Origin of the sequence: Vreelandella malpeensis (assembly GCF_020622355.1) — a bacterium.
Taxonomy (GTDB): Bacteria; Pseudomonadota; Gammaproteobacteria; order Pseudomonadales; family Halomonadaceae; genus Vreelandella; species Vreelandella malpeensis.
Genome location: NZ_WHVL01000001.1, coordinates 910,924 through 965,842, shown reverse-complemented (window position 1 = coordinate 965,842; position 54,919 = coordinate 910,924). Strand labels below are relative to the sequence as shown.

At 65.7% G+C, this 54,919-nt stretch carries 57 protein-coding genes and 1 tRNA gene (2 of these 58 running past the window's edge); 32 read left to right on the top strand and 26 right to left on the bottom strand.

All coding sequences use genetic code 11. From position 1 onward, the window contains the following. A protein-coding gene (locus GEV37_RS04430) for an MFS transporter (protein WP_227389002.1) crosses the window boundary here: on the bottom strand, positions 1-1,054 show its 5' portion. Its footprint begins 128 nt before the window's first position; 1,054 of the gene's 1,182 nt are visible here — the first part of the coding sequence; it begins with the start codon at positions 1,052-1,054; its stop codon lies off the left edge, out of view. A gap of 65 nt (positions 1,055-1,119) precedes the next feature. After that, on the bottom strand, positions 1,120-1,722 hold the full coding sequence (locus GEV37_RS04425; RefSeq protein WP_227389001.1) for a LysE/ArgO family amino acid transporter: 603 nt from the start codon (positions 1,720-1,722) through the stop codon (positions 1,120-1,122). A gap of 118 nt (positions 1,723-1,840) precedes the next feature. Between GEV37_RS04425 and GEV37_RS04420 the strand changes: the two genes are divergently transcribed. After that, positions 1,841-2,722, top strand: a complete 882-nt coding sequence (locus GEV37_RS04420; RefSeq protein ID WP_227389000.1) for a LysR family transcriptional regulator ArgP — start codon at positions 1,841-1,843, stop codon at positions 2,720-2,722. 85 nt (positions 2,723-2,807) lie between these two features. Continuing rightward, positions 2,808-4,007, top strand: a complete 1,200-nt coding sequence (locus tag GEV37_RS04415; protein WP_227388998.1) for a Bcr/CflA family efflux MFS transporter — start codon at positions 2,808-2,810, stop codon at positions 4,005-4,007. A gap of 69 nt (positions 4,008-4,076) precedes the next feature. On the opposite strand, the gene madM is transcribed toward GEV37_RS04415, so the two are convergent. The 4 genes from madM to GEV37_RS04395 form a co-directional block, all read right to left on the bottom strand. Further along, positions 4,077-4,838 (bottom strand): malonate transporter subunit MadM, encoded by a 762-nt coding sequence (madM, locus tag GEV37_RS04410; RefSeq protein ID WP_227388996.1) that lies wholly within the window; start codon positions 4,836-4,838, stop codon positions 4,077-4,079. An 11-nt stretch (positions 4,839-4,849) separates the two neighbouring features. Then, positions 4,850-5,347, bottom strand: coding sequence for a malonate transporter subunit MadL (gene madL, locus GEV37_RS04405; RefSeq protein ID WP_227388995.1), 498 nt, complete (start codon positions 5,345-5,347; stop codon positions 4,850-4,852). A 69-nt stretch (positions 5,348-5,416) separates the two neighbouring features. Beyond that, complete coding sequence (locus GEV37_RS04400) at positions 5,417-6,964, bottom strand: malonate--CoA ligase (protein WP_227388993.1); 1,548 nt, start codon at positions 6,962-6,964, stop codon at positions 5,417-5,419. 42 nt (positions 6,965-7,006) lie between these two features. Further along, complete coding sequence (locus GEV37_RS04395) at positions 7,007-8,350, bottom strand: malonyl-CoA decarboxylase (protein WP_227388992.1); 1,344 nt, start codon at positions 8,348-8,350, stop codon at positions 7,007-7,009. 166 nt (positions 8,351-8,516) lie between these two features. On the opposite strand from GEV37_RS04395, the gene GEV37_RS04390 reads away from it, so the two are divergent. After that, on the top strand, positions 8,517-9,179 hold the full coding sequence (locus GEV37_RS04390; RefSeq protein ID WP_227388990.1) for a GntR family transcriptional regulator: 663 nt from the start codon (positions 8,517-8,519) through the stop codon (positions 9,177-9,179). Between the two features lie 71 nt (positions 9,180-9,250). Here GEV37_RS04390 and GEV37_RS04385 read toward each other — a convergent pair. After that, positions 9,251-9,327, bottom strand: a tRNA-Pro gene (locus tag GEV37_RS04385). A gap of 85 nt (positions 9,328-9,412) precedes the next feature. Continuing rightward, positions 9,413-10,417: an octaprenyl diphosphate synthase gene (gene ispB / locus GEV37_RS04380; RefSeq protein WP_227388989.1), complete on the bottom strand. Its 1,005-nt coding sequence runs from the start codon at positions 10,415-10,417 to the stop codon at positions 9,413-9,415. Between the two features lie 321 nt (positions 10,418-10,738). Here ispB and rplU point away from each other — a divergent pair, with 321 nt between their 5' ends. From rplU to proB, 4 genes are all read left to right on the top strand, one after another. Further along, positions 10,739-11,050 carry a 50S ribosomal protein L21 gene (gene rplU, locus GEV37_RS04375; protein WP_227388987.1) on the top strand — a complete coding sequence of 104 codons (312 nt, stop codon included), beginning with the start codon at positions 10,739-10,741 and terminating at the stop codon, positions 11,048-11,050. A 33-nt stretch (positions 11,051-11,083) separates the two neighbouring features. Then, on the top strand, positions 11,084-11,341 hold the full coding sequence (rpmA, locus tag GEV37_RS04370; protein WP_227388985.1) for a 50S ribosomal protein L27: 258 nt from the start codon (positions 11,084-11,086) through the stop codon (positions 11,339-11,341). A 124-nt stretch (positions 11,342-11,465) separates the two neighbouring features. Continuing rightward, positions 11,466-12,656, top strand: a complete 1,191-nt coding sequence (cgtA, locus tag GEV37_RS04365; RefSeq protein WP_227388984.1) for an Obg family GTPase CgtA — start codon at positions 11,466-11,468, stop codon at positions 12,654-12,656. A gap of 66 nt (positions 12,657-12,722) precedes the next feature. Then, positions 12,723-13,862, top strand: coding sequence for a glutamate 5-kinase (gene proB / locus GEV37_RS04360; RefSeq protein ID WP_227388982.1), 1,140 nt, complete (start codon positions 12,723-12,725; stop codon positions 13,860-13,862). Here proB and GEV37_RS04355 read toward each other — a convergent pair. Continuing rightward, positions 13,852-14,826 (bottom strand): DUF1853 family protein, encoded by a 975-nt coding sequence (locus tag GEV37_RS04355; RefSeq protein WP_227388981.1) that lies wholly within the window; start codon positions 14,824-14,826, stop codon positions 13,852-13,854. The two genes, proB and GEV37_RS04355, sit on opposite strands and share 11 nt — an antisense overlap. Positions 14,827-14,936: 110 nt before the next feature. Here GEV37_RS04355 and GEV37_RS04350 point away from each other — a divergent pair, with 110 nt between their 5' ends. Continuing rightward, positions 14,937-16,280: a Glu/Leu/Phe/Val family dehydrogenase gene (locus GEV37_RS04350; protein WP_227388979.1), complete on the top strand. Its 1,344-nt coding sequence runs from the start codon at positions 14,937-14,939 to the stop codon at positions 16,278-16,280. A gap of 40 nt (positions 16,281-16,320) precedes the next feature. Here the strand turns inward: GEV37_RS04350 and GEV37_RS04345 are convergent, their stop codons facing one another. Then, positions 16,321-16,797, bottom strand: a complete 477-nt coding sequence (locus GEV37_RS04345; protein WP_227388977.1) for a PepSY domain-containing protein — start codon at positions 16,795-16,797, stop codon at positions 16,321-16,323. 136 nt (positions 16,798-16,933) lie between these two features. Here GEV37_RS04345 and GEV37_RS04340 point away from each other — a divergent pair, with 136 nt between their 5' ends. The 15 genes from GEV37_RS04340 (at position 16,934) to GEV37_RS04270 (ending at position 31,416) form a co-directional block, all read left to right on the top strand. Then, positions 16,934-17,293 (top strand): PepSY domain-containing protein, encoded by a 360-nt coding sequence (locus GEV37_RS04340; protein WP_227388976.1) that lies wholly within the window; start codon positions 16,934-16,936, stop codon positions 17,291-17,293. 20 nt (positions 17,294-17,313) lie between these two features. Further along, entirely contained in the window at positions 17,314-17,988 is a 675-nt protein-coding gene (locus GEV37_RS04335; RefSeq protein WP_227388974.1) for a winged helix-turn-helix domain-containing protein, read from the top strand. Then, positions 17,978-19,348 carry a sensor histidine kinase gene (locus GEV37_RS04330; protein ID WP_227388972.1) on the top strand — a complete coding sequence of 457 codons (1,371 nt, stop codon included), beginning with the start codon at positions 17,978-17,980 and terminating at the stop codon, positions 19,346-19,348. The genes GEV37_RS04335 and GEV37_RS04330 overlap by 11 nt, the downstream gene beginning before the upstream one ends. After that, on the top strand, positions 19,338-21,266 hold the full coding sequence (locus GEV37_RS04325) for a metallophosphoesterase family protein (protein WP_227388971.1): 1,929 nt from the start codon (positions 19,338-19,340) through the stop codon (positions 21,264-21,266). Before GEV37_RS04330 ends, GEV37_RS04325 begins: the two co-directional genes overlap by 11 nt. Positions 21,267-21,366: 100 nt before the next feature. After that, on the top strand, positions 21,367-23,199 hold the full coding sequence (locus GEV37_RS04320) for a bifunctional diguanylate cyclase/phosphodiesterase (RefSeq protein ID WP_227388969.1): 1,833 nt from the start codon (positions 21,367-21,369) through the stop codon (positions 23,197-23,199). Beyond that, positions 23,196-24,161 (top strand): phosphate/phosphite/phosphonate ABC transporter substrate-binding protein, encoded by a 966-nt coding sequence (phnD, locus tag GEV37_RS04315; protein ID WP_227388968.1) that lies wholly within the window; start codon positions 23,196-23,198, stop codon positions 24,159-24,161. The genes GEV37_RS04320 and phnD overlap by 4 nt, the downstream gene beginning before the upstream one ends. Positions 24,162-24,230: 69 nt before the next feature. Then, on the top strand, positions 24,231-25,061 hold the full coding sequence (phnC, locus tag GEV37_RS04310; protein ID WP_227388967.1) for a phosphonate ABC transporter ATP-binding protein: 831 nt from the start codon (positions 24,231-24,233) through the stop codon (positions 25,059-25,061). Continuing rightward, positions 25,058-25,885, top strand: a complete 828-nt coding sequence (gene phnE, locus GEV37_RS04305) for a phosphonate ABC transporter, permease protein PhnE (RefSeq protein WP_227388965.1) — start codon at positions 25,058-25,060, stop codon at positions 25,883-25,885. Before phnC ends, phnE (GEV37_RS04305) begins: the two co-directional genes overlap by 4 nt. A gap of 23 nt (positions 25,886-25,908) precedes the next feature. After that, on the top strand, positions 25,909-26,724 hold the full coding sequence (phnE, locus tag GEV37_RS04300) for a phosphonate ABC transporter, permease protein PhnE (RefSeq protein ID WP_227388964.1): 816 nt from the start codon (positions 25,909-25,911) through the stop codon (positions 26,722-26,724). Positions 26,725-26,854: 130 nt separating this feature from the next. After that, positions 26,855-27,325, top strand: coding sequence for a C40 family peptidase (locus tag GEV37_RS04295; protein ID WP_227389210.1), 471 nt, complete (start codon positions 26,855-26,857; stop codon positions 27,323-27,325). Positions 27,326-27,621: 296 nt separating this feature from the next. After that, positions 27,622-29,388, top strand: coding sequence for a putative bifunctional diguanylate cyclase/phosphodiesterase (locus GEV37_RS04290; RefSeq protein WP_227388962.1), 1,767 nt, complete (start codon positions 27,622-27,624; stop codon positions 29,386-29,388). Positions 29,389-29,390: 2 nt separating this feature from the next. Beyond that, complete coding sequence (locus GEV37_RS04285) at positions 29,391-29,621, top strand: DUF2835 family protein (protein ID WP_227388961.1); 231 nt, start codon at positions 29,391-29,393, stop codon at positions 29,619-29,621. Next, positions 29,618-30,016 (top strand): hypothetical protein, encoded by a 399-nt coding sequence (locus GEV37_RS04280; RefSeq protein ID WP_227388959.1) that lies wholly within the window; start codon positions 29,618-29,620, stop codon positions 30,014-30,016. The genes GEV37_RS04285 and GEV37_RS04280 overlap by 4 nt, the downstream gene beginning before the upstream one ends. A gap of 111 nt (positions 30,017-30,127) precedes the next feature. Beyond that, positions 30,128-30,706: an antibiotic biosynthesis monooxygenase gene (locus GEV37_RS04275; RefSeq protein ID WP_227388958.1), complete on the top strand. Its 579-nt coding sequence runs from the start codon at positions 30,128-30,130 to the stop codon at positions 30,704-30,706. 41 nt (positions 30,707-30,747) lie between these two features. Then, positions 30,748-31,416: a glutathione S-transferase family protein gene (locus tag GEV37_RS04270; protein WP_227388957.1), complete on the top strand. Its 669-nt coding sequence runs from the start codon at positions 30,748-30,750 to the stop codon at positions 31,414-31,416. A 10-nt stretch (positions 31,417-31,426) separates the two neighbouring features. Here the strand turns inward: GEV37_RS04270 and nhaD are convergent, their stop codons facing one another. Then, positions 31,427-32,905: a sodium:proton antiporter NhaD gene (gene nhaD, locus GEV37_RS04265; RefSeq protein WP_227388955.1), complete on the bottom strand. Its 1,479-nt coding sequence runs from the start codon at positions 32,903-32,905 to the stop codon at positions 31,427-31,429. 339 nt (positions 32,906-33,244) lie between these two features. On the opposite strand from nhaD, the gene GEV37_RS04260 reads away from it, so the two are divergent. Then, a complete protein-coding gene (locus tag GEV37_RS04260; protein WP_227388953.1) occupies positions 33,245-34,222 on the top strand; it encodes a TAXI family TRAP transporter solute-binding subunit in 978 nt (325 codons plus the stop codon). 65 nt (positions 34,223-34,287) lie between these two features. Then, on the top strand, positions 34,288-36,078 hold the full coding sequence (locus GEV37_RS04255; protein ID WP_227388952.1) for a TRAP transporter permease: 1,791 nt from the start codon (positions 34,288-34,290) through the stop codon (positions 36,076-36,078). On the opposite strand, the gene GEV37_RS04250 is transcribed toward GEV37_RS04255, so the two are convergent. Both GEV37_RS04250 and GEV37_RS04245 read right to left on the bottom strand, forming a co-directional pair. Next, positions 36,046-36,618 (bottom strand): hypothetical protein, encoded by a 573-nt coding sequence (locus GEV37_RS04250; RefSeq protein ID WP_227388950.1) that lies wholly within the window; start codon positions 36,616-36,618, stop codon positions 36,046-36,048. The two genes, GEV37_RS04255 and GEV37_RS04250, sit on opposite strands and share 33 nt — an antisense overlap. A 30-nt stretch (positions 36,619-36,648) precedes the next feature. Continuing rightward, complete coding sequence (locus GEV37_RS04245; RefSeq protein WP_227388949.1) at positions 36,649-37,602, bottom strand: calcium/sodium antiporter; 954 nt, start codon at positions 37,600-37,602, stop codon at positions 36,649-36,651. Positions 37,603-37,789: 187 nt separating this feature from the next. Here GEV37_RS04245 and GEV37_RS04240 point away from each other — a divergent pair, with 187 nt between their 5' ends. The 3 genes from GEV37_RS04240 to GEV37_RS04230 all read left to right on the top strand — a co-directional run bounded on the left by GEV37_RS04240 (position 37,790) and on the right by GEV37_RS04230 (position 40,236). After that, positions 37,790-38,506: a ZinT family metal-binding protein gene (locus tag GEV37_RS04240; RefSeq protein ID WP_227388948.1), complete on the top strand. Its 717-nt coding sequence runs from the start codon at positions 37,790-37,792 to the stop codon at positions 38,504-38,506. A gap of 128 nt (positions 38,507-38,634) precedes the next feature. Then, a complete protein-coding gene (locus tag GEV37_RS04235; RefSeq protein WP_227388947.1) occupies positions 38,635-39,048 on the top strand; it encodes a lysozyme inhibitor LprI family protein in 414 nt (137 codons plus the stop codon). Between the two features lie 282 nt (positions 39,049-39,330). Further along, a complete protein-coding gene (locus GEV37_RS04230) occupies positions 39,331-40,236 on the top strand; it encodes a GGDEF domain-containing protein (protein WP_227388946.1) in 906 nt (301 codons plus the stop codon). Positions 40,237-40,245: 9 nt separating this feature from the next. On the opposite strand, the gene GEV37_RS04225 is transcribed toward GEV37_RS04230, so the two are convergent. The 6 genes from GEV37_RS04225 to GEV37_RS04200 form a co-directional block, all read right to left on the bottom strand. Continuing rightward, positions 40,246-41,007 carry an SDR family NAD(P)-dependent oxidoreductase gene (locus GEV37_RS04225; RefSeq protein ID WP_227388945.1) on the bottom strand — a complete coding sequence of 254 codons (762 nt, stop codon included), beginning with the start codon at positions 41,005-41,007 and terminating at the stop codon, positions 40,246-40,248. A gap of 78 nt (positions 41,008-41,085) precedes the next feature. After that, entirely contained in the window at positions 41,086-41,838 is a 753-nt protein-coding gene (locus tag GEV37_RS04220) for a M15 family metallopeptidase (protein ID WP_227388944.1), read from the bottom strand. A 4-nt stretch (positions 41,839-41,842) separates the two neighbouring features. Beyond that, positions 41,843-43,120, bottom strand: coding sequence for a TRAP transporter large permease (locus GEV37_RS04215; RefSeq protein WP_227388943.1), 1,278 nt, complete (start codon positions 43,118-43,120; stop codon positions 41,843-41,845). Further along, positions 43,117-43,614 carry a TRAP transporter small permease gene (locus GEV37_RS04210; protein WP_227388942.1) on the bottom strand — a complete coding sequence of 166 codons (498 nt, stop codon included), beginning with the start codon at positions 43,612-43,614 and terminating at the stop codon, positions 43,117-43,119. The genes GEV37_RS04215 and GEV37_RS04210 overlap by 4 nt, the downstream gene beginning before the upstream one ends. A 67-nt stretch (positions 43,615-43,681) precedes the next feature. Beyond that, the gene (gene dctP, locus GEV37_RS04205) at positions 43,682-44,710 is read right to left on the bottom strand and encodes a TRAP transporter substrate-binding protein DctP (protein ID WP_227388941.1); all 1,029 of its coding nucleotides are present in this window, start codon (positions 44,708-44,710) and stop codon (positions 43,682-43,684) included. Between the two features lie 122 nt (positions 44,711-44,832). Continuing rightward, positions 44,833-45,759: a LysR family transcriptional regulator gene (locus GEV37_RS04200; protein ID WP_227388940.1), complete on the bottom strand. Its 927-nt coding sequence runs from the start codon at positions 45,757-45,759 to the stop codon at positions 44,833-44,835. Between the two features lie 154 nt (positions 45,760-45,913). On the opposite strand from GEV37_RS04200, the gene GEV37_RS04195 reads away from it, so the two are divergent. Beyond that, a complete protein-coding gene (locus GEV37_RS04195; RefSeq protein ID WP_227388938.1) occupies positions 45,914-46,207 on the top strand; it encodes a hypothetical protein in 294 nt (97 codons plus the stop codon). 130 nt (positions 46,208-46,337) lie between these two features. Continuing rightward, entirely contained in the window at positions 46,338-46,865 is a 528-nt protein-coding gene (locus GEV37_RS04190) for an HPP family protein (protein WP_227388937.1), read from the top strand. 2 nt (positions 46,866-46,867) lie between these two features. Here GEV37_RS04190 and GEV37_RS04185 read toward each other — a convergent pair whose 3' ends face one another. Further along, positions 46,868-47,425, bottom strand: a complete 558-nt coding sequence (locus GEV37_RS04185; protein WP_227389209.1) for a gamma-glutamylcyclotransferase — start codon at positions 47,423-47,425, stop codon at positions 46,868-46,870. Positions 47,426-47,493: 68 nt separating this feature from the next. On the opposite strand from GEV37_RS04185, the gene GEV37_RS04180 reads away from it, so the two are divergent. Both GEV37_RS04180 and GEV37_RS04175 read left to right on the top strand, forming a co-directional pair. Next, the gene (locus GEV37_RS04180; protein ID WP_227388936.1) at positions 47,494-48,354 is read left to right on the top strand and encodes a sirohydrochlorin chelatase; all 861 of its coding nucleotides are present in this window, start codon (positions 47,494-47,496) and stop codon (positions 48,352-48,354) included. Positions 48,355-48,455: 101 nt separating this feature from the next. Further along, entirely contained in the window at positions 48,456-50,051 is a 1,596-nt protein-coding gene (locus tag GEV37_RS04175; RefSeq protein ID WP_227388935.1) for an ABC-F family ATPase, read from the top strand. Here GEV37_RS04175 and GEV37_RS04170 read toward each other — a convergent pair. The 6 genes from GEV37_RS04170 to GEV37_RS04145 all read right to left on the bottom strand — a co-directional run. After that, a complete protein-coding gene (locus tag GEV37_RS04170; protein ID WP_227388933.1) occupies positions 50,044-50,625 on the bottom strand; it encodes a cell division protein ZipA C-terminal FtsZ-binding domain-containing protein in 582 nt (193 codons plus the stop codon). The two genes, GEV37_RS04175 and GEV37_RS04170, sit on opposite strands and share 8 nt — an antisense overlap. Positions 50,626-50,831: 206 nt before the next feature. Continuing rightward, complete coding sequence (locus GEV37_RS04165) at positions 50,832-51,950, bottom strand: alkene reductase (RefSeq protein WP_227388932.1); 1,119 nt, start codon at positions 51,948-51,950, stop codon at positions 50,832-50,834. A gap of 151 nt (positions 51,951-52,101) precedes the next feature. Further along, positions 52,102-53,487 carry a YfcC family protein gene (locus GEV37_RS04160; RefSeq protein ID WP_227388931.1) on the bottom strand — a complete coding sequence of 462 codons (1,386 nt, stop codon included), beginning with the start codon at positions 53,485-53,487 and terminating at the stop codon, positions 52,102-52,104. A gap of 77 nt (positions 53,488-53,564) precedes the next feature. Next, positions 53,565-53,951 (bottom strand): hypothetical protein, encoded by a 387-nt coding sequence (locus tag GEV37_RS04155; RefSeq protein ID WP_227388929.1) that lies wholly within the window; start codon positions 53,949-53,951, stop codon positions 53,565-53,567. 104 nt (positions 53,952-54,055) lie between these two features. After that, positions 54,056-54,796 carry a sulfite exporter TauE/SafE family protein gene (locus tag GEV37_RS04150; RefSeq protein ID WP_227388928.1) on the bottom strand — a complete coding sequence of 247 codons (741 nt, stop codon included), beginning with the start codon at positions 54,794-54,796 and terminating at the stop codon, positions 54,056-54,058. Between the two features lie 9 nt (positions 54,797-54,805). Further along, positions 54,806-54,919: the 3' end of a transglycosylase SLT domain-containing protein gene (locus GEV37_RS04145; RefSeq protein ID WP_227388927.1), read on the bottom strand. 549 nt of this gene lie beyond the right edge of the window; 114 of the gene's 663 nt are visible here — the last part of the coding sequence; the start codon falls outside the window, past its right edge; its stop codon occupies positions 54,806-54,808.

Genomic DNA, 54,919 nt, shown 5'->3' with positions numbered 1-54,919 from the left:
AGACGACGATCGGCGAGATGAACTGACCGAAGAAGAAGGTCGAAGTGAAGCCGCCGAACACCCGCCCGCGCACCCGCTCCGGAGTGATGCGCATCAGCCAGGTGGTGGTGTTGGGCATGAACAGCCCAAGACCCAGCCCCGCCACCGCCGCGCCGATGACCGCCATGGCGTAGCCGTGGGCGGCGCCTGTGATGAAAAGACCGGCCGCGGCGACGCTAAAGCCCAGCACGTAGACCGACATCACTGAGAGGTGCGCCTTGATCCGGCCATAGCAGAAGCTCACCAGGCTTGCGGTGAGCGCGGCCATGGAGAGCGCCGCGCCGATGGCAAGGCCGCTTTCCACCCCCTGCTCGGCGAGCAGAAACGGCAGCTGGGCCGGGAAAAGGTAGAACATCATCATGCTGATCATGGCGATCAGGTAGGCAAGCGCGGTACGCCCGAGATCGAGTCGCGCGAAGGGCGCCTGGTGCGCCGCGCTTTCCCCTGTTACCCGGCTCGGTTCGCGCAGCACTAACAGCGCGTAGGGCAGCAGCAGCACCCCGGTGAGGTAAAGAAGAAACGGCCCGCGCCAGCTCCAGTCGGACAAAAGCCCGCCCAGGTTGATGAAGATCACCCCGCCGAGCGCCATGGCGCTGCTTTGAAGGCCCAGAAAGCGTACCCGCTCGGCGCCGCTGAAGTAGTCGCCCACCAATGTGGTGCTGATGCTCAGAATTCCTGCCACCGCCACGCCCATCAGCGCTCTTGATGCCAGCAGCAGGTTGACGTCATCGATCAGAAAGCCCGAGGCGCCGGCCAACCCGTAGACCGAGAGCATCATCATCAGAAGCGGCTTGCGCCCGAAACGATCGGCCAGATAGCCCATCAGCGGGCTGAACAGCGTGATCATCAGCGCCGGCAGCGTCAGGATCAGCTGGATCAACACCTGCGGGGCGTCCGCGTAGAAGCGGCCGATGCCGGGCAGTGCCGGCGAGATGATCGCCCCGGACATCACGGTCATGGTGCTGGCGAAGAGCAGTACGGCCTTGGTGTGCGTGCTGTGGGAAATGGCGGTCATCCGGAACCTCTCGAAAGCGGGCCGCCAAGCTTAGCACATCTCTTAGCAGGCTACTTTTCGCGCCTTCAATGGCCGCCGAGAAGCAGCTGCAGGGCGATGGCGAGCATCATGGCCGCCACCAGCAGATCGATCAGCCGCCAGGTCAGAGGCCTTGCCAGCAGCGGCGCCAGGCGCGTGCCGGCCAGGGCCAGCGCGCTGAACCACAGCGTCGAGGCGCACACCGCGCCGAGCGCGAAGGCACCGGGCGAGGGTTGCTGGGCGCCGAGGGAGCCGATCAGCAGCACCGTATCGAGATAGACGTGCGGGTTCAAAAGCGTCACCGCAAGCGTGGCCGCCAGCACCGCCACAAGCGGTCGGGGCGCGCTCTGACGCACCGTCAGGGCATCGCTTTTAAGCGCCCGGGTCAGCGCCTGCAGGGCGTAGACGATCAGAAACGCCGCGCCGCCGTAGCGGGCCAGCGCCAGCAGCACCGGGCTCTGGTGAAGCAGGTTGGCAAGCCCGAACACGCCGGCGACGATCAGCAGCGCGTCGCAGACGATGCATACCAGCGCCACCGCCAGCGGGTGTTCGCGGCGCAGGCTCTGGGAGAGCACGAAGGCGTTCTGCGCGCCGATCGCCACGATCAGCCCAAGTCCCATTACCAGGCCGTTGATATAGCTCAGTCCCACGGGTCCCTCCTCGTCGAATCGATTGAAAGTCGCGATATAGCTCGCGATGCGCTGGGAGTGTGGGGCGTGAGCAGGTATAAACGAAACGAATAATCGCCATGAGGTATTAGGAAAACTGATGCTCGACTACAAGTTGTTGGATGCCCTGGCCGCCGTGGTCGAGCAGGGCGGCTTCGAACGCGGCGCCCAGGCGCTGGGCCTGACCCAGTCGGCGGTCTCCCAGCGCGTCAAGCTGCTGGAGGCGCGCCTGGGCCAGCCGGTGCTCGTACGGGGAAATCCGCCGGCGCCCACGGCGGTCGGTCGGCAGCTTCTCAACCACGTACAACAAGTGCGTCTGCTCGAGCGCGACCTGGGCGGCCAGGTGCCGGCGCTCAACGAGGCCGGCACGCACCGGCTGCGCGTGGCGCTCAACGCCGACAGCCTCGCCACCTGGTGGGCCGAGGCGGTGGCGGCGTTCTGCGACGAGCGTCGGGTGCTGCTCGAACTGGTGGTCGAGGATCAGGACGTGGGCCTCAAGCGCATGCGCGCCGGCGACGTGGCGGGCTGCGTATGCGCCGAGTCGCGACCGGTGGCTGGCGCCGAGAGCGTGGCGCTGGGCGCGATGCGCTACTTGGGCGTGGCGAGCCCCGCCTTCGTCGAGCGTCACTTCAAGGGCGGCGTGAGTGCCGAGCGGCTGTTCCACGCCCCGGCGGTGATCTTCGGTATTGATGACCGCCTCCAGCACCGCTTCGCGGCGCGCCTGGGCGTGGCGGACGGCTTCGTCCATCACATCGTACCCTCCTCGGAAGGCTTCGTGCGCATGCTCGAAAGCGGCCTGGGCTGGGGGCTGGTGCCGGCGCTTCAGATTCGCCAAGCACTCGAGCGTGGCGCGCTGGTCGAGATCTGCCCCGGCGAAGGGGTCGACGTGCCGCTCTACTGGCACTCCTGGCGTCAGGGCGGGAAGCTCTTGCGCGAGCTGACGGCGAGGCTTGTGCGCGAGGCGGAGCAACGGCTGGTGTGACGCGCGGGCGCAACTGGCCGGATGGGCCCGCGCGCCGTATCATGACGAAGCACCTTCGATTCCGATCCTGCTGCCGCGAGTTCCCATGACCCACACCAAGACGCCCTTCATCGTGGTGCTGAGCCTGGCGCTGACCATGATGCTCGGTCCCTTCTCCATGGACACCTACCTGCCCGCCTTCCCGGTCATCGGCGAGACGCTGGGCGTCTCCCAGCAGTCGGTTTCGCTGAGCGTGTCGGTCTACGTCATCGCCCTGGCGCTTGGTCAACTGGTCGGTGGGGCGCTATCGGACCGCTTCGGGCGCCAGCGCGTGCTGATGGGCGGGCTTGCGATCTTCGCCGCGGCGAGCGTGGTCATCGGCCTTGCGGACTCGCTCGGCGAACTGCTCGGCGGACGCGCGGTGCAGGCCTTCGGCGCCGGCTGGACGCTGGTCTCGGTGCCGGCGCTGGTGCGCGACCGGGTGGCCGGGCGCGACGCCGCCAAGCTCTTCTCGATGATGGGCTTCATCATGGTGCTTGCCCCGGGGATCGCGCCGAGCGTGGGCAGCGCCATACTGGCGATCGGCTCCTGGCACTACATCTTCTTCGCCCTGGCCGCCTACGCGCTGGCGCTGGTGCCGCTGCTGATCCGCGCGGTGTTCACCGGGCCCGGCAAGGTGTCGCGGGCCAAAAGCCCGCAGATGAGCCTCTGGGCGCGCTACAAGCAGGTGCTCTCGACCCGGCCGGCCATGGCCTTCATCGCCTGGCAGGCGGGGTCGTTCTCGTGTCTGATGATGTTCATCACCTACGCCTCGTTCATCTACCAGGGGCATTTCGGCCAGACGAGCAGTGAGTTCGCGCTGCTGTTCGCCGCCAACATCGTCGCCATGCTGGCGTTCAACATCGCCAACCGACTGCTGCTGACGCGCCTGGCCTCGCTGCGCATCCTGCAGATGGCGACGGCCTGCCAGGCCGTGGGCGTGGTGCTGCTGCTCGCGGCGGCGTTTCTCGACTGGTCGATGTACGCCTTCCTGGCCGCCATGATGCTGACCATCGGCGCGGTGGGGGCGATCTCGCCCAACATCCAGGCCTGCTACATGGAGTTCTTCCCCACCAGCGGCGGCACCGCCGCGGCCCTGCTGGGCGCGGCGCAGTTCGGCATCGCCGGTATCCTGAGCGCGCTCTCCGCCGTGATGCCCCACACCCTCGCGTCGGTAGTGCTGGCCATGGCCGCCTGCGGGGCGGTGGCCTACGGCATGCTCGCCCGCTCGCTACTCAAGGGGCGCGGAGCGATCGAGGCGCGCTGAGGCGTCCTTGACGCACGAAAAACGCCGTGGCGAGTGATCGCCACGGCGTCGTCGTTTTTGCACGCTGGATCAGAAGATCGCGCGCACGCACAGATACAGCACGGAAGGCGCCAGCAGCGCCCCGAGGCCGGTGTAGAAGGTGGCGGTCATGGCGCCGTAAGGCACCAGCTTCGGGTCGGTGGCGGCAAGGCCCGCTGCCACGCCGCTGGTGGTGCCCATCAGCCCGCCGAAGATCATCGCCGAGCGCGGGTTGTCGAGACCGATGCGCTTGGCCGCCATCGGCGTGAGCACCATCACCAGGATCGACTTGAACAGGCCAGCGGCGATGGAGAGAGCGATCACATCGGAGGAGGCGCCGATGGAGGCGCCGGCGATCGGGCCGACGATATAGGTCACCGTGCCGGCGCCGAGGGTGGTCAAGGCGACCGGGTCGCGGTAGCCGAAGGCGAAGGCAACCGCGACCCCGGCGACGAAGGACACGACCACCCCCAGAAACAGCGCAATGACGCCGCTGAGCCCGGCCTGGCGGATCTCCTGAAAGCGCACGCCGTAGGCGGTGGCGATGATCGCCAGATCGCGCAGCATGCCGCCGCCCATCAAGCCGAGGCCGGCGAACAGGCTGATATCGGCAAGCCCCTTGCTGCCGCCGGTAGTGATGCCGCCGAAATAAGCCAGCGCCAGCCCCACCATGATAGCGATGGCGGAGCCGTGGACGCGGCCGTTGGTCAGCTTGGCGCTGACCAGGTACGACACGTACATCGCCGCACCCACCAGCGCGAAGGCGGCGATCAGATGCTGTTTCTCGAGTTGCGTCATGAGGGATTCGAGCATGAGACGGCTCCTTAGCGGGCGTGGTGGGGGCGGGCGTGGCGCGAGCGCTTCGCCGAGGAGGTACGCTTATTCGTCTTCGATGCGCTGGTGGCACGCGAGGCGACCTTGTTCACGGGCGTATCACTTTGCGGCACATCGGCGGTGGCGGGCGCCTCGGGGCGGCCCAGGCGGGTCAATGCCGGCACCAGCGCGAAGCTTGCGCCCACCGCGACCAGACTTGCCAGCAGCGCGATCAGGCCGCCGTCGATGGCGGCGGCCACGTTCTGGCTGGCCGCCATCGCGACCACGATGGGGATGTACATGCCGTTCCAGAAGGTGATGCCGCTTTCGGTGCTGGGAGGCATCTTTTGCTTGTCGATCAGATAGCCGCCGAGAAAGATCAGCAGCAGCATGGCGATACCGACACCGCCGATGTTGGACTCCACGCCGAGCAGCATGCCCAGCACGTCTCCAGCCCACAGGCCGACCAGCATGCAGCCGGCGAGCAGCGCGACTCCGTAAATGACCATGGCGTTTTCCTTGTTGTATTGTCGTTGTTGTCAGGGGAGCGCCGCCTCTTGGCGGCGCCGTGGTTCTCATCAGGCGGTGGCGTCTCTCCGATCAAACGTGCTGGAAAACGTGTCGGCGAAGGTGTCGCGCAGCTGGTTCTTCTGCACCTTGCCCATCACGTTGCGCGGCAGCGCCTCCACGAAGAAGACGCGTTTGGGCTGCTTGTAGCGGGCGAGATCATCCTTGAGTGCTGTGAGCACGTCTGTCTCGCTCACGGCGCCCTGGGATTTGGGCACCACCACCGCGACCACGCCTTCGCCGAGATCCGTGTGACGCACGCCGATCACAGCGGACTCCGCCACGCCCTCCATGTCGTCGATGATCTGCTCGATCTCCTTGGGGTAGACGTTGTAGCCGCCGGAGATCACCAGATCCTTGTCGCGCCCGACGATGTTGAGATAGCCGTGCTCGTCGATCAGGCCAAGGTCCCCGGTGATGAAGTAGCCATCGTCGCGAAACTCGGCCTTGGTCTTCTCCGGCATGCGCCAGTAGCCCTGGAACACGTTGGGGCCGATCAGCTCGACCAGCCCGGTCTCGCCTTGGGCAAGCTCTCTGCCTGTCTCGCGGTCGGTGATGCGCACCGTCACGCCGGGCAGCGGCGTGCCCACGGTGCCCGGGCGGCGCTCGCCCTCATAGGGGTTGGAGGTGTTCATGTTGGTCTCGGTCATGCCGTAGCGCTCGAGGATGGCGTGACCGGTGCGCTCGCTGAACGCTTCATGGGTTTCGGCCAGAAGCGGCGCGGAGCCGGAGATGAACAGGCGCATGTTGGCGACCACCTCGCGGTCGAGGCGCGGGCTTGCCAGAAGGCGCGTGTAGAAGGTCGGCACGCCCATCAGTATGGTGGAGTGGGGCATCAGATCGAGCAGCTCGTCGATGTCGAGCTTGGGCAGAAACGTCATCGAGGCGCCGTTGATCAGCGTCACGTTGCAGGCCACGAACAGCCCGTGAGTATGGAAGATCGGCAGCGCGTGGATCAGGTGGTCGCTTTCGCCGTAGTGCCAGGCCTTGGTCAACGCCTGGCTGTTGGAGGCGAGGTTCTCGTGGCTCAGCATCGCGCCCTTGGAGCGCCCGGTGGTGCCGGAGGTATAGAGGATCGCCGCCAGATCATTGGCCGCGACCTCGGCGACCGTCGTCGTCTCCTCGGCGGCGTCTGCCTTCTCCATCAGGCTGCCGTCGGCCTTGGTGCCCAGGCTCTCGATATGCGCCACGCCAGCTTTTTCGGCGATCGAACGGGCGCTTTCCAGCGCTTCCGGGCGGCAGACGTAAAGGCGCGGCTCGGCATCGTTCAGGAAGTAGTCGATTTCGCTGTCGGTATAGGCGGTATTGAGCGGCAGGTAGACCGCGCCGATCTGCAGGCAGGCGAGATACAGCATGACGATCTCGGGACTCTTGTCGACCTGGACGGCGACCCGGTCGCCGGGCGACACGCCGAGCTCCTTGAGCACGGTGGCCAACCGGCGACTCAGACTCAGCACGTCCTGGTAGCGGTAGCGCTGGCCATCGAGCGTGTCCATCAGCACTTTCTCCGGGGCGCGCTCGAAGTGCGGATAGAAGTGGCAGTAGAGGTTGTGGTTCATGAGAGACTCCTTTTTATTGCGGCAGGCGCTATCAGGGGGTCGTCACGCCTTGGCCGGCGCTTTCGCCTCGACGTACTGGCTGGCCTGATGGGCCTGGCGGCGAATGTCGCTGGCGCAGACCACCGTGTGGTTCACGCTGTAGGCTTCGTGGTTCTGCTCGATTCGGTTGAGCTGGTAGAGATAATTCACCATCAGGGCGTGGGACTGCTTGAACCCCTTGGCCGAGGTATCACCCTGCCAGTTCAGGCGGTGCAGGCTCGCGCCGTTGCCCAGGTGAAAGCGCGCCACCGGGTTCAAGGGTTGACCGCTCTTGTGCTTGACGTCCACCAGGTAGTGGGCCGCCAGGCGCATGAACTCCTTGTGAGCGGCGGAGGAGAGCGTCTCGCTTTCATGGGTGTCGAGGTAGATGGTGAGTTCCTCGGACAGCGTCGCCTTTTCGCGCGCGCCCTCGAGCCAGTCGGCGAAGCCCGGCACCGGCGAGAGCGTGACGAAGTTCTTGATCTGGGGAAGTTCGCGGCTCAACTCCTGGACCACCTGCTTGATCAAGAAGTTGCCGAACGATACGCCCTTGAGCCCGGCCTGACAGTTGCTGATGCTGTAGAACACCGCGGTGTCGGCGTCCTCCAGCGGCAGCTCCTCGCCGTGCTCGAGAATGCGCTGAACGTTGCCGGGAATGCCGTCGCACAGCGCCACTTCGACGAAGATCAGCGGCTCGTCGCCGGTCGCCGGGTGGAAGAAGGCGTAGCAGCGCCGATCTTCCGGATCGAGGCGGCGGCGCAGGTCGCGCCAGTCGCCGATCTCGTGCACCGCCTCGTAGCGGATGAGCTTTTCGAGCACCGCCGCCGGGGTGTTCCAGTCGATGCTTTCGAGCATCAGAAAGCCGCGGTTGAACCAGGAGCTGAAAAGGTGCGCGAAGTCGCTGTCCAGCGCGGAAAGTTCCGGCGCCTCGCGCAGGCACTTGAGCAGGTCGGCGCGCATGTTGACCAGGTCGAAGGTACCTCCGGGGCAGAGGTTCAAGCGGCGCAGGAGCGTCTGGCGGCGCGGCTCGCAGGCATTGAAGAGTGTTTCGAGGGCGGCATTGTCCTCGCGCTCGCGATACACCGCGTAGGCGCTGTGGATGTCGGCGGGCTCGGCGGCGTAGTCGTTGGCCAGGAGCTGGAAGAAGGCCAGCCGCTCCTCGTCGTTCAGCGCCCGGTAGTGTGCCAGCGCCTTTTGGGCGAGCATGATCTGCGACGCTTCGCCGGTGCGGCCCATCAGGGCCTGGCAGGCCTCGGTCAGCGCGGTGAGGTGGTGTTCGCTACCCTTGTCGGCGCCCAGCGCATCGCTGAGCTGGCGGGTGCGCGTTGAAATATTGGTGAGCAGCCCCTGAAGAAACGTCATGTTCATGTGCATGCGCATTGGCCTTCTGGTTCGTCGAATGGGCGGTCTGCCTTCTACCGTGCCGACGGTTTATCATTATCGTTCGGCATGATAAATATTGAACAGCGCGTCATGTTGTATATAACAGATACAGGCAACGAATTTATGCGTCAAGACAGACGGGGGTAGACATATGGCGAAGGTGTCCCAGGCGCAGCGGCTGCGCGACCTGCTCGAGGATGCGATCGTCGCCGGGCGCTTCACCCCGGGCGAGCGGCTCGACCCGGACGCGCTGGCGCTCGAGTACGCCTGCTCGCGCACGCCGATCCGCGAGGCAATCCAGCAGCTCGCCGTGTCCGGCATGGTGCAGGTGGTACCCAAACGCGGCACTTTCGTCACTCGGCTGGGCGTCACGCAGCTGGTCGAGCGCTTCGAGGTGATGGCCGAGCTCGAGGGGCTGTGCGGTCGCCTGGCGGCCCGGCGCATAAGCGATGAGGAGCTCGCGGCCTTGCACCAGGCGCTGTACGCCTGCCGCGCGAAGGCCGAGCAGCGCGACATCAACGGCTACTACTACGAGAACAGCGTCTTTCATCACTGTATCTACGCCGCCAGTCACAACCCGTTCCTCGCCCAGGAGGCCGCCCGGCTGCACGCGCTGCTGCAGCCCTACCGGCGCATGCAGCTGCAGGCAAGAATGCGCGTCGAGAACTCGCTGGCCGAGCACGAAGCGATCGTCGCCGCGATTGAAGCCGGCGACGGCCCCCGCGCCGAAGCGCTTTTGCGTGATCACGTGCTGGTGCAGGGCGAGCGATTCAACGACCTGGTGGCGTCGGTTCGAACCCTTGAGATGGCGTGAAGAGGCGCATGAAGCCGCGCAACGAAAAAAGGCCCCATCGATGATGATGGGGCCTTTTTTGATGCAATTTCTGGTCGGAATAGCAGGATTCGAACCTACGACCTCTGCCTCCCGAAGGCAGCGCTCTACCAAGCTGAGCTATATTCCGGCGCTCGATAACGGAGATGGATACTACGCCGATAGCTGGAAAATTTCAAGCGTCGACGCATAAATTCTTTGCCGGCTCGCCGCTTTCACGACTGGCGTGCGATCGCCATGCGCACCAGATCTGCCATGCTATCGCGGTAAGGGCTTGGCGGCAGCGTCTCGAGCTCCGCCAGCGCCTTCTCTACCATCTTCTCGGCGCGGGCACGGGTGTAGTCGAGCGCTCCCGTGCGGTGAACGATGGTGAGCACCTCGTCGAGCTGGTCGAGCCCGCCCTGGCGGATCGCCTGGCGAATCAGCTTGGCTTCCTCCGGCGTTCCGCGCTCCATAGCGTGGATCAAGGGCAGTGTCGGCTTGCCTTCGGCGAGATCGTCGCCGACGTTCTTGCCCATCGCATCAGAGTCGCCCTGGTAGTCGAGCAGGTCGTCGATGAGCTGGAAGGCGAGCCCCAGGTAGCGCCCGTAGTGCTTGAGTGCCTGCTCCTGCTCCGGGGTGGCGTCCGCCAGCACCGCGCCGCACTGGGAGGCGGCCTCGAACAGCATCGCGGTCTTGCCCTGGATGGTCTCGAAGTAGGCCTCTTCAGACAGGCTCGGGTTGCCGATATTGGTGAGCTGGAGCACCTCGCCTTCGGCGATGATGCAGGTCGCGCTCGACAGGATCGCCATGATGCGCATCGAGCCGACGTCGACCATCATCTGGAACGAGCGCGAGTAGAGAAAATCGCCGACCAGCACCGAGGGGGCGTTGCCCCAGGCGTCGTTGGCGGTCTTCTTGCCGCGGCGCAGGTGCGAGTCGTCCACCACGTCGTCGTGCAAGAGTGTCGAGGTGTGCATGAACTCGATCAGGGTGGCAAGCTGAATGTGCTTGTCGCCCTCGTAACCCAGTGCCCGGGCGGCCAGCAGCACCAGCAGCGGGCGCATGCGCTTGCCGCCGCTTTCGATGATGTACTGACCGATGGTCTCGACCAGCGGCACCCTGGAGTTCAACTGCCTGACGATGGTGCGGTTCACGGCCTCGAAGTCGCTCGCCACCACGGCGTGCAGCGGTGAAGGCGTCGGGCTGGCAGGCGTTGTAGTAGGCGAGGCGTTGGTCATGAAATCGGGTCATCGCGGCAGGTGAGAAGGCGGCGCGTGCAAGCCTTGGTGGGGATTATGCTATGGGGACGCCTGTAAGGCGTCAAGGCGAACGCCGCCGCGCCCGATCCCCGGCCGTCGTCCCGGTGATTGACAGGCCCCAGGGGCCTTGTGGTAAGTGGTGAATGCCGCTATAATCCGCGACCCACTCGTCATGCTCCCTGTCAGATGGCTGCCAAAAGGGGCGCCACTCGCAGCAGGTTCAAGAGCCAAGCGCCTTCGGGCGTGGATTCGACGAGCGCCGGCGCAGGGCCGGCATTACCGACAAGTCCGGAGAGCGACATGTACGCAATTATCAAAAGCGGTGGCAAGCAGTACCGCGTTCAGGAAGGCCAGACCCTCAAGCTCGAGAAAATCGAAGTCGCCACCGGCGAAAGCATCGATTTCGAAGAAGTGCTGATGGTCGCCGACGGTGACGACTTCAACATCGGCGCGCCGATGATCAGCGGTGCCAAGGTGTCCGCCGAGGTCGTTTCCCACGGCCGTGGCGAGAAGGTCACTATCATCAAGTTCCGTCGCCGCAAGCACCACATGAAGCGTCAGGGCCACCGTCAGTGGTTCACTGAAGTCAAAATCACCGGAATTTCCGTTTAAACGGATCTTTCCCTCGATCAGGAGGCTATTTCGATGGCACATAAAAAGGCAGCCGGCTCCACGCGTAACGGTCGCGATTCCGAATCCAAGCGCCTGGGTGTAAAACTCTTCGGTGGCCAGGCGGCGACCGCGGGTAACATCATCGTGCGTCAGCGCGGCACACGCTTTCACGCGGGCACCGGCGTCGGCATCGGTCGTGACCACACGCTGTTCGCCCTCAGCGACGGCAAGGTCCAGTTCGAGACCAAAGGTCCGAACAACCGCAAGTTCGTGAGCATCGTTTCCGAGTAAGCGCGTAGCGCTTCTACGATGACACGCAAGAAAGGCCCCGCATTGGCGGGGCTTTTTTGTCTGTTCAAGACCCCGGCGCGAGCGCGGGGAAGAAAAGGGCGGCGAAAGCGGCCGGGAGAATTCAATGCAGTTCGTCGATGAAGCCTCGATCATTGTCGAGGCAGGCAAGGGCGGCAACGGCTGTCTGAGCTTTCGCCGCGAGAAATACGTGCCCAAGGGCGGCCCGGATGGCGGTGACGGTGGTCATGGCGGCAGCGTCTACCTGATCGGGGACGACTCGCTCAACACCTTGATCGACTTCAAGTACCAGCGCTTCTACAAGGCCGAGAACGGCCAGGGCGGCATGGGCCGCCAGATGAGCGGCAAGGCGGGCGAGGATCTGCACGTCAAGGTGCCGGTCGGCACCACGGTGATCGACGAGGACACCCTCGAAGTGATCGCCGACGTCACCGAGATCGGCCAGGTGGTGCTGGTCGCCGAAGGCGGCCGCCGAGGGCTTGGCAACATCCACTTCAAGTCCTCGACCAACCGCGCGCCCCGGCGCACCACGCCCGGCACCGAAGGCGACCGGCGCAACCTGCGCCTGGAAATGAAGGTGATGGCGGACGTGGGCCTGCTCGGCATGCCCAACGCGGGCAAGTCGACGCTGATCCGCTCGGTGTCGGCGGCCAAGCCGAAGGTGGCCAACTACCCCTTCACCACGCTGGTGCCGAACCTGGGCGTGGTCAAGCTCGGCATGCACGAGCACTTCGTGATGGCGGACGTGCCGGGACTGATCGAGGGCGCCTCCGACGGTGCGGGCCTTGGCCTGCGCTTTCTGAAACACCTGACCCGCACGCGGCTTCTGTTCCACGTGGTCGACATCGCGCCGTTCGACGAGTCCGACCCGGTCGAGGCGGCGAAGGCGATCGTGCGCGAGCTCGGTCAGTTCTCGCCGGCGCTCTCCGAGCGTCCGCGCTGGCTGGTGCTCAACAAGTTCGACCTGCTGCCGGAAGAGGAGCGCGAGGCGCGCGCCAACGCCGTGATCGAGGCGCTCGACTGGCAGGGGCCGGTGTTCCAGATCTCGGCGATCTCGAGTGAAGGCACCGACAAGCTGGTCCAGGCCGCCCACCGCTGGCTCACCGAGCAGCAGCGCCTCGAGAACGAGGACGAAGAGGCCTTCGAGCGCGAGCAGGAGATGCGCCGGCGCATGGAGGAGGAGGCCGTGGCGCGCACCGAGGCACGCCTGGGCCATCGGCGCAAGAAACGCGACGCCGAAGATGACGACGATTTCGACGACGACGAGTACGATGTCGATGTGGAGTACGCGCCCTAGGCCTCGGCCTGGGCGCGGGGCAGCATGGGACGAGCGACGGCAGAACCGGGGCAGGAGACGGGCGGGATGGAACATCGTGAGCAGTTGCCGGGCCGCGAGGCGCTGAGCGGCGCGCGGCGCGTGGTGATCAAGATCGGCAGTGCGCTTCTGACCAACGACGGGCAGGGGCTCGACGAAGCCGCCATCGGCGGCTGGGTGGACCAGGTCGCCGAGCTGCATCGGCGCGGCGTGGAAGTGGTGCTGGTCTCCTCCGGGGCAGTGGCCGCGGGCATGGTGCGTCTGGGCTGGCAGGCCCGACCCAGCGCGGTGCACGAGCTCCAGGCCGCCGCCGCCGTAGGCCAGAACGGGCTGACCCAGTGCTACGAGCAGCACTTCGCCCGCCACGACATGCTGACCGCCCAGATCCTGCTGACCCATGACGATCTTTCCAACCGCAAGCGCTATCTCAACGCGCTTTCGGCGCTGCGCACGCTGGTCGAGCTGCGCGTGGTGCCGGTGATCAACGAGAACGACACCGTGGTTACCGACGAGATCCGCTTCGGCGACAACGACACCCTCGGGGCGCTGGTGGCCAATCTTCTCGAGGCCGATGCGCTGGTACTGTTGACCGACCAGGAGGGGCTGTTCGACGCCGACCCGCGTGACAACCCGAAGGCCAGCCTGATCGCCGAGGGCCAGGCCGACGACCCGGCGCTTGCCGCCGTGGCGGGCGGCGGCGGGGCGCTCGGGCGTGGCGGCATGAGCACCAAGGTGCGGGCCGCCACGCTTGCCGCGCGCTCCGGCGCGGTCACCGTGATCGCCAGCGGCCGACAGCCCGGGGTGATCACTCGCCTCATGGCGGGCGAGATGCTGGGCACGCTGCTCAGGCCCCACCAGGCGCCGATCGCCGCGCGCAAGCGCTGGCTCGCCGGCCAGCTCCAGGTGCGCGGCACGCTCACCCTCGATGCCGGCGCGGTCAACGTGCTGCGCGAAAAGGGTTCGAGCCTGCTGCCGGTCGGCGTTCGCCAGGTAGAGGGCAGCTTCAAGCGTGGCGACATGGTGCTGTGCATCGACGAGCAGGGCGGGCGCATCGCCAAAGGGCTTTGCAACTATGGCGCCGAAGAGGCACGCCGGCTTGCCGGCAAGCCCAGCCACCAGATCGAGGCGATCCTCGGCTTCGTCGAGGCCCCGGAGCTGATCCACCGCGACAATCTGGTCATCGTCTAGCGGCGGGAAGCGGCAGCGGTATCTGGCGCGGCCAGTCGTCGGGCACGATGAACACCCGCTCCTCACCGCCCCCTTCTCCTTCGGCCCTCAGCATCACTTGCTGGGGGCCGAATCGTTCAAGTGCCTCAGTCAGCGCCGGCAGCAGGCTCGATGACGCGAGGAACGCGTCGTCACTGGGCGGCGCAAGCCAGAACGGCTTCTTCAGCCACGCCACGCGCGCCGGCATGCGCTCTTTCAGCACGGTTTCCCAGTCGCTTGCGTAGCACCAGAGCCCTCGCTCGTGATGAGTACTGGCCTGTATGGGAGGGGGGAGCGAGGCGTGAAAGGGATAGAAGAGCACGCCGGGCATCGCCAGACGCCGGGTCAGCCCATCGAGCCCCTCGTCGCCCGCGCCGTCGCGCGGCGCCAGCAAGCGCTGCAACGTGTCGCGGGCAAGTGGCGTGGCGGAAAGCGGCAGTTGATGGGCTGCCAGGTGGGCGCACTTGCGCGCCAGGCTGTCGAGCCCGCCGGGGCCGATCCAGCGGTCCTGGCTTTCGAGCGCGCCGGGCCCCTCGGGCAAGCCCAGGTAGAACTTGATCGCCACTTCCAGGTGGATCGGGGCGGGGTCGGCCAGGGTGCGGTAGAGCAGGTCCAGCTCGCCCAGCGTTCGCCGTTGCTCGCGTATCGCGACGTTGTGCGCCAGCAGTCGGGTGGCCGGGGCGTTGTCCAGCAAGATCCGCCACAGCGCCTCGTGGTAGTGGCCCATGCGCGTCGGGAGCTTGCCGGCCAGCGTGCGGGCGGCCTTCGCACGCCGCTCGTTCCAGCCCGGCGGCGTTGGTGCAAGCCCGAGCTCCGCGCGGCTCGGCCGGCCCTCGTAGTCGTCGAAGGCGACGATGTCCGGGGCGTCCAGCAGCCACGCCAGGTCGTGCTCGATGGCCGTCTCGGGCGGCGCGGCAGGCGGTTCAGCGACGGCGTCAGTGCGCATGGCATCATCCTAAGGCTGCTTGTATCAGACGAGGGCGAAACAAGCGCGGACTGCTACGCTTTCAAGGCCCCCTCGCGGCAACGATCCCATCGATACAACGGAGTGTGTTCATGGCCAATGCGAAGACCAAGAAACAGAAAACCGCCAAGAAGGATGTGACCCGACGCTCCCATGGTGAGGCCCGGGCGCTCTCCCCGCAAACCGGCGCGGCGCTTTTTGACGATGCCCGTTCACGGCTCGAGGAGGTGTTCGAGGCGCTCGACGTCCATCCGGACGCGCGCTCGCGCCTCATGCAGCCGGCGCTGTCGCTGCAGGTGAGCGTGCCGGTACGCATGGACGATGGCCGCCTGCAGACGTTTCCCGCCTGGCGCGTGCAGTACGATGTGAGCCTGGGCCCAGCCAAGGGCGGCGTGCGCTTTCACCCGGACGTCAATCAGCACGAGGTCACCACCCTGAGCTTCTGGATGGCGGTGAAGTGCGCGGTCGTGGGATTGCCCTTCGGTGGCGGCAAAGGCGGTGTGCAGGTCAACGCCAAGCAGCTTTCGTCGCTGGAGCGTGAGCGCCTGGCGCGGGGCTACGTTCGCGCCATCGCCGACGTGATGGGGCCGGATCGCGATATCCCCGCGCCGGACATGAACACCGATGCCGAGGTGATGGGTTGGATGGTCGACGAGTACGAGCATATCGTGCGCGCCCGGGCGCCAGCGGCGATCACCGGCAAGCCGCTTTCGCTGGGCGGCTCGCAAGGCCGTGTCGAGGCCACCGGCCACGGCGCCCTCACCGTGCTCGATCTATGGACCGAACAGGAGAAGCGCAAGCCCGAGGAAACCACCGTGGCGGTACAGGGGTTCGGCAACGCGGCCTACCACTTCGCCCGCCAGGCTGCCGAGCGCGGCTACAAGGTGGTGGCGGTGTCGGACTCAAGCGGCGGCATCTACAAGAAAGCAGGGCTCGATATCGACGCCGCCAGGAAGGCAAAGCAGAAGCACGGCGCGCTTTCCAAGTGCCGCCAGGGCGACAATATCTCGGGCGCTGAGCTGCTCTCCCTCGAGGTCGATGTGCTCGCACTCGCCGCCATGGAGAACCAGATCACCGATGCCAACGTCGACGACGTCAAGGCCGGGATACTGCTCGAGATCGCCAACGGCCCGGTCACGAGCGACGCCGATACCGCGCTCGAGAAACGCGGCATCGACGTGCTGCCGGACGTGCTGGCCAATACCGGTGGCGTGATCGTCAGCTACTTCGAGTGGCTGCAGAACCGCGCCGGCCAGGCCTGGAGCGAGGAGGAGGTGGACCGGCGCCTGAATGAGACGCTCGAACGCGAGGCGCGCCGGGTGCTGTCCCGCGCCCGGGACGAGAAGATCACCTACCGTCGGGCGGCATACCGCCAGGGCGTCGAGCGCATCAGCGAGGCGATCATGGCGCGGGGGAATTGTCAGGACTGCCGCTGAAGGTCGACCCTCGCAAGGGGAACCGACCGCCAGGGCCCATTCAGTCGCGGTCGACCTCGGTCACCTCGAAGGAGCCCTGGCGCAGGCTGATCTCGAGCTCGCGGCCGTTCTCGTCGCGTCCTTCAATGTCGATCATGCCACTGCGGTCGATGTCGATCTCCTCGAACTCGGTCATGCCTTCCTGGCGCGCCGCTTCGAAGGCCTGTCGGACGTCCTCCTCGCTCATGCCCCAGGCGCCGGAAATCAGCCGCTCGCGCTCCTCCTGCAGAGTTTCGCCGTTGTCCAGCGAGAACTCGATGTCGGCGAACCACTCATCGTCGAGCCAGCCCTCGATCTCGGCGCGGTTGCGGCTCTTGATGCCGATCTCCTCGAAATGGGTGAAGCCGTAGTCGGCGGCGTGGCCGAGGACCTCATCGAGGCGATCCATCGCCAGGCTGTCTGCCTGGGCGCTGCCCATCGCGGCGGTGAGCAGTACGGCGGTCGCCGGAATCGTCAGCATCTTGGTCATGGTCGTCATGGCTAGCTCCTGGTCAAGAGAAAGGGTGTGCGTCGGTTCTTCCGACGCCTTGAGAGCGTTATAGCAGCGCGCAGCTTTCGCCAACCTGAAGGCGCTGTTCATGGTGCATTCATGTTCTCTTTGGCATGCTGGCGCCATGAGCATACGCTACCTTCATTTGTCGTTTCCTGTGCTACGCCGCCGACTTTTCGCCGGCGCCCTCGCTGCCTGGGTGCTGGCCAGCGGCGCCTACGCAGACCAGCACTGGGAAGGGCTTCATGGCGAGGTGCGCCAGGGCGAGGCGGTGAGTCTGGAACAGCTGCTGGACTGGCTGGAAGCGCGCTACCTGGGTGAGGTAATCGAAATCGAGATGGAGCGCGACGACGACGAGATCGAGTACGAGATCAAGATGCTCGGCCCCCAAGGGCAGGTAGTGGAGTTCGAGTTCGACGCCCGTACCGGGCAGTTGATGAAGATCGAGGGGGCGCGTATCAACGAGATGATGCGCGTGAGGTGACCGCGCCAGGGAGGGCGACCATGAAATGTTTGTTGGTGGAAGACGATGCGGCGCTGGCCGATGAGCTTGCCAAGGCGTTGAAGGAGGGCGACTGGCTGGTCGAAGTCGTCGGTGCCGGTCAGGAGGCGGACTTTCTGGTGCGCACCGAGGTGTATGACGCGTTGATCCTCGACGTCGGCCTGCCGGATGGTGACGGTACCCGCTGGCTCGGCGCCTGGCGCGACGACGGCATCGACCTGCCGGTCTTGATCCTCACCGCCCGCGAGCGCTGGGCCGACAAGGCTGCCGGCTTTACCGCCGGCGCCGACGACTACGTCACCAAGCCCTTCGAGGCCGCCGAGGTGCTGTTTCGCCTGCGCGCCATCCTGCGCCGCACCCACGGCCATGCCCACCCGGTGATCAAGGTGGGCGAGCTTGGCCTCGACACCCATACCCAGCACGTGACGCTTGCCGGCCGCCCGGTCAGTCTCACCGCCCAGGAGACGCGGCTTCTGAGCTACCTGATGCACGCCGCGCCCCGGGTAGTGAGCCGTTCCGAGCTCGCCGAGCACGTCTACGACCGTGACCACGAGCCGGATTCCAACGTCATCGACGTGCAGGTCAGCCGCCTGCGGCGCAAGCTCGGTGCCTGGCGCATCGCCACCCTGCGCGGCCAGGGCTACCGGCTTCTGGCCGAGGCACCGGATGGCGTTTGAGCGCGCGCGCCTCGCTCGGCGCTGGGCGCGTCGTTCGATCGCCACGCGCTTGTTGCTTGCTGCGCTGGTGATTATCGCCCTGGTCCTGCCGTTGGCCGGCGCCTGGCTCTCCCATTACTACCGCGCCTCGGCGGTCGCTGCCTTCGACGAACGCTTGAAGGCCACCCTCAACGTGGTGATCGCCGGCGTCTCGGTCGACCCGCAAAGCCGCGAGCTGCGCTATCGAAGTGCCTTGGGCGATGCGCGCTTCGACCAGGTCTTCTCAGGCTGGTACTGGCAGATCACCGACCAGGGCGCGCACCAGCTGGCGTCGCGCTCATTATGGGATCAGCGTTTGCCGGTGACCGACAACCGTCAGGTCAGCGCACGCAGCGTGACCGGCCCGCGTGCTCAGCCACTGCGGGTGGTGGAGCGCGACATCTACCTGGCGCCGCTGTCGGCACCGCTGCACGTCAGCGTCGCTGCCGACGAGACCACGCTGCGCGACGATATCCAGCGCTTCCAAGGGCTTCTATGGCTCGGCATGCTCGCCCTCGGCGCGCTGCTGCTCGGCGTACTGGCGCTGCAGGTGCGCTTTGGGCTGGCGCCGCTGCGGCGCATGAACGCCAACCTGCGCGAGGTCGAGAAGGGCGCGGCGAGTCGCATGGACACCCGCCTGCCCGAGGAACTCGCTACGCTTGCGGGTTCGATGAACGCTGTACTCGCCCGCGATCAGCGCCTGATCGAGCGCGGCCGCCATACTGCCGGCAACCTGGCCCACGCCCTGAAGACGCCGCTTTCCGTCATGCGCCTGCAGCTCAAGCAGCTTCCCCCGGAGAGCGGCGAGCGCCTGGGCGTGGAGCTTGCCCGCATCGACGCCGCCGTGCGCCATCATCTGGCCCGCGCATCGGCAGCGGGCGAGGGCCTGGCGCTCTCTCCCATCGCTCTCGACGCCACGCTCGCCGGGCTGCTCGAGGGCCTCACCCGGCTGGCTGCCCGGCGCGGCATCACGCTGAACCAGCGCTGGCAGGCGCGCCCCCGGGTGCGCATGGACGCCCAAGACGTGCAGGAGGTGATCGGCAACCTGCTGGACAACGCGATCCGCTGGGCGAGCGCCGAGGTCACGCTGAGCGTCGAGGTGCAAGGCGAGACGCTGACGCTTAGGGTCAGCGACGACGGTCCGGGGCTCGATGACGAGCAGTGTCAGGCGGCGCTCGCCCGGGGCGCCCGACTCGACGAGCAGCGCTCGGAGAGCGGCCTGGGGCTTGCCATCGTGGCGGACCTGGTCGCGCTCTATCGCGGCGAGATGGCGCTGTCCCGCGCTGGCGCCGGCGGACTCGAGGTCTGCCTGACGCTTCCGGTGGTGAGCCATGAACGCTAGTACCGAATCGTTTACTCAAGCGCTGCCCGAGGTGCTGGTCGGCCCGCTGCTGCGCCGCCTCGCCCCGCAGCGGCTGGTGATGTGGCTGGTCACCTCACGGCCGCTGTCGCTTTCCCTTGTGCTGTACCCGGCGGGCGAAAAGGTGCGGGAGATCGACCTGGCGGGGTCGACGCGTTTCGTCGCCATCGGTTGTCATGCCTTCATCGCCCTGGTCGACGTCGCCCTCGACGAACCACTGCCGGTTGACCTGCGCATTGGCTACGACCTGCGCATCGGCGCGCCGGGGGCTGCGCGCTCGATCGCCGAGTGGGCGCCCTGGCTCGCCCAGGAGGGCGAGACGCTGCCCGCCTTCGTACTTGCCGGGCGCCATCACCGGCTGATGCATGGCTCCTGCCGCAAGCCCCACCATCTTGCCCCGGACGGGCTGGTGCGCGCCGACGCCTGGCTTGACGAGCACAAGGCAAGCCCCGGCGAATGGCCAGCGTGGCTTTTGATGACCGGCGATCAGGTCTACGTGGACGACGTGGCGGGCCCGACGCTTGCCGCCGTGCACGCGCTGATCGCACGGCTGGGGCTTTTCGACGAGGGGCTCGAAGGCGCCACGGTGGCGGATAGCCAGGCGCTCTACGCCGCCCCCGAGACCTATTATCACCGCGAGCAGCTGCTGCCGGACGTGACCAGCAACGCCGCACTTCGGGAGCGCTTCTTCGGCGGGGTGAAGAAGCCGGTGTTCACCTCGGCCAACGCCTCGAACCACCTGATGACGCTCGCCGAGATGCTCGCCATGTACTGCCTGGTATGGTCGCCGACGCCCTGGCGATTGATCGAGGTGGCCGCGCCCGCGCTCGCCGACCAGGATGCTGCCACCTACCGCCAGGAGCAGGCGACGATGGACGCCTTCGTCGCGGGGCTTTCGCCGTGCGCGCGTCTGCTGGCGCACCTGCCGAGCCTGATGATCTTCGATGACCACGACGTCACCGACGACTGGAACCTGACCGCCGACTGGGAGCGCTGCGCCTACGGCCACCCGTTCTCCAAGCGCATCATCGGCAACGCCCTGATCGCCTACCTGCTCTGCCAGGGGTGGGGCAACGACCCGGACAAGCTCGCACCTCTGGTCGATGCCGCAAGCCAACTGCTCGATACGCGCGGCGAGGCGCTCGATGCCCCGACCCAGGATGCGCTGATCGAGCGGCTGCTGCGCTTTCAGGGCTGGGAGTTCCAGGTGCCCGGCACCCCGGCGCTCGTCGTGCTGGATACCCGCACCCGGCGCTGGCGCAGCGAGCGAAGCCCCAAGCGCCCCTCGGGGCTGATGGACTGGGAGGCGCTGATGGAGATGCAGCAGGCGCTGCTCGACTGCCAGGGCGCGGTGATCGTCTCGCCGGCGCCGATGTTCGGCGTGAAGCTGATCGAGGGGGTGCAGAAGCTCTTCACGCTCGCAGGCAAGCCGCTGGTGGTGGACGCCGAGAACTGGATGGCGCATCGCGGCGCGGCCAGCGTGCTCCTGCAGATCTGGTGTCATTCGAAGACGCCGGGCAACTACGTGATCCTCTCTGGCGACGTGCACTACTCGTTTGCCTATGACATCGTCGTTCGCCGCCAGACGCGCCCCCCGCACCTGTGGCAGATCACCTCCAGCGGCATCAAGAACACCTTTCCGGCGCGGCTGCTCGACGTTTTCGACCGACTCAACCGCTGGCTCTACGCGCCCTGGTCGCCGCTCAACGGCTTCACCAAGCGGCGCAAGCTCGCCGTGGTGCCGCGCGACCCGAGCCGGGCCCGGGCCGGCGAGCGGCTGGTCAACGCCAGCGGCATCGGCCTGGTCAGCCTGGACGAGCAGGGCCGCCCGCAGGACATCCGCCAGCTCGATGCCCGAGGCGGCGAGGTGAGCTTCCCGCCGCCGGAGGTGCGGCGCTGAGAAGCGTGTCACGAAAGTGTCATCCCGATGTCGCAAGCTGCGCGATGATCGTTTTCATCGGCTGTTAGCGCACCACGGCGCTCTACAAGGCACCCGCTCCATGACTTCCCAAGACGCCCACTGGCTGAGCCGCATTCTCGACGGCGACGAGCTTTACGTGCTGTTCCAACCCATCGTGGATGCCAACCGCCAGGCAGTGTTCGGCTACGAGGCGCTGATTCGCGGCCCCGAGCACTCGCCGCTTCACTCGCCGCTGCGCCTGTTCGACGTGGCGCTGCAGGCGGGGCTTCTGGTCGAACTCGATCTCAAGTGCCGCCAGCTCGCCATCCGCCGCTTCGTCGAGCTCAACCTGCCCGGGCGGCTGTTTCTCAACGTGATGCCGCTGACCATCGTCGAGCGCGACTTCGAGGAGGGACTGACGCTCGGGTTTCTGCGCGAAAGCGGGCTCTCCCCGGAACGGGTGGTGATCGAGCTCACCGAGCACGTGCCGATCCACGACTACGCGCTGATGCGCCAGGCGGTGGATCACTACCGTGACATGGGCTTCCAGGTGGCGCTCGACGACCTGGGCGCCGGGCATTCGAGCCTGCGCCACTGGGCGGAGCTACGCCCGGACTTCGTCAAGCTCGATCGCCACTTCGTCGCCGGCATCGACCAGGAGCCCGCCAAGCGCGAGTTCCTGCGCTCGATTCTCGACGTGGCGCGAAGCCTCGACTGCCAGCTGATCGCCGAAGGGGTCGAGACCGCCGCGGAACACCTGTGCCTGTGGGAGCTTGATCGCGGGCTTTCGCTGCTGCAGGGGTTCTATTTCGCGCGGCCCACTCGGGAGCCGCCGCATACGCTCGCCCTGCAGCTGCCTGCGGCGGGCGGTGCGAGCGGAGCAGGGCGCACCGCCCGGGCGATCACCCGGGCCATCGAGACCGTTTCGCCCGGGGATTCGATCCCGGCGCTCGCCGAGCGCTTTCGCCAGCAACCGGCGCTGCGCTGCGTGGCGATAGTCGAGGAGGGTCGGCCGGTGGCGGTGGTGCGCCGCAACGCCTTTCTGACGCTGTTCACCAACCCCTACAGCCACGCGCTCTACGCCAAGCGCAAGGTGCTGGAAGTGGCGGATGCGCGCCCCTTGATCGCCGAGGCGGACACGCTGCTCGAGGTGCTCAGCCAGCAGCTCACCGACAGCCACGACATCGAGCAGGAGGATTTCGTGATCGTCGATCACGGGGCGTACCTGGGCATGGGCAGCATCGTCGACCTGCTGCGCGAGATCACCGCCATCCAGGTGCGCCAGGCGCGCCACGCCAACCCGCTGACGGGGCTTCCCGGCAACATCCTCATCAACGAGACGCTGACCCGCACGCTGGAGAAGGGCGAGCCCTTCGCGGCGGCCTACGTGGACCTGGACAACTTCAAGGCCTACAACGACGCCTACGGCTACGCCCGGGGCGATCAGGTGATCATCGCGCTGTCGCGGCTTCTGCAGGCCCAGGTGGAGAGCGCCGGCGGTTTCATCGGCCATATTGGCGGCGACGACTTCATGATGCTGCTGCCCATCGAACAGTGGGAGGGCATCTGCCGCCAGATCCTCGACGCCTTCGCGGTGATGGCGCCAGGATTCTACGCCAGGGAGCACCAGCGCCAGGGCGGGGTGAGCGTGGAGAACCGCCGCGGCGAGCCGGACTTCTTCCCCTGGGTGAGCGTATCGATCGCGGTCAAGCCGGTGCGCGCAAACGACCGCTGTCGGGCGCTCGACATCGCCGCCCGGCTCTCCGAGCTCAAGCACCAGGCCAAGAAGATCGCCGGCAACAGCCTGTTCGTCGAGCGCAGAAGAGGTGACGCCGCGCCCGCCGTCATCGAGGCGTCATGCAAGTGTCGCGGCGCTGTCACCTTGGCTTGCCAGGATAGCGAGACTTCCAACCATGTCTCGGGTGATGCATGACGACCTTGTCCCTACGCCGTACCCTCGTGAGCGCCGCCGTCTGTGGTGCGCTGTCCCTCCTCGCGACGAACGCCTCGGCGGATCTCTCCGCGCGCTATACCGACCACGATGGCGACATGGTCGCCGACGTCCCCCAGGACGCCGCCGAGTGGGTCAACCCGGACACGCTGGTGTTCGCCTATACGCCGGTCGAGGATCCGGCGGTCTACGCCGAGGTGTGGGCGGACTTTCTCGACCACCTGAGCGAGGCGACCGGCAAGAACGTGCAGTTCTTCCCCGTGCAGTCCAACGCCGCCCAGCAGGAGGCGCTGCGCGCCGGGCGCCTGCACATTGCCGGCTTCAACACTGGCGGCGTGCCGGTAGCCGTGAACTGCGGGGGCTTTCGGCCGTTCGCCATGATGGCCGCCGACGACGGCAGCTACGGCTACGAGATGGAGATCATCACCTACCCGGGCAGCGGTATCGAAGCGATCGAGGATCTCGCGGGGCGCCAGCTGGCGTTCACGTCCGAAACCTCCAACTCCGGCTTTCGCGCGCCGTCGGCACTTTTGAGCTCCGAGTACGGCATGCAGGCGGGCGAGGACTTCGAACCGGCCTTCTCCGGCTCCCACGACAACTCGATTCTGGGCGTGATCAACAAGGATTACGACGCCGCCGCCATCGCCAACTCGGTGGCCACGCGGATGCTCGCCCGCGGTGTGATCGACGAGGGCGATTACGAAGTCATCTACACCTCGGACACCTTCCCCACCACCGGTTACGGTCTGGCCCACAACCTGGACCCGGAACTCGCCGACAAGATCCAGGAAGCGTTCTTCAGCTATGACTGGGAAGGCACACCGCTCGAGGCGGAGTTCGCCAACTCCGGCGAGGCGCAGTTCATTCCCATCACCTACGCCGATCAGTGGTCGGTCGTGCGCACCATCGCCGACGCCACCGACGTGACCTACGACTGCGACTGAACGCACTTTCAGCCCCCTTCGGCCGGAAGCCCGCCTTCCGGCCGAAGGCCGTATAGACGAGGCACTTCCATGCTCACACTCGAAGGCGTCGGCAAGCGCTACCCGACCGGGGACCGCGCCCTGAGCGACATCGACCTCGCGCTACCCAAGGGTCAGGTGATGGCCCTGATCGGCCCTTCCGGGGCGGGCAAGAGCACCCTGATCCGCTGCGTCAACCGGCTGGTGGAACCCAGCCAGGGCCATATTCGCCTGGATGGCGACGAGCTGACCACGCTCTCTGGCGCCGGGCTCAGACGAGCGCGCCGGTCGATGGGCATGATCTTCCAGGAGTACGCCCTGGTCGACCGGCTCACGGTGATGGAGAACGTGCTCTCCGGGCGGCTGGGCTACGTCGGCTTCTGGCGCAGCTTCTTTCGCCGCTACCCGGAGCAGGACGTGCGCGAGGCGTTTCGCCTGCTCGAGCGGGTCGGCCTCGATCACGCCCTCGACAAGCGCGCCGACGCCCTTTCCGGCGGCCAGCGCCAGCGGGTCGGCATCGCTCGTGCGCTGCTGCAAAGCCCGAGGCTTCTGCTGGTCGACGAGCCCACGGCGAGCCTCGATCCCAAGACCTCACGCCAGATCATGCGCCTGATTCGTGAGCTCTGTGCCGAGCGCGGCCTGGCCGCGATCATCAACATCCACGACGTGGCGCTGGCCCGGCAGTTCGCCGACCGCATCGTCGGGCTCAACGCCGGGCGCATCGTCTTCGACGGCGCCCCGAGCGAGCTGACCAGCGACATCCTCACCACCATCTACGGCGAGGAGGAGTGGGATACCCGCGTCGGGCCCGAGGAGCCGGCAGAGGAGCGCTCGGCGCCGCCCCGGGCGTTCGATGTCGCCCTGAGCGGGGCGGTGCGATGAGCCTGAACGCAAGCGAAGGACGCCTTCGAGCAGCGCGTCAGGGGCAGTGGCGGCGACAACCGTTCATCACCGGGGCCGGGCGGCGCTGGGCGCTGGGGGTGGCCGTGCTCGCCTACCTGGTGCTGGCACTGGGCTCCGTCGACGTCAACTGGGCGCGAGTCGCCGAGGGGGCGGGGCGGGCGGTCAACTTCCTGGCGGCGTTCACGCAGCCGGACTTCATCAGTCGCCAGGGCGACATCATCGCCGGGCTGATCGAGAGCCTGACCATGACGCTCACCTCCACGGTGATCGGCGTGCTGCTGGCGATTCCCGTGGGGCTGGGTGCTGCGCGCAACATCGCGCCGCTGCCGATCTACGCGCTGTGCCGGGCCATCATCGCGGTGTCGCGCACCTTTCAGGAAATCATCATCGCCATCCTGTTCGTGGTGATGTTCGGCTTCGGGCCGCTGGCCGGCATGATCACCCTGGCTTTCGCCACCGTCGGCTTTATGGCCAAGCTGCTCGCCGAGGACATCGAGGATCTGAACTGGCGCCAGGTCGAGGCGGTGCGCGCGACCGGCGCCGGCTGGTGGCAGGTGATGAATCACGCCATCCAGCCCCAGGTGATGCCGCGCCTGATCGGGCTGTCGATGTACCGGCTCGACATCAACTTTCGTGAATCCTCGGTGATCGGCATCGTCGGCGCTGGCGGCATCGGCGCGACCCTGAACACCTCGCTCAGCCGCTACGAGTACGGCACCGCTGCGGCGATCCTGTTGATCATCATCGCCATTGTGCTTGCCAGCGAATACGCCTCCAGCCACGTTCGTCGCTTCACCCAGTAACCGCCGTGCTCAAGGATCTCGCCATGCCCGTCTCGACCTCCTCTGCTGGCCTGCCGCTGTGGCAGCGGCGCACCACCGCCGCCCAGTGGCTGCGCTTCGCCGCCTGGCTTTTCGGGCTGAGCCTGTTTCTGCTCTGCTGGAAGGTGATTTCCGACAACACCCTGTGGGTGTTCGTGGAGGACGCCGGCCGCCAGGGAAGCGACCTGCTCGGGCGCATGCTGCCGCCGCGCTGGGAGTACGCCGAAAAGCTCTGGCGGCCCATGTGGGACACGCTCAACATCGCCACCCTCGGCACGGCACTGGGCGTGCTGATGGCCTTTCCCGTGGCGTTTCTGGCCGCGCGCAACACCACGCCGCACCCGCTGGTGCGAAGTCTTGCGCTCATGATCATCGTCTCGTCGCGCTCGATCAACTCGCTGATCTGGGCGATGCTCCTGGTCACCATCGTCGGCCCCGGCGTGCTCGCCGGCATCATCGCCATCGCGCTGCGCTCGATCGGCTTCGTCGGCAAGCTTTTGTACGAGGCGATCGAGGAGATCCACCCGACCCCGGTCGAGGCGATCAGCGCCACCGGGGCGAGCCGCCTGCAGGTCATGAACTACGCCGTGCTGCCCCAGGTGCTGCCGGCCTTCGCCGGTATCAGCCTCTACCGCTGGGACATCAACATCCGCGAATCCACCGTGCTGGGGCTGGTCGGTGCCGGCGGGATCGGCCTGGCCCTCAACGCCTCGATCAACAGCCTTGCCTGGAGCCAGGTCAGCGTGATCTTCGTGATGATCTTCGCCACCGTCATCGTCTCCGAGTGGATGTCGGCACGCGTGCGCCGCGCCATGATCTAGCGCGCCAAGTGTATGATCCAGTGGCGAATCGCAAGCCCTTGAGCCATGATGAGGGCACCCCGAAACGCCACCGGTCGAGTGCTCCATGTTCAACGCTCTCTCGCTGTTCGCCCCGCGTCACGCCTTTTTGATGCGCCCTTTCGCGGCGCTTTTCACCCTGTTGCTGCTGACCGGCTGCGCCAGCAAGGAGATCGCCACGGCGCCCGGGCCTGCCCCGGGCGCCGTGGCGGGCATCTCGATGGAGCGCGCGCTGATTCTTTCCCATGCCCAGCAGGCCATCGGCACGCCTTATCGGTTCGGCGGCAATACGCCGAAGGGGCTCGACTGCTCGGGGCTGGTCGAGATGACCTACCGCGCCGCCGGCATGCGCGTGCCGCGTACCGCCGACGAACAGTACCGGTCACTGCCGGGCATCGATACGCCGCGCCCGGGGGATCTGCTGTTCTTCGGCAGTGGTTCGAAGGCGACTCACGTGGGCATCTATCGCGGCGACCGGCAGATGATCCATGCCCCAGGCAGCGGGCGCAAGGTGGTCAGCGTGCCGCTGGACGTGGCGTATTGGGAGAAGCGCTATCTCGGTGCGGCGGCGTTGGCACCATGAAGCGAGCAATGACTCGGTAATTCGATCGATCGCGATGCTTGGACAAAGCCAATAAGGGTGGCCTATAGACGTGGGCTATGGTCATAATGAATTCTACCTAACGCTGTACAGGTCTTGTCGGATAAAGTAGTCGAGCGCACACCAAGTGCGTTGATGATCCGGACACCAGACGCATGACCGCTATATCGGTTGAGCAAGAATATCGGTTGAGCAAGACGATAAAGCGCCTGCGCGATTTTCCATCAACAACAACCGTCGCGCGCCGCCCGCTATTCGATCTGCCTAAGGAGCAGTCATTGGCCCAGCAACATCGCGACCTTGCGCCGCCCAGCGACGCCTCCCTGTCGGTCGTCGTCTCCAACGCCGCCTTGTCGCCCGGCGAAACGGCTTTTGGTCATGCCAATGAAGCCATCATCATCACCGATGCGGCCAACCGGATCAGCGACGTCAACCCGGCGTTCTGCGAGCTGACGGGGCTTTCGCGTGCTGCGGTACTCGGCCACTGCCTCGAGTCGTTCAGCATTCTCGCGCTCGAGGATGGCCGGCCATCACGCCTGACGGGCGACATTCAGCTGCGCGATCGCAGCAAGAGCCAGGTGAGCTACAAGAGCCACGACGGACGCTTCTACCCGGCGATGATGTCGACCAATCGGGTGCGCGACGAGCAGGGGCGGGTGGCCTGCCACGTCATCGTGCTGTCCGATCTCTCCGCCATTCCCGCCCACGCGCGCCACCTCAACCGCGAGATCTACTTCGATTCGCTCACCGGACTCCCCAATCTCCAGCTTCTGACCCAGCTGATCCAGGAGTCGATCCAGCACGCCGAGGCGAGAGACTTGCCGCTGGCGGTGTGCTCGCTGGATATCGACCACTTCCAGATCCTCAACGAGCGCCTGGGCGCTCAGGCCGCCGACACGCTGCTCGCCGCCTTCTCCCGGCGCGTCAGCCACCTGCTGTTCGGCGACGATGTGCTGGCCCGGGTGGGCGGCGACGAGTTCGTGCTGCTGCTGCATCACAGTGTGGACGAGGCGTACTTCGAGGCGCTGTTGAACTCGATTCGCCAGCCCATGATGATCGACGGTCACAGCATCTACCTGACGGTGAGCCTCGGGGTCACGCTCTACCCCGACGACTACGCTCAGGGCGACGTGCTGTTGCGCCATGCCAACCAGGCGATGTATCGCGCCAAGCAGCGCGGCCGCGACACCTACCACTTCTTCGACCCGGACCAGGACCGCCTGCTGCAGGCGCGCAACGAGCAGCGCCAGCGCTTTCTCGACGCGCTCGACAACGACGAGCTGCGCCTTTTTTACCAGCCGCAGGTCGACATGCGCAGCGGTCGGGTGGTCGGGCTCGAGGCGCTGGTGCGCTGGCAGCATCCGCAAGAGGGCCTGCTCTCCCCGGCGGCGTTTCTACCCATCGTCGAGAGCACGCCGCTCGAAGTCGACCTGGGCGAGTGGGTGCTGGGCGAGGCGCTGCGCCAGCTCGCCGAGTGGCAGAGGGCGGGCACGGCGCTGCCGGTGAGCGTGAACATCAGCCCGTCGCACCTGCTGGTGAAGGATTTCAGCCAGCGGCTGTCGGCGTTTCTGGCCACCCATCCCAACGTCTGTCCCAGCCTTCTGAAGCTCGAGGTGCTGGAGAGCGCAGCCATCCACGATACCCAGTCGGCATTGGTGAACATGGCCTGCTGCCAGACGCTGGGCGTGGGGTTCGCCATCGACGACTTCGGCACCGGCTTCTCGTCGCTGACCCACCTGCGCCAGTTGCCGGTGAATCTGATCAAGATCGACCAGAGTTTCGTGCGCGACATGCTTGTCGATCAGGACGACATGGCGATCGTCGAGAGCGTGATCTACATGGCCAACCGCTTCAAGAAGCCCATGATCGCCGAGGGGGTCGAGACGCTGGCCCACGCCGAGGCGCTGCTCTCGCTGGGCTGCGATCTGGCCCAGGGCTACGGCATCGCCCGGCCGATGCCCGCCGAAGAGGTGCCCGAATGGCTGCGCCGCTGGCCCGAGCGCCGCGAGTGGCAGGCGCTGGCGCCGGCTCGCGGTAGCCCCTGATCATGCCGTCCATCGACGTGATCCTCGACCTGAGCGTCAGCGAATGCCTGGCGCACTATGAAGGCCGCTACCAGGGCGTGCGGGCGCGCAGCGTCGACGGGCGCTGGGTGGCGTTTCCCGCCGAGGCGCTGCGCCGAGTGGTGGGACGCGACGGCGTTCGCGGCGTGTTTCGACTCACCTTCACCGACCAGGGGCGTTTTCGCGCCATCGCTCCCGTATCGAGCTCGCCATGACCCCTTACTCCCGCCATGATGTTGCGCCGATGAGTCTCGACACCTTGGTACTTCGCGTCATCCCCGACCTGAACCTGGCCGAGACGCTGGTCGGCAATACCCTGAAAAGCCTCATCGACAGCGCCAGCGATCCGCTCGACGCGCTGTGGCGCAGGCAGCAGCAGGAGCGCTTTGCGCTGGCCGTGTACCGGCTGCGACTGATTCTCGAGGCGCTGCTCGAGCGCTACCGTCTGGATGTCAACGCGCTGCTCGCCGACCCCCGCCACCGTCCGCCGGCGCTGTTGCTCAAGGACGACGAGGTGGCCGCCATCGAGGAGGCCATCGCCATCTACCGCCACGTGCGCGCTTTCCAGCGCGGCGAGCGCCGCGACCCCGTGGCAAGCGCCACGCGCTGACTCCCCTGGCATCGAAATTGCTTCTATAATGCGACACTCGCCCGGAGATCACCCGCTCCGGGCGCTCGCCACCGCCTACCCGGCCGGCGGCTTTCGATCCGGAGATAACCCATGTCTACCTCGCCCGTTACCCTGATGGTGGCCCGCCGCGTGGCCCACGGCCGCTATCACGACTTCCACCGCTGGCTCAACGAGGGGCGCGACCTGGCCGCGGACTTTCCCGGCTACCTCGGCTCCGGCGTGCTCGCCCCGCCCCAAGGCGACGACGAGTACCAGATCGTGTTTCGCTTCGCCGACCCCGACACCCTCGAGATCTGGCAGCAGTCCGCCTCGCGCAGCGGCTGGCTCAAACGCGGCCAGGGTCTGTTCGACTCGCCCAGCGAGCAGCGCGCCACGGGTCTGGGTGCCTGGTTCCACATGGAAGGTGTCGAGCCCACCCCGCGCTGGAAGCAGGCGGTGGCGGTGTGGCTGGCGTTCTTCCCCATCTCGCTTGCCTTCCAGCTGCTGTTCGGCGACTGGCTCGCCGGCTGGCCGCTGGTGCCGCGCGTGCTGGCCAGCACCCTGGCGCTCACGCCGATCATGGTGTTCGTGTTCATTCCGCTCTCCACGCGGCTGCTCGCACCCTGGCTTCAGGGTCAGTGGTCGCCACGGGATCTGCTGGCGCGATGGTGGCAAACCCGGCGCACCTAGGCCACGCTGTGAACGTCACTCATCGCCGCCAAGGAGCGATCATGATCCAGGTACATCATCTCGAGAAATCCCGCTCGCACCGGGTGATCTGGCTGCTCGAACTGCTCGGGCTCGAGTACGACGTGACGGTCTACCGGCGCGACAAGCACATGCAGGCGCCCAAGGCGCTGCGAGAAGTGCATCCGTTGGGCAAGTCACCGGTGATCACCGACGGCGAGCTGACCGTCGCCGAGTCCGGGGCGATCGTCGACTATCTGGTGCAGCGCTACGGCGACGGGCGCCTGCAGCCGAATGTCGACGAGACCCGCGAGTGGGTCGACTACCGCTACTGGCTGCACTACGCCGAAGGCTCGCTGATGCCGCTTCTGCTGATGAGCCTGGTCTTCAGTCAAATACCCAAGCAGTCGCCGGCGTTGGTACGCCCGGTCGCCAAGGGTATCAGTGCGGCGATCCGCGAGCGCTTTCTCGACCCGCAGCTCGATCGTCACCTCGATTTCATCGAGGCGCACCTGGCCGACAAGGGCAGTTTCGGCGGCGTCTGGCCAAGCGGTGCCGACGTGCAGATGAGCTTTCCCATGCTGGCGCTGAAAGGCACCCGCTCGCTGTCACGCTACCCGGCGATCGACGCCTACCTCCGACGGCTCGAAAGCGACCCCGCCTGGCAACGCGTGATCGACCGGGTGGGGCCACTGGATCTTCCCGAGCGCTGAGCCTCGCAACTCACCCCAGGGCAGCGAAGCTGCCCGCGTTGAGCCACAGATGCACCAGGATGCTCGCCACATAGCCCAGCAGGATCACCGGCGCCCAGCGCAGGTGCCCCATGAAGGTGTAGGCGCCCCGGGCCTGGCCCATCACCGCGACCCCCGCCGCTGAGCCGATCGACAGAAGGCTTCCGCCAACGCCGGCGGTCAGGGTGATCAACAGCCACTGGCCTTCGGACATGGCTGGCTGCATGGTGAGCACGGCGAACATCACCGGGATGTTGTCCACCACCGCTGAAACCACGCCGAGCGTGACGTTGGCCCAGGTCGGGTTCCAGCCGCTGTAGAGCGCCTCGGACAGAAGCCCCAGGTAGCCCATGAACCCGAGCCCGCCGACGCACATCACCACGCCGTAGAAGAACAGCAGGGTGTCCCACTCGGCGCGGGCCACGCGGTTGAACACATCGAAGGGCACCACGCTGCCCAGCTGCTCGAGCTTCTTGTTGTCGCCCAGGCGACTGTAGCGCTCGCGCTTGCGGGCAAGCGAGCGCGGCAGGCTCTTGCGCAGGTAGAAACCGAAGAACTGCAGGTAGCCAAGCCCGGTCATCATGCCCAGCACCGGCGGCAGATCCAGCAGCGTATGGCAGGCCACCGCCGTGGCGATGGTCAGCAAGAACAGCGCGATGATGCGCCGCGCGCCGCGCTTGAGCAGCACCTCCTCGTGGACGCTTGCCGGTTTCTGGTCCTTGATGAACGCGCTCATGATCAGCGCCGGCACCAGGAAGTTGACCAGCGCCGGCAGAAACAGGATGAAGAATTCCTGGAACTCGAGGATACCCGCCTGCCAGACCATCAGCGTGGTGATGTCGCCGAAGGGGCTGAATGCGCCTCCGGCATTGGCGCCCACCACGATGTTGATGCAGGCCAGGTTGATGAAGCGCTTGTCGCCCTCGGCAACCTTGGTGATCACCGCGCACATCAAAAGCGCCGTGGTCAGGTTGTCGGCGACCGGCGAGAGCAGAAAGGCGAGCCCACCGGTCAGCCAGAACAGGGTGCGGTAGTTGAACCCCTTGCGCAGCATCCAGGAGCGCAGCGCATCGAACACTCGTCGCTCCTCCATGGCGTTGATGTAAGTCATCGCCACCAGGAGGAACAGCATCAGCTCGGTGAACTCCAGAAGCGTCATGCGAAACGCGTACTCGGAGGTTTCCGACAAGCCGTTCTGCACGTAGACGAAGCCGATCAGCCCCCAGATCACACCCGCCGCCACCAGCACGGGTTTGGACTTGCGCATGTGGATCTTCTCTTCGAGCATCACCAGCGCGTAGGCCACCACGAACACCGCCAGGGCGAACAGGCCGATCCCGGTCGCGGTCAGGTCGAGCTCGCCGGTGATCGCCAGCGCCGATGGCGCGAAGGCGAGCAGCGCGCAGGCCAATACGAAAAGCCGGCCACGCGTGCATCGTGGCCGGCCGAGACTGCTATCGAGCAAAGGCATAAGGCATTCATCCTATAGACGTTGTAATAGGCGGGAATAAGCAAAGTCAGTTTAACAATCGAGCTTTTGCGCCAATACGGAATAAAACCGAACAAAGCCGCATCGGGGCGGTGTCGAGACGTCTTTTTTTAGGAAATTAACCGTTTCGCTAATAGCCTTCGCCACTGGCGGGTGGCATACCTGCTGGGGGCGTTAGCCATTGGTCGAAGCCGGCATGCCTTTGGCTACCCGGGGGAGCTGCCTGGCAAGGCGCACCGTGGTATGTTAGCCCTGCAAGGCCCGCCCCGGGCCATTAAAACGAGACCCCCTCGACGGGGGCTGAACATACGAAGGACGCCCATGCGCTACTCGATTCGCTCTCTTCATCGCGCGCTGACGCTCTCGGTCGCGCTGCTCACCACGACCACGCTCGCGTTTTCCGCCCAGGCGCAGACGCGTATCACCTACAAGTCCTCCTCGGCGGGAACGGCCTACTACCAGATGGGCGTCGAGCTCTCCGAGGCGATCCGCGAGGAGACCGACGACGCCATCATTCTGACGCTCGAGGAGAGCCAGGGCTCGGTGCAGAACGTCATGGAGGTGATGGCGCGCCAGGGCAACTACGTGTTCACCACGCCGCCGGCGCTGGTCGAACAGGCGATGCAGGGCGAGGGGCCCTTTGCCCAGCGTCAGAGCCCGCGCTTTCAGGAAATCCGCGGACTGTTCCCGATTCCCTCGATCACCATGCACTTCGTCATCGCCGGCGATCACGGCACCGCCGGGGTCGAGGCGCTCGCCGACAAGCACGTGCTGATCGGCCGCGGCACCTATGGCGCCCGCGAGGCGCAGCGCTACCTCGAGCTGTTCGGGCTGGACGGTGACGTGCGCATCGCCGATGCGGCGCTGGGCAGCGGCCCGGACGCGCTGAAGAACGGCCAGATCGATGCCTTCGTCACCGCCAGCTCCTTTCCCACGCCCAACGTGATCGAGATCGCTGCCAGCATGCCGATCACCCTGGTGAGCTTGACCGACGAGCAGATCGAGCAGACCGGGGCCACGGCCCAGGTGATTCCCGGCGGCACTTATCCGGGTGTCGACGAGGACGTGCATACCACGTCGCTGCCGGTCATGGCCTTCACCACCGCGCAGATGGACGACGAGACCGCCTACGCGCTCACCAAGGCCTTCTGGGAGCGTCGCGACGCCATGGCCGAAGAGGCGGCCTGGTGGGGGGCCATCACCCCGGACATGCTCGCGCAGATGATCACGCCGCTGCACCCCGGCGCGCTGCGCTACTACGACGAAGCCGGCATCGACATTCCCGACGCGCTGCGCTGATTCCTCCTCCTTGTATCCCCCCGCGGGCGCCGCCTGCGGGGGGATTTCGTCGATAGGCACCTTCGATGCAGGCTCCTTTTGATACTTCCCTCCAACCGGCGCGCCCCTGGGCGAGCGGCTGGGTGGCCCTTGGCGCGGCAAGTGTCGCCTTCCACCTTGGCCTGGTGTTCTACGGCCTGGCCCCGGCGCTGGTCAGCCGGCCCCTGCACATGGCGCTGTTGCTGCCCTGGGTGCTGGTCTACATGGCGCGCACGCGAGTGCAGCGCGCCAGCGGCTGGCTGCTGACGCTTCTGGGCGTGGCGGCCTGCGGCTACATCGCCTTCAACGAACCGGCGCTGGCCAACCAGTACGGGTTCATCGATACCCATCTGCAGATGGCCATCGGCGTGTTCCTGATCCTGCTGGCGCTGGAAGCCGCGCGCCGGGCGATCGGGTGGCCGCTGCCGCTGGTGGCGCTGATCGCGCTTGCCTACGGCGTGCTCGGCGAGCACGTGCCCGGCGCCTTCGGCCATGCGGGCATTCCGCTGCCGAGCCTGGTGGGCACCTTGACCATCGCCGAAGGCGGGCTCTGGGGGTCGCTGACCGGCGTGAGCGTCAGTGTGGTGGCAATCTTCGTCATCTTCGGTGCGGTGCTCAACGCAGGCGAGGCGGGGCAGGGGTTCATGAACCTGGCTTCCGCCATCGCCGGGCGGCTCACCGGCGGCGGGGCGAAGGTCTCGGTGATCTCTTCGGCGCTGATGGGCTCGATCTCGGGCTCGGCGTCCGCCAACGTGGCCTCCACCGGGGCGATCACCATTCCCTCGATGGTGCGCCTGGGTTACCCGCGTTCGCTTGCTGGCGCCGTGGAGGCGGTAGCCTCCTCCGGCGGGCAGATCATGCCGCCGTTGATGGGTGCCGGTGCCTTCGTGATGGTCGAGCTGACCGGTACGCCCTACACCCAGATCATGGCGGCGGCGACGCTGCCGGCGATCCTGTACTTCCTGACCGTGTGGGTGGGTATCAATGCCTTCGCCACCCGCCATGACTTGAAGCCCGTGGCCGAGAGCGAGCGGCCGGCACCTCGCGAGGTGCTGATCACCTCGCTGTTCTTCGCCGTGCCCTTCGTGCTGCTGCTCGAGCGCATCTTCCTCGCCGGTTTCACGCCGCAGTACGCGGCGAGCATCGCCATCTTCGCCGGCATGGCGCTTTTGCTGTTCAACGTGCGGCTGCGCTTCTCGCTGCCGGGTTTCGTCGAGCGGCTCAGCGAGGCTGCCCTCACCGCCGGGCGCCAGATCGCGGTGATCGGGGCGATTATCATCTGCGCCTCGGTAGTGGTCGGCGTGCTGTCGCTGACCGGGCTCGGTGTGAAAATCACCTCGGGGATCCTGTCACTCTCGAACGACATGCTCTGGCCGGCGCTGCTGCTCACAGCACTTGCCTGCCTGATACTGGGCATGGAAGTGCCCACGACCGCCGCCTACGTCATCTGCGTGTCCGTGGCGGGGCCTGCGCTGACCTCCCTCGGACTTTCGCCGCTGCTGGCGCACCTGTTCGTGTTCTGGTTCGCCTTGCTCTCCACCATCACGCCGCCGGTGTGCGGCGCGGTGTTCATCGCCGCGGGCATGGTGGGGGAGAACTGGCTGAAGGTCGCTCTCAAGGCGATGGCGCTGGGGATCGGGCTGTACATCATTCCCCTGGCCATGGTGGCGAATCCGGACATCATCGCCCTGGCTTTCGATCCGACCGGGGCAGTGATCAGCGCGCTGAAGGTGGCCGTTGGCCTCACGCTGATCTCCTATGGCGTGATCGCCCGGCGCGCGCTCGGCTGGCGGGTGGTGTTCGTGCTACTGGGCGTGGTGGCCATCTTCGTCGTTTAACCAGAGCGGCGCCTCTGGAGTCAGAGGCGTGGTCGCGTAGACAATCCAGGTATCCAGCGCCGGGCCCAGCGCGCGCACCACGCGAAGGGTCTCGGGGGCCTGCTCGGCCGCTTGCTCGGCGCAGATGCCCGCCGTCTCCCGCCCCTCCAGCAGCGCCTGGGCCACGGCGGCGGTGGTGGGCATCTCGACGACCGTGGTGAAGTCGCTCAGGTCGGTGTAATGGCGGGTGGCGGCCTGCAGGGCGATACGCGAGGTGTCCACCGCGTCGCGGCGCATCACCAGTGCCAGAGGATGGGAGCCTGCGATGAAGGCATCCACCGGAAAGGTGCGGTGCATGGTGCGCCCCACGCACTCGGCGTGGCTGGCGTGGGCGCTGCATTGAAGCAGGTGGGTGATTTCACCGGCCAGCAGCGCGTCGAAGGCGTGATCGAAGGCCTCGAAATAGACGCACTGGCCACGTCGGGGGGCGTGGCGGCGCAGGTAGCGCCTAGCGATCAGGCCGTGGTTGCTGCTGTCGGGTCCCAGGGTACCAAGGCGCATCGGCGACTCCTCGTCGAATCGAAAACCGTATTATGCCAAGACCGTGAAGCTCGCTACCACATACGCGGCGTAGCCCAGCAGCAGTATCGCCCCTTCGGGGCGGGACAGGCGCAGCCCGGTATACAAGAACACCAGCAGGATCACCGCCGAGCCCAGCATCACCCACTGGTCGAACACGATCATGCGATCCACCAGCGTCAGCGGCTGCAAGAACGCCGACACCCCCAGGATGCCCAGCAGGTTGAAGATGTTGCTGCCGAGGATGTTGCCGACCGCCACGTCCGCATGGCGGCGAATGGCCGCCACCAGCGATACCGCAAGCTCTGGAAGCGAGGTACCCACTGCCACGATGGTCAAGCCGATGACCGCCTCGGAAATGCCCGCGGACTCGGCAAGTCCTACTGCGCCGTAGAGCAGCAGCTGGGAGCCGCCGATCAATAGCGCAAGTCCACCCACTACGCCGGCCACGATCCAGGGCGTCGACAGTGGGCGGGTGGCCGGCGCGGTCGCATCCGCCTGCAGGTCCACATTCGGCACTCCCTGGCGCTCGCTCAAGTAGGCCCAGACCAGATAACCCACCAGGCCCGCCATGAACAGGACCGCATCGAAGCGGCCAAGCGTGCCGCTGAGCCCCAGTACGATGAACAGAAGCGTGGCCAGCAACATCACCAACCCGTCGCGCTTGAGCGCTTCGAGCCGCGTCGTGAGAGGGTAGATCAGGGCGCAAAGCCCCAGAATGAGCATGATGTTGCCGATGTTGCTGCCGACGACGTTGCCGATGGCGATGTCCGGCTTGTTGTCGAGAGCGGCGTTGATCGACACCACCAGTTCCGGTGCCGAGGTTCCGAAGCCGACGATCACAAGGCCGGTGAAAAGCGCCGAGACCCCGAGCCTTTCGGCACCGGACACCGCACCGCGAACCAGCGCCTCACCGCCCAGGGTCAAAAGGGCGATTCCCCCTAGAAGACTCAGTACGTACAGCATGTCGTTCCCTCGTTACCCGGTCGGTCGACCTTGTCTGCTCAAATTAGCGCGCGCCGAGCGTTGTCGCCATGCCAACGTATTTAACGCTCGAACACTTGCCAATCTCTTCGCTTAATTGATATGTTATATCATTATCTAGAAGGCCGGCGTTGCCGCGCCTTTCCTGTACGTTGAACGAGGAGAACGCATGTCACGTTTCACTGGTAAGGCCCTGGGTGCCCTCACCGCCGGATCATTGATGATGGTGGGTTTTCAGGGCGCTCTGGCCGGCGACCACGATCATTCCCATGAGCACGGCCATGATCACTCTCATGACCATGCGCACTCTCATGATCATGGCAACGATCACGCACACGAGCATGCTCACGACAGCGATATCTATCGGGGCTATTTCGATGACGATCAGGTCGAGGATCGCACGCTTGGCGACTGGGAGGGCGACTGGCAGTCCGTCTACCCCTATCTTCAGGACGGCTCCCTGGCGCCGGTGTTCGAGCGCAAGGCCGAGAGCGGTGACAAGAGCGCCGAAGAGTACGCCGAGTACTACGAGACCGGCTACCGGACCGACGTCGAGCGCATCGTGATCGACGGCGATACGATTACCTTTGTCGAAAACGGCGAGGAAAGCAGCGCCGACTACCACTACGACGGCTTCGAGATCCTCGAGTACGAGGCGGGCAATCGTGGGGTACGCTTTATCTTCGAAACCGAGGACGTCGAGGCCGACATGCCCCGGTACATCCAGTTCAGCGACCACGATATCTACCCGACCGACGCCCACCACTTCCATCTCTACTGGGGCGATGACCGCGCGGCGCTGCTCGAGGAAGTCACCCACTGGCCCACCTACTACCCGAGCGAGCTGTCCGGCGACGAGGTCGTCGAGGAGATGCTTGCCCACTGACACCTTTCAGCGCGCGACACCACGCACCCCCGGGCCTATGCCTGGGGGTGTTTTTTTCCGCTGTTTCGCTGGTGGGGCCGGGGCTTGTTGACTATGGTGAAGGAATTCCCGCACCCGAGGCCGTTTTCATGCGATCGACCGCACTTGCGCTGACTCTGTCGAGCGCCTTCTTCATGACCTTTTTTATGACCTTCGCCGTTGCCGGAGAGAGCGAGACGTCTTGCGACGACGCCACGACTCAGGCCAACATGAACCGCTGCGCCGGCCAGGCCTACCAGACGGCGGATAGCGATCTCAACGAGGCGTACCAGACGCTGATCGAACCGCTCGAAGGCGATGCCCGTCAGGCGCTGGTCACGGCGCAGCGCGCCTGGATCGCCTTTCGCGATGCCGAGTGCGATTACGCCGCCCAAGGGGTCGCCGGCGGCAGCGCCGAACCCATGGTGCGTAATCAATGCCTGACCACGCTCACTCGAGAGCGCACCCGCACACTGGACGAGCACGCCCACTGTGAGGAGGGTGACTTGAGCTGTTCTCGGTAAGCGTTCTATCGTCCGGTGACTAGAAAAATCCCCCCGCGTCGACGTGTTTTCCGTCCTACGCTTAGCCTACTGTTGCGCAGGCTCGCCCACGCCATTGTCGATCGGTTTTTAAACACGCCGTCGATAGTATGGGATATCCATCAACTAGGTTAAAAAGTGTATCATAGTGTAAATGTCGAAGCCGCCGGCTCATGATGGGCCCTTGACCACCCTGTGGCTGCGACACGTCCAGAGTAAAAGCGAAGGACATCGCTTGATCACGCTTCAGTGGAAGAAAACACCATGTTGGAACCCTTGCCGACGCCGGCGCCACCCGCCAATGAATCCAACCCCCAGGCGATCGCCGTGTTGGGCGGTCAGGCGGGCGGCAGCGATCTTCACCTTCTCGATATCAGCGACGAGTACCTGCGTTTCTGGGGCGGGCGGCGCGATCAATGGCTGGGCGCCGCACCTCGGATCGTGGAGCGTGACATGGAGAATCGCCGACTGTTGCGCAAGCTCGGTCAGGCGCTTTCCAAAGGCGAGCTGTGCGATGGCTACTCGCTCTCGGGGCTCGATCGGCACAGCCGCGCACGCTGTCCCCGTGCCCCCGCCACGCTGATCGAATGGCGAGTGACCGCCATGAACATGCCTGGCTACGCCTCGCGAGTGCTGGTGCTCGTGCAGCGGGATATTTCCAAGCGGGTGGAGAAGGAGGCCGAGCTCGAGCGCCTGGCCACCACCGACATGCTTACCGGGCTCTACAATCGCGCCCGCTTCGACGTGCTGCTCAAGAAGGAAATCAGCCGCCTCAACCGCTATATCCGGCCCTTTTCACTGATCATGCTCGATATCGACTATTTCAAGGCGATCAACGACAGCCACGGCCACGACATGGGTGATCAGGTGCTGGCGAGCATCGGCGAGCAGCTCAAGTCGAACCTGCGCAAGGCGGACTATTGCGCGCGCTGGGGCGGCGAGGAGTTCATGGTGCTCGCCCCGGAAACCTCGCTCGAGCAGGCGATTGCGCTGGCCGAGAAGATTCGCTGCTGCATCCGCGAGACGCACTTCCCCCAGGTGGGCAGGGTGAGCGTGAGTCTCGGTGTGATCGAGGCGCGCCTCAGCGAGCATCAGCAAAGCGTCATGAAGCGCGCCGACAACGCCCTCTACCGTGCCAAGGAGCAGGGGCGCGATCGGGTCTGCTACTGAGCCGGTTCGTCAGGTCTTGTCGCGATCCACGGCGAAGGGGGACCAGGCCTGGCGAACCGGCATGATCTCCAAGCGGTTGATGTTGACGTGCGCTGGCAGCGTGGCGAGATAGAAGAGTTGCTCGGCAATATCCTCGGCCTGCAGCGGCGTGGTGCCCCGGTAGAGCGCATCGGACGCTGCCTGATCGCCCTTGGTGCGCACCAAGGTGAACTCGGTTTCCGCCATGCCCGGGGCGAGATCCGTCACCCGCACGCCGGTGCCCAGCAGATCGCAGCGCAGGTTGTAACCGAACTGCTGCACGAATGCCTTCGACGCCCCGTAGACGTGCCCGCCCGGATAGGGCCACTGCCCGGCCACCGACCCCAGATTCAGGATGCTCGCTCCCGCGCCGTGCTCGATCAGAAGCGGCAGCGCCGCGTGGGTGACGTTCACGAGCCCCGTGATATTGGTGTCGATCATGGTGTGCCAGTCGCGCAGCGCCACCTTCTGCGACGGCTCCGGCGCCAGCGCCAGCCCCGCGTTGTTGATCAGGCAGGTGAGCGGCAAAAGCGCCTCTGGCAGGTTCTTGAGCGCCTGGGCGATGGCGTCGGCATCGCGCACGTCGAGTGTCAGCGTGAGCACCTCGACCTGGCTTCCAAGCTCGTCCTCCAGCGCCTTCAGGCGCTCCTCGCGGCGGCCGGTCAGAATCAGCGACCAGCCAGCCTTGGCGAAGCGGTAGGCGGCGGCGCGACCGAAACCCGACGTGGCGCCGGTAATCAAAACGCTTGGCATGGCTAAACCTCCTTCTCTAGCGTGAACGTGACGGCAAGAGTGGATAATGTAGCCGTTTTTGGTCCCGCGCGTGAAGGCTCAGCCCAGCTGGCGACGCCACCGGTTCTCGATGGTGTCGAGGGCGGCGGGCCCGTAGTGTGCCTGCGGGCGGCCGCTGAAGTGGGCCCAGAGCTGATCGCCCAGATCGAAGTGCCACCACTCGCTGGGCAGATTGGTGAAGCCTTGAGTGCACATGGCGCGGTACAGAAGGCGCCGGTTGTCCCGCACGCGTCGCTCGCGCTCGTCGAGGTACTCGCGCTCGAAGTGGGCGGTATGCGAGGCGGGCACGGCTTCGTCGAACAGCGTTCCCATGTCCAGCGGCACGCCAATGGCATCGCACAGCGTCACATCCACGGCCCCACCGGTCAGGTGCGGGCTCGGCGCGCGCTCGTCGGTGCTGGGGATCGACACGAACTCGCGGGTGCGCTCGCCCAGCGACTCATCGTCGAGCTCCGGATGGCGCAGGGCGATCGCCGCCTGCAGGGTATCGAACAGATACTGCTGTACCCGCCAGGGGCGCCAGCCATCCAGCACGATCAACCCGATGCCCGGCGGCAGGCTTTGGGCGACGGCAACCAGCGCCCGATATACCCCCTCGCGCACGAAGCAGTCGTCGATAGTGCCGGGAATACCTAGCCGGGAGTAGGCCGGAAACACCCGGATCGGCGCCTGCGCCAGGCTCATGGGCAGCAGGCGTTCGCCGTTGTCCCGTATCGGCAGGGCGCTCGCCCGGGGCCAGTCCGGTGCCGGATGATGAGGAATGGCGGGTAGAACGCTGGGGGATGACGGCATGGATTTATCCAAGAGCATGAGGCAACCAGAGGGTCAGGCCGGGAAACACGATGAGCAGCAACAAGACACCGAGGGCGATCAACACGAACGGCCAGATCGCCTTGAACAGGGTCACGATCTCGAGCCGGCTGACGGCGGCGGCAACGTACACGCAGGCCCCCAGAGGTGGGGTGATCAGGGCGATGGTGATGTTGAGGGTGATGATCACGCCCAGGTGCACCGGGTCGATCCCCGCCATCATCGCCACCGGCGCAAAGATCGGCGTGAGCAGCATCAGTGCCGACACCTCTTCCATGAACATGCCGGTGACGAAGGTGATCGCGCTCAACATCAGCAGCACGAGCACCGGGCTATCCACGAAGGGCGAGAGCAGCGAGACGAACTGCACCGGCACCTGGGCGTAGGAGAGCAGCCAACTGATGGTGGCAGAGGCGGCCATGATCAAGAAAATCATCGAGGTGAGCCGGGCGGTGTCCTTGAGCGCCTGCCAGCAGTGGCGAAGGCGCAAGCCCCCCAGCACCACGCCGCAAACCGCGACGTACAGGGCGGTCAGGGCCCCGGATTCGGTCGGCGTGACGAATCCGAGCACGATGCCCGCCACGATGATGAACGGTGCCACCAGCGCCGGGGCCGCGGCAAGACACGCCGCGCCGAGCTGGCCCATCGAGGGCAAGCGACCGCTCTTGGGCAACTGGTGACGCCAGGCGTACCAGGCGTTCATGCCCATGAACGCAAGCCCCAGCAAGAGCCCGGGGACGATACCGGCCAGAAACAGGTCCCCCACCGAGGTATTGGTCAGTGAGGCATAGAGAATCATGAAGATGCTCGGCGGAATGATCGGCCCGATCAGGGAGCTCCCTGCGGTGAGCCCGGCGGCGAAGGAGCGCGAGTAGCCCTCTTTCTCCATCGCCGGCACCAAGAGCGAGCCGAGCGCCGAGGTGTCCGCCACCGCCGAGCCGTTGACACCGGCGAAGAACACGCTCGACACCACGTTGACGTGGCCCATGCCGCCGCGCAGGTGCCCCACCATCAGCCGCGCCAGGCCCATCAGGCGCTCGGTCAGCCCGCTCGCGTTCATCAGGTTGCCGGCCAGGATGAACAGTGGAATCGCCATCAGCGAAAACACGTCGATGCCGCCGAAGAACTGCTGGGGCATCATGCGCAGGATCATCGAGGGATCGACGAACAGAAAGCCCGAAAGTGCAGTGACCAGCAGCGCGATGAACAGCGGCAGGCCCAGCAGCACGTGGGCGAGAAAGATCGCCAGCATGGTCAGGATCATTGGTCATCCTCCACGGTCTTGAGCGGGGTGGGGCCGTAGAGCAGCACGTGCATGGCCAGCAGTGTGAAGCCTACCGCCAGGGACAGCAGCGGAATCGAGCGGCTGATGCCGAGCCCCGAGGTCTTGAACAGCCCGATCGACGGCGACATCGCGTAGCGGTAGCTCACAAAGGCGCCGCCAAGGGCGATGGCCAGCGTCACCAGCCACTGATAGGCCACCAGCGCCGCCGCAAAGCGTCCGGGCAGGCGCCGCTCCAGCAGCGCCACGCGCATGTGCCCACCTTCGGCCCACACGGCGCCGGCGGCGAGCATGACGGTGGCGATGATCAAAAAGCGGGAGAGCTCATCGGTCCAGATCGGCGCACCGCCGAGCAGATAGCGGGTGAGCACGCCATAGAGAATGATCAGCACGTTCGTCGCCAGAAGGATCGCGGCGATGGCAATCGACAGGGAACGGCTGAAGGAGAGCAGACGATGGCGAAAGGTTATTAGCATAGTATCGCTCCTGCGGCGGCCAGAAAAAGGGCCAGCCGAAGCTAGCCCTGACAAGCGAAGAAACGGCTTATTCGGAGAGCGTTTCGACGCCAGCGTCCTCGAGCGCCATGTCGATCCAGCGCTGCTTGATGCCGCGCTCGGCGAGCCACTCGAGGTAGGCAGGCTGGCCGATGGTCTGGAACGCTTCGAGCTCTTCATGGGTCGGACGAATCACTTCCATGCCCTCGGCCTCGAGGTAGGCGATGCGCGTGTCGACCTGGGATTCGTTGGTCTCGCGGGCGCGCTGGTTGGCTTCTGCCACGGCGTCCTGGAAGGCGGCGCGCAGTTCGTCGTCCCAACTGGCGATCATTTCGCTGTTGCCGACCAGGAACTGGTCCGAGTACTGGATGTTGGCCAGGGTCAGGTAGTTCTGAACCTCGTAGAGGCTCGCCAGGATGATGTACATCGGCGGGTTCATCTGGCCGTTGGCAATGCCGGTGCGCAGCGCCATGTAGGTCTCGGTCCAGGGAATCGGCGTGCCGGAGGCGCCGAAGGATTCGTACAGCGCTACCTGACTCGGGTCCATGGCGCGAAAGCGCAGGCCTTCGAAGTCGCTAGGCTGACGGATCGGGCGCTGGTTGTTGGTGAAGGCCAGAAAGCCGCCTTCCTCGACCACCGCCAGCATGTCGACGCCGGTGCGCTCGCTGAACTCGTCGCTGAAGGTCTGCCAGTAGCGGCCTTCGTCGAAGAAGGTGCGCGCGGCAGCGAAGTCCTCGAACAGGAACGGGATGGCACTGACGAACAGCTCATCGGCCAGCGGCGAGATACCGGCGAAGGAGGCGATGTTGAGCATGGGCGTGTTCATCGTCTGCTCCATACGCTCCTCTTCGCTGCCCAGCATGCTGTTGGGGAACAGGCGTAGCTCGATCTCGTTGTCGGTGCGCTCTTCCACCAGCTCCTTGAGGTTGGTCGCGAACACGTGCACCGCGTTCTTGTCCGGGTCCGGTGCGCCGTTGTAGCTCAGGTTGATGGTGGTCGCGGCCAACGCGGTCTGAGTCATGGCCAGCGAGCCGAGCAGGCACGCAGCACCCAGGCGCGTGAGGTTGAAACGCAGCATGGTGAGATTCCCTTGATTGGTGAGGTAGGCGAGTATGAGAAGCCTACTTATCGTTATTAACAAATTTGCATGAGGAGACTATGCATTGATGTGTTGACTATGCAATACCCAAAGTGTTGTTTTTATATCAACAGGCGCGGCGCGTTGGCGGAAAAGAAGCGCATGTCATGATGCAGGTGCTTGAGGCAGGTCGCCGCCGCCACGGTGAGCTCGTGGCCTTTGAGACTGACGATCTGGGCGCGGGCTTCGTTCATTAGCGCGTAGCGCATCGGCAGGGTGACAATTTCGCCGCGATGGATCTCGTCCTCCACGGTCAGCTCCGGCATGAAGGTGACGCCGATGCCCGAGCGCACGAAGTTCTTCAGCACCGCCACCGAGTTGGTGTAGAGGCGCGCCTCCAGGTGAATGCGCTCGTGGTGCTCCACCATGTTGACCATCTGACGCATGCCGAAGGGATTGTCCATCAGCCCCAGCGGCCAGTCGCTCAGGTCGTCGAGGGTGATCGCCCGCTTGAGCCTGCAGAGCGGATGCCCCGGCGGCACGATCAGATCCAGCGGCTGGCGCGTTTCGACGTGGCAGTGAAGCGCCGGGTCCACCGGCGGGGCGTAGAGCAGCGCCAGATCCACCTCGTAATCCTTCAGCAGCGACATCGCCTCGTTCACCCCGGCCATGCGAATGTCCACGCTGATGCCCTGGAAGGTGGTCATGAACGCCTCCAGCGGGCGGGCGATCAGATCGGCGATGAACCCCTCGCCGACGGCGATGCGAACGTTGCCGCGAGAAAGCCCCTGCAGTGCCGTGAGCCGGGAAAGCACCGCCTCCTCCTGAGCGCGCTGGGTGTTGAAGTGCTGGGCCAGCAGGATGCCCGCCTGGGTGGCGCGCATGCCGCTGCCTACCCGCTCGCACAGCTTGCTGCCCAGCGTTTCCTCCAGCGCCTTGATCTGGCGGCTCAGTGCCGACGGGTCGACGTCCAGGTGCGCCGCCGCCCGGCGCAGCGACCCCCTGCGGATGACCTCGTTGAGGTAGACGAGCGCGCGCTGGTTGAGCATGGAAAACCACCTGCCGGCAAGGGGTTGGAAAAACGCGCCCTAGTCTAGCAGACCCGGGGCGGGTAAAGGCGTCGGGGAAGGTGGACGCTTTGCTTTGCCCTGCCTGACGTTTTCATCGACAATGCTTGACTCCTTTCGACCTGAGGCAGAACGGATGCAAGCTAACGGATTTTTCGGTGGGGTGGGCGAGGCCATCGGTGAGGCGATTCGCGTGGTGGTGGAGTTTCTGCTGGGGATTTTCACCAACTTCTTCGGGGCGTTCAGCGACTTCATCGATGGACTCACCCGGTCGCTCGGCATCAGCGCCTCCTTCTTCAGCATCGCGGTGCTGGTCATCGGCCTTCTGATCCTGTGGGGCGGCATCAAGTCGTTTCTACGCGGCTCGATCCTCGGCGGCATCGTCAAGACGATCCTTGCGCTGTTCATTCTCTCCTGGCTGATGATGTAGCGTTGGCCGAGCACGGCGCATGAATCGAATTCATTAGCGGGTGATCGATTACCATTTGCTTATCTGGTGCATTTTGCGATCATTTGCACTCTTTTAGTGCTTGAGAAAATCGGTTGCTTAAGAGAGTGCCATGCGAACCTATCTAGGCAAGATGCGCGGTGAGCCCTTCAAGCGTGGCCGGGTCGGCTGGCAGGATGCGCTCTGGTCCTGGGTCGGGGCGTTCAGCGGAATGGCGCTGATCTGCTGGCTGAGCACCCACTGGCTGAGCCAGCAGCTTTTGATCGTGGGCTCCTTCGGCGCCACCTCGGTGTTGATCTACGCCGCCCCGGACAGTCCCTTCGCCCAGCCCAGCCACGTGCTGTTCGGCAGCATGTTCTCGGCGGCCATCGGCGTTGCCTGCTTTCAGCTGCTCGGCGCCACGTCGGTGGCCATGGCGCTGGCGGTATCGCTCTCCATCCTGGTCATGCAGCTCACCCATACGGTGCATCCGCCAGGGGCCGCCGCCGCGCTGATCGCCGTGGGCGGCGGTTCGAGCGTGCATCAGCTTGGCTGGTGGTATCCGCTGGCGCCGATCGGCATCGGCTGCGTGGTGATGCTGGCGGTGGCGATCCTGGTCAACAACCTGGCCCGCCACCGCCGCTACCCGCGCTACTGGTAACGCTAAAGGCGCGCAAGCTGCGCCTCCAGCGCGAAGATGTGCGCGTCTTCCACGTTCAACTCGCGAAGCGCCTGGGCCAGGTTGATCAGGTAATCGCGGTTGGGGCCACTCGGGCCCACGGCCTCGTGGATATGGCGCGCCATGGCCTCGATGGGGGCCGGGCCTAGAAAGGCCGGGTTGTCCTCGGTGGCCATGTAGACGAGGCCCTGAGCCTTAACGCCATCGGCGAAATGCAGTGGCGTGATCTCACGCAAATAGCCGTTCTTCTCGCGGTGGTCGAGCGGCGCAAGCGTCGCCTCGTTGATGCGATACGCCATGCCATGGCAGATCGCCCCCTCGGCCCGGGTCAAGGTGACCACCCGCCCAGGCGCCTCCGGGGTGCCACGGTGGTCATGGGAGCCTTGCCAGAAACGCCGCTCCCAGCCCTTGATGAAGGCGCGGCGCCTCTCCAGAAAGGGGAAGTCCGCCTTCCAGATCAGCGAGCCGTAGCCGAAGATCCAGATATCGCCGTGTTCGTCGACAGGTCGGCGCGTGCGGTTGAGGGCGGTGGTATCGATCATCGAGGTCAGCCAGAACGGGGTCAAACGGCCATGATACCATGGCCGAAAACGTTCTCCAGGAGGCCCTCATGCGCGCGATCTTTCTGGTCGACAACGGCTCGCTCAAGCCCGCCGCCGTGTTCAATCTGCGCCGCGTGGCGGCCATGCTCGGCGAGCGGGTCGACGCCCCGGTCATTCCGGCCTCGCTTCTGCACTCGAACAAGATCCCTGCCGCAGAACTCGACGGCGAGCCTGCTCTCACCCTCGGCCCCGCCGCCGAGCGCAGCGCTGCCGAAGGCACGCGGGAGATCGTCGTCATCCCGTTCTTCTTCGGCGCAAGCCGCGCGCTGACCGACTACCTGCCCAAACGTATGGCCGAGCTCCAGGCGCGCTTCCCCGGCGTGAGCGTGCGGGTGGCGATGCCGCTGGTCGACGAGCGCGGCGACAACGACCTGCGCCTGGCCGACATCCTCGCCGACAACGTACGCGAGGTACTGCCCGAAGGCGCTCCGCCGCGCGTGGCGCTGGTCGACCACGGAAGCCCGATCTTCGAGGTCACGGCAGTGCGCAACCGCCTGGCGGGCCAGCTCGGGGCGCTGTTGGGCGAGTGCGTCGCCTGCGTGGCGCCGGCCTCCATGGAGCGTCGCGAGGGCGACGCCTACCGCTTCAACGAGCCGCTTCTGGAGAACTTGCTGGAGAGCGTCGAGTTTTTTGAGGCCACCGTGGTGGTGGCGCTGCTGTTTCTGTCGCCTGGCCGTCACGCCGGTGACGGCGGCGACATCGCCGAGATCTGCCGCGAGACCCAAACGCGCCACCCGGCGCTTCGCATTGTCTTCACGCGTCTGGTGGGCGAGCACGATGGTATCGTCGATATCCTCGCCACGCGGTTTCGGCAAGTGGTTGATCATGGGCGGGTTCTGCTGACGCTTTCGCCGAGTGCGGCGGATTGAGCACGGCGGCAGGTGCCAGACGCTGCATTAGCGCGTAGAATCGCGAGCCTTTGCGCGCTTGCGCGCCCACCTTCGCACCCATGCCAACCAGGGGCTCCCTCTTGATCGCCACCGCCAACATCACCATGCAGTTCGGGGCCAAGCCCCTGTTCGAGAACGTCTCGGTCAAATTCAACAACGGCAACCGTTACGGACTGATCGGCGCCAACGGCTGCGGCAAGTCCACCTTCATGAAGATTCTCGGCGGCGAGCTCGAGCCCTCGTCGGGCCAGGTGATGCTCGACAGTAGCACTCGCCTTGGCAAGCTGCGCCAGGACCAGTTCGCCTTCGAGCACGAGCGGGTGATCGACACCGTCATCATGGGCAACGTCGAGCTCTGGCAGGTCGCCGCGGAGCGCGAGCGCATCTACGCCTTGCCCGAGATGAGCGAGGAGGACGGCATGGCGGTGGCGGATCTCGAGGTGCGCTTCGCCGAGCTCGACGGCTACACCGCCGAGGCCCGTGCCGGCGAGCTGCTGTTGGGCTTAGGCATTCCGCTCGAACAGCACTTTGGCCCCATGAGTGAAGTGGCGCCGGGCTGGAAGCTTCGAGTGCTGCTCGCCCAGGCGCTGTTCTCCGACCCGGACGTGCTGCTGCTCGACGAGCCGACCAACCACCTGGACATCAACACCATCCGCTGGCTCGAGGAGATCCTCAAGGCGCGCAGCAGCACCATGGTGATCATCTCCCACGACCGCCACTTCCTGAACAGCGTCTGCACCCACATGGCGGATCTGGACTACGGCGAGATCACCCTGTTCCCCGGCAACTACGACGAGTACATGACCGCCGCCACTGCGGCGCGGGAGCGCCAGCACGCCGACAACGCCAAGAAGAAGGCGCAGATCGCCGAGCTTCAGCAGTTCGTCAGCCGCTTCTCCGCCAACGCCTCCAAGGCCAAGCAGGCGACCTCCCGGGCGCGCCAGATCGACAAGATCAAGCTCGAGGAGATCAAGCCCTCGAGCCGGGTGAGCCCGTTCATCCGCTTCGACCAGAACAGGAAGATCCACCGCAACGCAGTCAGCGTCGAGGCGATCAGCCAGGGGTTCGAGGGCAATCCGCCGCTGTTCGAGTGCTTCTCGATGGTCGTGGAGGCCGGCGAGCGCATCGCCATCATCGGCCCTAACGGCATCGGCAAGACCACGTTGTTGAAGACCCTGGCCGGGGATCTTGCACCGCAAAGCGGCGAGGTGAAGTGGACCGACGCCGCCGAGCTTGGCGTGTTCGCCCAGGACCACGGCGCCGACTTCGCAGCGGATGCGACGCTGTTCGAATGGATGGGGCAGTGGACCAAGGGCGGCGAGCAGGTGGTACGCGGGGCGCTCGGGCGGATGCTGTTCTCAAGCGACGACATCAATAAGTCGGTGAAGGTGATCTCCGGCGGCGAGCAGGGGCGGATGCTGTTCGGCAAGTTGACGCTCACCAACCCCAACGTGCTGCTGATGGACGAACCCACCAACCACCTGGACATGGAGTCGATCGAGGCGCTCAACCTGGCACTCGAGAACTACCCAGGCACGCTGCTGTTCGTCAGCCACGACCGCGAGTTCGTCTCGAGCCTTGCCACTCGCATCATCGACATGCAGCCGGAGGGCATCGTCGATTTCAGCGGCAGCTACGACGACTACCTGCGAAGCCAGGGCGTACTGGCTAGCTGAGGATCTGCTGGTAGGTCGTGTCGGTGGCGGGGTTCTGCTCGCTATCGAGCATGTCGCCCTTGAAGGCGTCGTTGAGCTCCTTGGCCAGCGCCACGTAGACGTGCATTTGCTGGTTGCGCCGCTTGTGCAGAGGTGGCTTGACCAGCAGGCTCACCCCGCGAATCGGCGCGTGGGACTCGCCGCGCAAGAGATCCGGCATCTCGCCGGGGGGAAAGGCGTTGGCCAGGGTGACCGGGTTCGAGCGCTGCTGGCCGTCGATCAGAAAGACCTTCTTGAGCGGATCGAAGCGGGCGTTCTTGCCGCGCAGCCACTCGGTGAGCCGCTCGTCGGTGGTGGCGTCCGGGTGGGCGAAGATCACGAACAGTGAATGCTGCTTGACCTTGGCGGCAGGCACCGGCGGCGGGGCGGGCTCGGCCGGCGGTGCCGGGGCGGGCTTGGGCATGGCTGCCTGCGCCTTGCGCGCCTTGGCGCGTCGACGCCTTGGCAGCACCACGTAAACGAACAGTGCCGCCGCCACCACGCCGCACAGCAGCGATACAAAGGCGAGCCACACCGGAAGGGAAATCGTATTCATTTATCACCCCAAGCCAGACACCAAACGCGAACCCTGTCGATCAAAGGCCAGTGGCCCCTGCGACAGCCCCGCACGCGTGAATAGGTAACGTAGTCGAAAATAGCAGGATTTTTAGCCATCCGGGTACAAAAAAAGCACCACGGGCGTGGTGCTTCGATAAAAACGACTGCTTTTTCAGATGTCTATAACCTTCCGCAAGGCAAATCTTACTTCAGTCGGTCGTGGCCGTTGTCGAGAAACGGGTAGTCGGTATAGCCCTTAGCATCACCCCCGTAGAAGGTCTCCTGGTCCGGTTCGTTGAGCGGCGCAGCCACGCGAAAGCGCTCGACCAGGTCCGGGTTGGCGATGTAGGGGCGCCCGAAGGCGACGAGCTCGCCGTTGCCGCTTTCGAGCAGCGCCTCGCCCTTGTCGACGTCGTAATGGCCGCAGTAGATCAACCGGCCATTGAAGCGCTCGCGCATCCGCTCGCGGAAACCGTCCGGGAAGGTGTTGTCGCCACCAGCCCAGTTGGGCTCGTTGAGATGGATGTAGGCGATGCCGCGCTGGGACAGCTCATCGGCTAGATACAGCGCCATCTCCTCGGGCTCGTCGTCGGTCAGCCCGAAGATCTCGATGAACGGCGTGAGACGGATACCCACGCGGCCGGCGCCGACCACTTCGATCACCGCATCGACCACCTCCAGCGGGAAGCGGGCGCGGTTCTCGATCGAGCCGCCGTAGCGATCAGTGCGCTGGTTGGTGCCGGTGGCCAGGAACTGGTTGAGCAGGTAGGCGTTGGCGGCGTGCACTTCGATCATGTCGAAACCGGCATTTTTGGCGCGTTGGGCCGCCTGACGGTAGTCCTCGACAATGCCGGGGATCTCGTCGGTTTCCAGCGCCCGGGGGGTGCTTGCGGGGTGCTGGCCGGCGCTGCCGTCCTCGAACTCGACGAAGGCGTTCGCGCCTTCGCCTTTCAAGGCGCTGGGGGCGACCGGCGCCTGACCGTCCGGCTGCACCATTTCGTGGGAAACGCGCCCGACGTGCCAGAGCTGCAGCGCGATGCGCCCGCCCTTGGCGTGCACGGCGTCGACCACCTTCTTCCAGCCGGCCTGCTGCTCGTCGGTCCAGATACCCGGCGTGTAGACATAGCCGCGCGCAGTGGGCGAGATATTGGTCGCCTCGGAAATGATCAACCCGGCACCGGCGCGCTGGCCGTAGTAGGCCTGCTGCAGCTCGCCGGGCACGCTGTCCGGGGTGCGCGCCCGAGTCAGCGGCGCCATGACCACCCGGTTGGGCAGCGTCAGATCGCCGAGCGTGATCGGTTCGAGAAGCGTTTCATGAGCCATTCGGCAAACTCCTTCTTGCTGAGTGAAGTGACACGGCAAACAATAGACCAGTTTACTACTGCTTTCCAGTGGCGCCTTGCCCCACCCAGCATAGCCCGCGAATCGCCGCTTGGCCTGACCACTGGCCGTACGGCGATTCGCGGCGCGTCGTTCAGTAGCCGACGGCCTGGCCCAGCACCAGCCCGGCGAAGCTCAGAAGATAGACCAGCCCCATGAACGGCAGGATGGCCTTGAGCCACTGCTCGTAGCTCACCCGGCCCAGCGCGATCATCGCCAGCATCCCGCCGGAGGTGGGAATGATCAGGTTGGTCAACCCATCGCCGACCTGGAAGGCGGTGATCATCAGCTGGCGGCTGATGCCGACCAGATCCGCCAGCGGAATCAAGATCGGCATGGTGACCAGCGCCTGGCCGGAGCCGGAGGGGATGAACAGGTTGATCACGCCCTGCAACACGCTTGCCAGGATCGCGGTCAGCCCGGCGGGCACGCCGTCGAGCAGTCCGCTCAGGCCATTGACGATGGTGTCGATGATCGAGGCCTCGGCGAGGATGACCTGGATCGAGGCGGCAAGGCCGATGACCATGGCCCCCGCCGTGACGCTGGACGCGCCTTCGATCATGCGCGCCACGAAGGCGTTGGGCGAGAGCCCGTTGAGGGCGGCGATGGCGATCGCCATCACCAGGAACATCGCCGCGATCTCGTTGATGTACCAGCCCCGGGTGAACACCCCGTAGAGCATCACCGCAAGCCCCAGCACGAAGGCGACCAGCGTTGCCACGTTGCGCCGAGTGAGCGAGTACTCGTGCAGCGGGCGGCTCATGCCCTCGGCGTTGGCGGCCTCCTTGAACGGCATGGGCACCACACGCTTGCAGATGTAGAGCGCAAGCAAGGCCAGCGACGTCACCAGCAGCAGCGTGCGCAGCCAGGCGCCTGAAAAGGTCGGCAGTTCCGCGATGCCCTGGGCCACACCCACGGTGTAGGGGTTGATCGGCGAGAGTGCGAAGCCCACGCCGATGCCGCCCACTGCCATGGTGGTACCCACCAGGCTCGAGCAGCCGATGGCGCTGGCGATCAGCACCGCGATCGGCACCAGGGCGATGTTGTTCTCGTAGCCCACGGCCACGCCGAAGAAGCCGTAGATGAAGGTGCCCACGGTGATGATCAAGTTACGCCGGCGCACACCCACCTTGTTCACTGCCACGCCAATGGCGTTCTCCAGCGCCCCGGTCTTCTGCAGAACATGAAAGAGCCCGCCGGCGATGAATACGATGAACAGGTACTGGGAGGCGTTGATCAACCCCTGAGGAATGGCGACGAAGATATCGAAGGGCGCGATGGGGGCCACGTCGCTCAGATATTGAAACGAGCCCGGCACCACCACGGTGCGTCCGTTCTCGGTGATGCGCTCGAACTCGCCGGCGGGAATCACGAAGGTCAGAAGATAGGTGGCCACCAGGATCAGGAAGATCAGGACCATCGGATCCGGCACCGTGCGGTACCACGGGCGGGGCGGAGTCGGGGAGTTGGCGGGAGTCATGCGTGGCCTTGTGGGTCGTTTAGATAAGCGGCGGCGCCGAGTGGGCGGCTATCATACCAGTGCGCGCCGTGCCCGAATCAAGACGACCAGAACCAGCGCCGGGCGGAGGCGGGGGCCGCGGCGTGTACGAGCGCCTCGTTCAGCGCGTTCACGATGTCGCCGAGCTGGCGGTGGCACACGGCGCTGCTGAGCACGCCCGGGCACTGCTTGAGCAGCAGCTGGCACTGGTTCGCGGCAAGGCAGAGCGGGGTGCGCGAAGGCGGCGCCAGGCTCGTCTGCGCCTCGCGGCAGGCACTTGTCAGCTCGCGGGCGAGCATCGCAAGGGTGCCGGTATCCAGCCAGCAGGGCAGCGGGTCCGCCAGGCGCGGGGCGATGGCGTGCTGCATGGCCTCGAAAGAGGTCCGCAGAAAGATCATTTTCTGGCGCAGCTGACGCTGCTCCTGAGAGGCACGCCACCGTGTCATGTCGATTCTCCTGCGGGCGACTCGGCAAAGGTAAAAATGTTTCTCATTTACATTCATCGAGACGATAGCCTGCACCAATGACCCTGTCAATCGCACCAAAGCGGTCAGTTCGTCAGCAGGGTGATGCCCTGAATCAGGTAGAACACGCCGATGGCGGTGACGATCCAGCGTGTCCAGGCGCGGAAGTTGGCATCGGTCAGCCGGTGCAGGATACGCGTACCCACCTGGGTGCCCGCCAGGGCGAAGGGCGCGGCCAGCGCGACGATGCCCCACTCGGCGCCGCTGAGCGACAGCGCCGCGCCGAGATAGAACAGGATCTTGATGCTGTGGGCAACCACCTGGATCATCGCCTTGGTCGCCACCACCTGGCGGCGGTCCATCCGCGAGCGCACGAAGAAGATGTCGATCAAGGGGCCGGACACCCCGGCGGCGATGGTCAGGCCCCCGGAAGCCAGTCCGCAGGTGATCGCGTGGCTCGCCCGGCTGGCATCGAGATGGAACCAGCGCTTGGGCATCCACACCAAAATCGGCATCAGGCCGATCAGAATCGACACCGTGGCGGCGTCGGGGCTGTAGCGAAACAGCAGCAGAAGCCCTGCCGCCCCGACCACGCCCGTCGCCATCAGCGCCACCACCCGCCAGTGGATGAAACGCCGGGAAAGCCAGGCGCGCGAGGCGTTGGCGGTGAGCTGGATCACCCCGTGCACCGCCATGGCCGAGGCCGCCGGGAACACCAGCAGCAGAAACCAGAGCAGTACCAGCCCGCCGGCCATGCCGAACACGCCGGACAGAAGCGAGGTGAAAAACACCACGCCGACGAAAGCGGCGCCTATCAACAAACTCATCGACAATCCTTAACGGCAGAAAGGCCATACCTGATAGAACTTGCGGCACTGGAACTCGGCTTCGCAGGCGCCCAGCTGGGCCTGATAGCGACCGGCGCGTGACGCCACCTCGCGCCCGGCGCG

Coding starts and splice junctions, on each gene's coding strand:
- GEV37_RS04420 (WP_227389000.1), top strand. CDS start 1,841: ATGCTCGACTACAAGTTGTTGGATGCCCTGGCCGCCGTGGTCGAGCAG.
- GEV37_RS04415 (WP_227388998.1), top strand. CDS start 2,808: ATGACCCACACCAAGACGCCCTTCATCGTGGTGCTGAGCCTGGCGCTG.
- madM (WP_227388996.1), bottom strand. CDS start 4,838: ATGCTCGAATCCCTCATGACGCAACTCGAGAAACAGCATCTGATCGCC.
- madL (WP_227388995.1), bottom strand. CDS start 5,347: ATGGTCATTTACGGAGTCGCGCTGCTCGCCGGCTGCATGCTGGTCGGC.
- GEV37_RS04400 (WP_227388993.1), bottom strand. CDS start 6,964: ATGAACCACAACCTCTACTGCCACTTCTATCCGCACTTCGAGCGCGCC.
- GEV37_RS04395 (WP_227388992.1), bottom strand. CDS start 8,350: ATGAACATGACGTTTCTTCAGGGGCTGCTCACCAATATTTCAACGCGC.
- GEV37_RS04390 (WP_227388990.1), top strand. CDS start 8,517: ATGGCGAAGGTGTCCCAGGCGCAGCGGCTGCGCGACCTGCTCGAGGAT.
- ispB (WP_227388989.1), bottom strand. CDS start 10,417: ATGACCAACGCCTCGCCTACTACAACGCCTGCCAGCCCGACGCCTTCA.
- rplU (WP_227388987.1), top strand. CDS start 10,739: ATGTACGCAATTATCAAAAGCGGTGGCAAGCAGTACCGCGTTCAGGAA.
- rpmA (WP_227388985.1), top strand. CDS start 11,084: ATGGCACATAAAAAGGCAGCCGGCTCCACGCGTAACGGTCGCGATTCC.
- cgtA (WP_227388984.1), top strand. CDS start 11,466: ATGCAGTTCGTCGATGAAGCCTCGATCATTGTCGAGGCAGGCAAGGGC.
- proB (WP_227388982.1), top strand. CDS start 12,723: ATGGAACATCGTGAGCAGTTGCCGGGCCGCGAGGCGCTGAGCGGCGCG.
- GEV37_RS04355 (WP_227388981.1), bottom strand. CDS start 14,826: ATGCGCACTGACGCCGTCGCTGAACCGCCTGCCGCGCCGCCCGAGACG.
- GEV37_RS04350 (WP_227388979.1), top strand. CDS start 14,937: ATGGCCAATGCGAAGACCAAGAAACAGAAAACCGCCAAGAAGGATGTG.
- GEV37_RS04345 (WP_227388977.1), bottom strand. CDS start 16,797: ATGACGACCATGACCAAGATGCTGACGATTCCGGCGACCGCCGTACTG.
- GEV37_RS04340 (WP_227388976.1), top strand. CDS start 16,934: ATGAGCATACGCTACCTTCATTTGTCGTTTCCTGTGCTACGCCGCCGA.
- GEV37_RS04335 (WP_227388974.1), top strand. CDS start 17,314: ATGAAATGTTTGTTGGTGGAAGACGATGCGGCGCTGGCCGATGAGCTT.
- GEV37_RS04330 (WP_227388972.1), top strand. CDS start 17,978: ATGGCGTTTGAGCGCGCGCGCCTCGCTCGGCGCTGGGCGCGTCGTTCG.
- GEV37_RS04325 (WP_227388971.1), top strand. CDS start 19,338: ATGAACGCTAGTACCGAATCGTTTACTCAAGCGCTGCCCGAGGTGCTG.
- GEV37_RS04320 (WP_227388969.1), top strand. CDS start 21,367: ATGACTTCCCAAGACGCCCACTGGCTGAGCCGCATTCTCGACGGCGAC.
- phnD (WP_227388968.1), top strand. CDS start 23,196: ATGACGACCTTGTCCCTACGCCGTACCCTCGTGAGCGCCGCCGTCTGT.
- phnC (WP_227388967.1), top strand. CDS start 24,231: ATGCTCACACTCGAAGGCGTCGGCAAGCGCTACCCGACCGGGGACCGC.
- phnE (WP_227388965.1), top strand. CDS start 25,058: ATGAGCCTGAACGCAAGCGAAGGACGCCTTCGAGCAGCGCGTCAGGGG.
- phnE (WP_227388964.1), top strand. CDS start 25,909: ATGCCCGTCTCGACCTCCTCTGCTGGCCTGCCGCTGTGGCAGCGGCGC.
- GEV37_RS04295 (WP_227389210.1), top strand. CDS start 26,855: ATGCGCCCTTTCGCGGCGCTTTTCACCCTGTTGCTGCTGACCGGCTGC.
- GEV37_RS04285 (WP_227388961.1), top strand. CDS start 29,391: ATGCCGTCCATCGACGTGATCCTCGACCTGAGCGTCAGCGAATGCCTG.
- GEV37_RS04280 (WP_227388959.1), top strand. CDS start 29,618: ATGACCCCTTACTCCCGCCATGATGTTGCGCCGATGAGTCTCGACACC.
- GEV37_RS04275 (WP_227388958.1), top strand. CDS start 30,128: ATGTCTACCTCGCCCGTTACCCTGATGGTGGCCCGCCGCGTGGCCCAC.
- GEV37_RS04270 (WP_227388957.1), top strand. CDS start 30,748: ATGATCCAGGTACATCATCTCGAGAAATCCCGCTCGCACCGGGTGATC.
- nhaD (WP_227388955.1), bottom strand. CDS start 32,905: ATGCCTTTGCTCGATAGCAGTCTCGGCCGGCCACGATGCACGCGTGGC.
- GEV37_RS04260 (WP_227388953.1), top strand. CDS start 33,245: ATGCGCTACTCGATTCGCTCTCTTCATCGCGCGCTGACGCTCTCGGTC.
- GEV37_RS04255 (WP_227388952.1), top strand. CDS start 34,288: ATGCAGGCTCCTTTTGATACTTCCCTCCAACCGGCGCGCCCCTGGGCG.
- GEV37_RS04250 (WP_227388950.1), bottom strand. CDS start 36,618: ATGCGCCTTGGTACCCTGGGACCCGACAGCAGCAACCACGGCCTGATC.
- GEV37_RS04245 (WP_227388949.1), bottom strand. CDS start 37,602: ATGCTGTACGTACTGAGTCTTCTAGGGGGAATCGCCCTTTTGACCCTG.
- GEV37_RS04240 (WP_227388948.1), top strand. CDS start 37,790: ATGTCACGTTTCACTGGTAAGGCCCTGGGTGCCCTCACCGCCGGATCA.
- GEV37_RS04235 (WP_227388947.1), top strand. CDS start 38,635: ATGCGATCGACCGCACTTGCGCTGACTCTGTCGAGCGCCTTCTTCATG.
- GEV37_RS04230 (WP_227388946.1), top strand. CDS start 39,331: ATGTTGGAACCCTTGCCGACGCCGGCGCCACCCGCCAATGAATCCAAC.
- GEV37_RS04225 (WP_227388945.1), bottom strand. CDS start 41,007: ATGCCAAGCGTTTTGATTACCGGCGCCACGTCGGGTTTCGGTCGCGCC.
- GEV37_RS04220 (WP_227388944.1), bottom strand. CDS start 41,838: ATGCCGTCATCCCCCAGCGTTCTACCCGCCATTCCTCATCATCCGGCA.
- GEV37_RS04215 (WP_227388943.1), bottom strand. CDS start 43,120: ATGATCCTGACCATGCTGGCGATCTTTCTCGCCCACGTGCTGCTGGGC.
- GEV37_RS04210 (WP_227388942.1), bottom strand. CDS start 43,614: ATGCTAATAACCTTTCGCCATCGTCTGCTCTCCTTCAGCCGTTCCCTG.
- dctP (WP_227388941.1), bottom strand. CDS start 44,710: ATGCTGCGTTTCAACCTCACGCGCCTGGGTGCTGCGTGCCTGCTCGGC.
- GEV37_RS04200 (WP_227388940.1), bottom strand. CDS start 45,759: ATGCTCAACCAGCGCGCGCTCGTCTACCTCAACGAGGTCATCCGCAGG.
- GEV37_RS04195 (WP_227388938.1), top strand. CDS start 45,914: ATGCAAGCTAACGGATTTTTCGGTGGGGTGGGCGAGGCCATCGGTGAG.
- GEV37_RS04190 (WP_227388937.1), top strand. CDS start 46,338: ATGCGAACCTATCTAGGCAAGATGCGCGGTGAGCCCTTCAAGCGTGGC.
- GEV37_RS04185 (WP_227389209.1), bottom strand. CDS start 47,425: ATGATCGATACCACCGCCCTCAACCGCACGCGCCGACCTGTCGACGAA.
- GEV37_RS04180 (WP_227388936.1), top strand. CDS start 47,494: ATGCGCGCGATCTTTCTGGTCGACAACGGCTCGCTCAAGCCCGCCGCC.
- GEV37_RS04170 (WP_227388933.1), bottom strand. CDS start 50,625: ATGAATACGATTTCCCTTCCGGTGTGGCTCGCCTTTGTATCGCTGCTG.
- GEV37_RS04165 (WP_227388932.1), bottom strand. CDS start 51,950: ATGGCTCATGAAACGCTTCTCGAACCGATCACGCTCGGCGATCTGACG.
- GEV37_RS04160 (WP_227388931.1), bottom strand. CDS start 53,487: ATGACTCCCGCCAACTCCCCGACTCCGCCCCGCCCGTGGTACCGCACG.
- GEV37_RS04155 (WP_227388929.1), bottom strand. CDS start 53,951: ATGACACGGTGGCGTGCCTCTCAGGAGCAGCGTCAGCTGCGCCAGAAA.
- GEV37_RS04150 (WP_227388928.1), bottom strand. CDS start 54,796: ATGAGTTTGTTGATAGGCGCCGCTTTCGTCGGCGTGGTGTTTTTCACC.